Raw genomic sequence first — 57671 nt, forward strand, 5'->3', positions numbered from 1 at the left:
GGAAAAAACAATTCCTAAGGTGTAAATAACAATGAAAGCTATAACTCGTATCATGATTGTTAGTTTTTTTCTGTATAAGTATGCAATACTCTTTTAGCTTCTTCTTCTTTAAGAGTGCCAATAAGTAATTTTTTACCATTAGTTAATTCTAATTGAATTCCTATATTTCCTGAAACATTAACAGCAGTACCGTTTTTTTTCCAAAAAATATTTTTTATTCCCCAGCCTCCATATTCAGAAATAGCATCGTATTTTCTAACATAGGCCTTGCTAATTTCATTCCATTTAACGAGTTTGAATTTTAAGTGAAAAGGGAAAAATTGATAATGTATCCCTTGTTCATCAATTCTTGTTTTAAGTTTAAAGAAGAAGATAAATCCAGAAGCAAAAACAACTAAAGCTAATGTGCCTAAGAAGTTGTATAAACTTACTTTATTATTAAGATACTCTCGTGTAATAATAACCAAAGGTACAGTTGTACTTATGGCTAAAAGTACAATTAGCCATAACTGAATAAATCGTTGTTCTTCTTTAAATATTTTCATTTTTATCTGTTTTTATCTTTCTCTAAAAGTGCTTCAACATAACCATCGCTAATGGAATAAATATTTACAACACGCCATCCTTGTTTTGCATGGTTGTTTATTTCGTCTTGAAATTTTTCTCTTCCATTTCTCCAGCTAAATTTTCGGTGTATAATTTTGTATTCCTTCATTTTTACTTCTACCTGTTTTTATCTCTTTCGAAAATAATCATAGGTGAATTTTGTCCTATGTGCTTCACAATCCATCCTTCTCTAGCATGTTGATTTAGCAAGTCTTCGTATTTCTTAACTCTATTTTTGAAACCTAATTTAGGTATGGTTACTTTGTATTCTTTCATATTTTAATGACTTAATGTTCCTGTGTTTAATACTGGTGAAGCTTCTTTATCTCCACATAAAATAACTAATAAGTTGCTTACCATAGCAGCTTTACGCTCTTCGTCTAACTCTACAATTTCTTTTTTATTTAATTCTTCTAAAGCCATATCAACCATATCTACAGCACCTTGAACAATTTTATGACGAGCAGCAATAATAGCAGTAGCTTGTTGTCTTTTTAACATGGCGCTAGCAATTTCTTGAGCATAAGCTAAATAACCAATACGAGCTTCTAAAACTTCAATTCCGGCAATAGATAAACGTTCTTCTAATTCTTTTTCTAAGGCTTCACTTACTTCATTTACACTAGAACGTAATGTAATGTCTTCTTCATGACCTTCATCGGCAAAATTATCATATGGGTACATACTAGCTAGTTTACGTACAGCGGCATCAGTTTGCACACGAACAAAATTCTCATAGTTATCTACATCGAAAGCAGCTTTATAGGTTTCAGTTACTCTCCAAACTAAAATGGTAGATATCATTACAGGGTTACCTAGTTTGTCATTAACCTTTAAACGCTCACTGTCAAAATTGCTAGCTCTTAAAGAAATAGTTTTCTTCTTATATAATGGATTTGCCCAAAACAATCCATTCTGTTTTACAGTACCAACATATTTACCAAAGAATAACAGCACTTTTGATGAGTTCGGATTTACTAATATGAACCCTAAGGCTAAGATGAATCCTATGATTGTCATTAAAATATATACAGGATGTTCATTTTTAATGGTTAAAACAATACCGCCTATAAAAAGAATTAGGACGATAAAAAACATTAAATATCCATTGGCGGGTTTTATAATTTTCTCTTCTCTCATTTTGTTTTGATTTAAAAGTGATATTAAATTGATATCATAAATATATGAATAATTTTTTGTTAAATCCAAATTTTAGAGTAAATATTTTTATATTTTAGCGAAAAATCAATAGAAATTTATTTATGAAAGTCAAGGTATTACTGCTATTTAGCGTTTTTTTTATAAGTGTTTCAGCTATAGCTAATAATGAAGATATTTGGGGCCCAACAGGTCATAGAGCGACAGGAAAGATTGCAGAAAATCATTTAACAAAAAAGGCTAAAAGAAAAATAGATAAACTATTACAAGGAGAAAGTTTAGCTTTTGTATCAACCTATGCAGATGAAATAAAATCTGATAGAAAAAAATACGGTAAGTTTTATACTTGGCATTATGTAAACATGCCATTAGATGCTAATTATGAGGATGTAGAGAAAAACCCAAAAGGAGATTTAATTACAGGTATTAAAGAGTGTATCAAAATTTTAAGAGATGAAAATAGTTCTGTTGAAGACAAGCGTTTTTACTTAAAAATGTTGGTGCATTTAATGGGTGATTTACACCAACCAATGCATATTGGGCAAAAAGAAGACAAAGGTGGAAATACTATACAAGTACAATGGCATGGTAGAGGTTCTAATTTACACAGAGTATGGGATGAGAACTTAATTAACAAATGGGATATGAGTTATGTTGAGTTGGCTGATAATGCAAAACGTTTGTCAAACGAGCAAATTAAAGTAATTCAAAAAGGTGGTGTTTTAGATTGGATGAAAGATACACATAAGCTTACTAAAAAAGTTTATGGTTCGGCAAAGTCTGGTGATAAATTACGTTACCGTTATTCTTATGATTACTTTCCAATAGTTAGAGAACAATTACAAAAAGGAGGGTTACGCTTAGCTAAAGTATTGAATGATATTTTTGGATAATAGTAACTTAAAATACATGTAAACTCGAAAGATTTTCTTTCGGGTTTTTTGTTGTTAATGTTTCGTTAATTCACAATTTTGAATAGTTTAATCATTTAATTTTGAGATAAATAAAATAGAGTATGCGTAAAATAGGATTTTTATTGCTCCTTGTTTTTGTGTTTTTCTCTTGTAAAAAAACGCAAAAAACAGCTGGAAATCAGCAAGAAAATATTAAAATTGCTACATTAAATTATGAGCAGCTAAAGCCATTGTTACATAAAAACGATGGAAAAACTTATGTGATTAATTTTTGGGCAACTTGGTGTATTCCTTGCGTGAAGGAATTACCAGCATTTGAAAAATTAAATCAAGAGTTTAAAGATAAAAATGTTGAAGTGGTTTTAGTAAGTCTTGATTTTTCAAGGCAATTAGAAACTAATCTAATACCATTTATAAAAGAGAAAAAATTACAATCTAAAGTTATTCATTTTGAAGATAGTAATGAACAATTTTGGATTAAAGATATTGCTGAAAATTGGACAGGTTCTATACCTGCAACATTAATTTATAATGCTAAGAAAAGAAAGTTTTATGAACAACCGTTTCATTATGAAACTCTAAAAAATGAATTACAAACCTTTTTAAACTAATTAATTATGAAAACTTTTAAAATAGTATTACTATTCGTTGTAATGGCTGCAATCTCAGCATTTACAGTAAACGAATCTAAAGGATATAAAGTAGGAGATGTTGCTTCTGACTTTAAACTTAAAAATATAGATGGAAAAATGGTTTCTCTATCTGATTTTAAAGATGCTAAAGGATTTATAGTAGTATTTACATGTAATATGTGTCCATATTCTGTGGCAAATGAAGATCGTATAATTGCTTTAGATAAGAAATACAAAGCTAAAGGATATCCAGTAATTGCTATCAATCCAAACGATCCAAAAATTTCTAAGGGAGATAGTTTTGAAGGAATGAAAGTTAGAGCTAAAGAAAAAGGTTTTACATTCCCATATTTATTTGATGTGGCTCAAAGAGTATATCCAGCATTTGGAGCTACCAAAACACCTCATGTATATATTTTAAATAAAAACAATGGTAAGTTAATAGTTGAATATATTGGTGCTATTGACGATAGTTCTCGAGATGAAACTAAGGTTTCTGAGCGTTTTGTAGAAAATGCAGTTGATGCTTTATTAAAAGGAGAGAAGCCATCAAAAACGAACACTCGTGCTATAGGGTGCTCTATTAAAGATAGAAAAAACTGGCAGTAAGAAATTTATTACTGTAAACAAAAAAATCCCAAGTTAAACAACTTGGGATTTTTTATGCCTTTTAAAGAAGGTTAATAGTTTATTTATTAGAACGTCTTTAAATCAGGTTCCATATATTTTTCTTTAGCTAATATAGAATTATATATGTCTATACTATAATGTGAGTTTATAAGTAGTTTGAAGTTTGTATTTAATTGTGGATGTTCTAAAATAAATTCTTTAAAATTATTTTTATCAGATTTTTTTATAAAATGAGCTACTATTTTTATAGCAGCTATTGTTAAGGTAGTATTGTATTTATCGGTAGCTCCTACATGTTTCACAAAAGCTTTTAAATATTTTTGTACTCTTTCTTCTGCTTTTTGGCAGCCATATTTTTTAATATAAATCCAAGCTAACCTAATATGTGCCTCATGTGAAAACAAAGAAGGATTTAACGAACAGTTTTCAAATTGTAAGATAAACTTTTTGTCGGTTAATTCGTTGTGAGAAATCATAATGATATAATTTATAGTTAAATAAACCTATTGAAATTTTCAATAGGTTTATATTGTTTGAATGTTATTTTTTATTGAAAATACCTTCAGGTAAAGGTTTGATTTTATCATTATTGATGTAGTAGTCTAAAGCATCAAGTAGAATACCAATAGGTTCATCATCAGGATTCATATTTTCAAGAGCTTGGTTTCCTTGAGGTGTCAAAGCCGTGGCATTAACAATCCAAGTTCCAGTAGTTGTTCCATTAAGGTTGTCGCATAATCTAGCGTCTACTTTTACAGATAAATGTTCAGAAACTCGAACAAATTCAATAATTCTATTGGCTTCAAAATGAGAAATCACCCAAGTTTCATTAGGAATAAAATAATCAGTTTTAAAAATAGCATTGTATTCATGATAGTGTGATTGGGAATAAATTAACTCGCAATGCCATCCGTCCATCCAATCGAATTCTGTAGTTGGACATAATAAAGGGAATAATTTATCAGGTGTAGTTTGAAATTTTTGCGTATGTCTTAATACCTTACGAGTGTATGGCGTTCCTTTTTTCTGAAGTTCTTTAACCGCTTTGTCTGATAATACAGTGTTCATAATTTTTATTTTAATTAATACACTGCAAAGTTGAAGACAAAGATTTTTTTTCTCGTTTACATTTGTTGAGAAAACTGTTTTCTAGCTCTGCTTAATTGAGTAGGGGTAATACCTAGGTAATTAGCAATATAATAGTGTGGGATTCTATTAAGTAAGCCTGGATAGTCAATTAAAAAACGTTTGTATTTTTCAATAGAAGTCAAATTAAGTAAAGTAACTACTCTATTTTGTATTTGTTGGTTTAACTTTTGAAATTCTTGCGTTATTATACTCGTAATTTCTTCATCCTTATTTACCCATGACATTACTTCTTCGTAGTTAGCTATGGATAGCTTAGAATCTTCCATAGCTTGAATATTCATAGTTAAAGTTGTGTTTGGTAAAAAACTTCCAATTACAATATCTCCTTCTTGATAAAAGTGAGTTGTTATTTCTTCACCTTCATTATCGTAAATAAAGCCACGTAAAATACCTTTTTCAATCTTACCTATTTTGGTGCAAGATTTACCTTGTTTAAGAAAGTATTCTTCTTTGTTTAATAATTCGATGCTATGTAAAGAATCCTTAAGCATAATTATGATATTTAAAGATGAAATCGCTCAATGTAATAATTGAGTACCTCAATATAATTATTTATATCAAAAAGATGTTCTTTATCTATCCAAAAAGTCTTGATAAGCTTCTTGACTAATTGCTCTTCCTAACGAATCTAATGCTTGATAGTTTCCTTCTTGAATAACAGGTTTGTTACTTACGTAATCGTAAATAAAAGTTCCGTTTTTAGAAACGGTTCCGAATCCTTTGTTAAATACATAATGCACGTATTGGTTATCAGAAGAATTAAAAATGTGCTTACCGAACTGAAATTGTTTTTGGTTTCCACCTAATAAATCAGTTAAGGTATAAGCAAAATCACTTTGCCCACTAAAATTATCAACTGTAATTCCTGTTTTAGCCAAAGCGCCTCCAATCCAAACCATTGGAATTTTAAAACGTATAGAAGAATTAAAATACCCTTTGTGTACAGGTAAAGGGTGTCCGTGGTCAGACATAATAACAACTAGTGTATTATCCCACCAAGGTTGTTTTTTAGCAGCATCAATAAAGTTACCAATAGCTTTATCGGTATATGCTTGAGCACTTCTGTATAAATTAGCTTCTGAATCTTTTCCAAACTTATAAGTATCAGGAAATTCATATGGCTCGTGACTTGTTAATGTTAAAGCAACTTGGAAAAATGGTTGCTTTAATTTAGGGTCTGATAAATCTTTAAGAAAGCGTTCTAAAAATATATGATCATGAGCTCCCCATTTAGAATTCCAGTTCTCTTTATCAAACTCAGTACCATCAACAATTTTATCAATATCTCCGTTTCTCAAATAGGTAATCATATTACCAAAATTACTATCACCTCCATAATAAAAACCAGTATTGTAACCTAAGTTCTTCATTTCTTTAGTTAGCATTGGTAACGATTGAGTTTTACGAGGCATTTTCATAATACTCGTAGTTGGTTGTGGATAATAACCACTTAAAATAGCAGGTATACCTTTGTCTGTTCTATCTCCATTTCCATAAAAATTAGTAAATAAAACTCCTTCTTTAGCAAATCGATTTAGATTAGAGGTAACATCTGGTTCACCACCAAGAGCTCCTACAGCTTTGGCTGATAAACTTTCCCAAATAATTAAAATTACATTCGGTTTTTTTGTTTTTAAGATAGAATCTGAACCTGTTAATAATTTATTTTGAGTTTTTTGAATGATGTTTTTAGCAACATCAGTTTTATAATGAACATAAGGGTTTTTATCATCTATTTTATGAGTAAGGGTGTTAGCAAAATTCCACATAAAGTTTACAGCAGCATGATTTGCAAACATTTTAGTAGAAAAATAAACATTACTTTGATTAATTGGAATATTAGCAAAACCACCTCTAATAGGAATAATTAAAGTTCCTATTAATAAGAGAAACGCAGGAACTTCCAAAAAAGAACCTTTAGTTAAACGGTTCATTACTTTGTTTAATACTTTATTAAAAACATAAACAATAGCTAAGGAAATAAGAACCCAAATAAGTATACCTCCAACCAGTTGAAAAGTGGAAACAGAGGCCATCATTATTTTAGGCGTATTAATGTAATTTAATAAAGTAGAATCTATACGAACTCCCCATGATTTATAAAGAATAATATCAATTAACATAAATAAGTTAATGATAAAAACTAGGGGAAATGTAAATCCTTTAATAAAATTTTTAATATACTTAATAGGTACCCAAATTGAAAAAATGATAATCAAAAAAGGAATAGCAGCTATGTAAGCTGCAAAAGAAAAGTCTAATTGAATTCCATACACAAAAGTTTTAAATGCTGTGGAAAAGCCAAGATCAGATGTCTTATCAAAGTAATAGGATAAAAACAAAAAACGAGCAAATAAAAAATAAGTTACCCATAAAAGGTAATAAGAGATATTAAATAGGAATCTATTTTTAAGGCTTTTCATTAAGGGAGATTTTGGGATTCTAGTAAGGTTTTTTAGAGTGTTAAGAGTGTTATTCTGTAACTTTTAAACGAGCTTGAGCGGTAACAGAAATGTCTGAATAATTACCGTTTAAATATTTTAAATATCCAGCAATAGCAATCATTGCAGCATTATCGGTAGTGTATTCAAACTTAGGAATGTAAGTGGTCCATTTCCAATGTTTTTCAGCTAATGTTAATCGTTTACGAATTTCTGAATTAGCAGATACACCTCCAGCAATAGCAATATGTTTAATATCAGTTTGCTTTACAGTATTTTTTAATTTATCCATTAAAATTTCAATAATGGTGTGCTGAATAGAGGCACAAATATCATATAAGTTTTCTTTAATGAAATTTGGGTTTTCTTTTTCTTGCTTTCTAATAAAATAAAGAATACCAGTTTTTAAACCGCTAAAACTAAATTCTAAATCACCTACTTTAGGTTTGGTAAATTTAAATGCTTTTGGATTTCCTAGCTGTGCGTATTTATCAACTAAAGGACCTCCAGGATAAGGTAAACCTAATATTTTAGCAGATTTATCAAAAGCTTCACCAACAGCATCATCAATAGTTTCACCCAGAATTTCCATTTCAAAATGATTGGTAATTTTTACAAGTTGTGTATGACCACCACTAATGGTTAAACAAACAAAAGGGAATGGAGGTGTTTTACTGTCTTTTTCATCAATAAAATGAGCTAAAATATGGGCTTGCATATGGTTTACATCAATTAAAGGGATGTTTAAACCTAAAGCTAAAGATTTAGCGAAAGAAGTTCCAACTAATAATGATCCCATTAACCCTGGGCCACGTGTAAAAGCAATTGCATTTAAATCATGTTTGGTAATATTGGCTTGTTCTAAAGCTTGTTGTACAACTGGAACAATATTTTGCTGATGCGCTCTTGAAGCTAATTCAGGAACAACGCCACCATATTTTGCGTGTACTTCTTGATTTGCAATAACATTGCTTAAAACTTTTCCGTTACAAATTACTGAAGCACTTGTATCGTCGCAAGAGCTCTCAATACCTAAAATGTAAATGTTTTTTGTATTCAATTTAGTTCAAATTAGATTGCAAAAATATCGATATTGCGTTAGATTTTCGTTAAAATTGATATTTCTTTAAAATAAGGCAACATTTTTGCAGTTAGCTGATTACATTTGTTAGTTAGTTTATAAAGGGTTTAATTATTAGAAAAGCGGGTAAAATATTAAGGAGAATACTAAAGTACGTGTTACTTTTTTTAATCTTGCTTATAATTTTGTTGTCACTTCCATTTGTACAAAGCAAATTGGCAAAGCATGCAACAGATTGGCTTAACAAGGAATACAATACAGATATTGTAGTAAAAAGAGTAGATTTATCTTGGTTGGGAAGTGTACAATTAAAGGGGATAGAAATTAGAGACCATCATAAAGATACTTTAATTTTTGTTCAGAATTTAAGCACTTCACTTTTAAATGCAAAACGTATTATAGAAAATAATGTAAATCTTGGAGAAGCTTCTTTAAGTGGTGCTTATTTTAATATGCGAACTTATAAAGGTGAAAAAAATGATAACCTATCTATTTTTATTGACAGTTTTGAAGACGGAAAACCTAGAGATAGTTTATCAAAACCTTTTGTTTTAAATAGTGATAAAATTGCATTAAGAAATTTAACCTTTAAATTATACGATGATAATAAAAAAGACCCTTTAGAGTTCGCTGCATACAATGCTGGGGGTGATTTATTAAACTTCTCAATTGTAGGACCTGATGTTTCTCTAAATATTAGAAGATTAAATTTTACTGAAAATAGAGGAGTTAATATATCTAATTTATCTACCGATTTTGTTTATACCAAAAAGTATATGCAGTTTGATAATACAGTGTTAGAAACTGATAACAAATCGAAAATAGAAGGAGATATAAAGTTAACATACAATCGTAAAGATTTTGCAAACTTTAATGATAAGGTTAATGTCAAAGCAAAGTTTTCAAAGAGTGCACTAGCAGTAAAAGATTTAAGTAAGTTATACAAAGAATTAAGTGGTAATGATATTGTTTATTTCACAGGAGATATTGATGGTACGTTAAATAATTTTAGTGCAAACAATGTAAGACTTCATTCTAAAAAAGGAATGAGGATTGTTGGTAATATGGGCTTTGTAAACGCTATAAAAACTAGTAGAGGTTTTGTTTTTGATGCCGATTTAGATAATGTTACTTCTAATTATTATCAATTAAAAAGTGTGCTTCCAAATTTATTAGGAAGAACTTTACCTACAGAATTTCAAAGACTAGGGAACTTTACATTGAAAGGGATTTTAAGTGTAACTCCAGAACAAATGGATGCTACGCTTACAGTTAATTCAGAAATTGGTACAACAATATCAGATCTTTTACTAACCAATATTGATAACATTGATGAAGCAACTTATGTAGGAGAAGTTGAATTTCAAGATTTTGATTTAGGAATATTTGCTAATGACCCTGTTTTGGGTAAAATATCGTTAAAAGCAGATGTAAATGGTAGTGGCTTTAATGTTGATAATATTAATACTACCTTAATAGGTAAGGTAAGTAGTCTAGTTTTCAATGAGTATGAATATAAAGACTTAATAGTAAATGGTCAGTTTCAGAATAAAAAGTTTGACGGTTTATTAAAAGCAGAAGATGATAATTTTAAATTGAAGTTTGAAGGACTTGCAGATTTCTCTTCAGCAATAAATAAATTTGATTTCGTAGCAAATATTGATAAAATAGATTTAAAAAAGACAAATCTATTTACAAGAGATAGTATTGCTACGTTAACAGGAAATGTAGGTTTAAATATTTCAGGAAATACTTTTGATGATATTATAGGTAAAGCAACATTTAGGAATTTGATATACACAAATCAAAAGCAGAGCTATTCTTTTAAACGTTTTGAAGTAAATTCTTCAGTAAAAGATAGTATCAAAACTATTGAAGTAGATTCTGAAGATATTGTAAAAGGAAAATTGAAAGGAAAGTTTTCATTCGGAGAATTAATACCAATTACCCAAAACGCACTTGGTAGTGTGTATACTAATTATCGTCCACATGAAGTAACTCCAAATCAATTCTTAGATTTTGATTTTACAATCTATAATAAAATTATTGATGTGTTTTTGCCTCAAATTTCAATAGGTACTAATACAAGGTTAAAAGGAAAAATCAATTCTGATAAAAATGCATTAAAACTTACATTTAGCTCTCCTGAAATTGAGGCATATAAAAATGTTATTGAAAATATAGTTTTAAGACTTGATAATAAAAATCCATTATATAATACACACTTAACAGCAGGTAAAATAAATACCCAGTATTATAATATAGAAAAACTGAATTTACTGAATAGAACACAGAATGACACCTTGTTCTTTAAGTCGGTTTTTAAAGGAGGAAAAGATTATAAGGAAAGCTTTAATCTAGATTTTTATTACACAATTGATGAGTTACAAAAATCTGTTGTTGGAATACAAAAATCAACTTTTAACTATAAAGGGTTCGATTGGGTTGTAAATCCAAAGAATAACCAAGAGAATAAAGTAGCGTTTGATTTAAAAGAAAATAATTTTAATATAAGTCCATTTGTTTTTAGTTCAGGAGGGCAAAAAATAGAGTTCAAAGGAATTGTTAGAGATAGTACTTACAAAGATCTACAAGTAAATTTTGAAAAGGTAAAATTAGCTAGTTTTTTGCCTCCAGTAGATAGTTTAAAATTGAATGGAGATTTAAATGGGATTATAAACTATAAACAAGAGAAAAATTTACTAGTCCCTAAAGGAAATTTATTAGTAGAGAATTTTCATATAAATGATTATTCACAAGGAGATTTAGCATTGAATGTTACTGGAGATAATTCGTATAAAAAATACGATGTGAATCTTTCTTTGATAAGTGAAAAGGCTAAAAATATTTCTGCAGTTGGAGGTGTGGATTTTTCAAAAGAGAAACCTATTATTGATTTAAGCGTGTTTTTAAAAGAGTATGAAATAGCTGCGTTTAGTCCTTTGGGGGAAAATGTTTTGAATAAACTTAGAGGAAAAGTTACAGGAGATTTTACTGCTAAAGGACCTCTGAGAAACCCAGATTTTCAAGGGGTTTTGAATTTTGAAGATGCTGGATTAAAATTTCCTTATTTAAATGTAGATTTCGATTTAAAAGGAAATACAAGTGTTGTTTTGGATAAAAATCAGTTTAAGCTAAGTAATATTATACTGGAAGATACGAAACACCAAACACAAGGAACTTTGTCTGGAAGTATAGCACACCAAAATTTTAAAGACTGGTTTTTAGACCTTAAAATTGATACTGATAATTTATTAGTGCTAGATACAGAAGAGGAAGAAGAGGTTCAATATTATGGAACAGGTTTTTTAGATGGAGATGCTAGTATAAGTGGATTAACGAGTAATCTTTTTATACAAGTAAATGGAAAAACAAATAAAGGAACCAAGTTTGTTATTCCGTTAAGTGATGTAAAAACAATAGATAATTACAAATTAATACGATTTAAAACAGGGAAACCTGAAGATGAAGAGGAGAACAAGAAAATTAAAGACATTAAAGGTTTAGAGTTAAAAATTGATTTAATAGTAACAAAAGATGCAGTAGCTCAGGTTGTAATAGATAAAGTGTCTGGAAGTGAATTAAGAGGAAGTGGAGAAGGGAACTTGGAAATAGAGATTAATACATTAGGGAAGTTTAATATGTTTGGAAATTTTACAGTTGATAATGGATTGTATAATTTCAAATATGCTGGAATTTCAAAACCTTTTACTGTTCAAAAAGGAGGAACTATTTCATGGGAAGGAGATCCGTATAACGCAGAATTAGATTTAACAGCCATTTATAGAACCAAAGCAAACCCAGCTCAATTACTTGATAATATTAATTCAAACCGAAAAATTCCTATAGATTTATATACAAAGATTACAGGAGGTTTATTTAACTCTAAACAAGAGTTTGATATTAAAATACCAAATGCAAATTCAACAGTGGCCTCTGAGTTAGAATTTGTTTTAAATGGAAATGATTTGAATACTAAAATGCAGCATTTTTCATTTTTATTAGCTTTTGGAACGTTTTATAATCAAGATGCTATAGGTACCAGTGCAGCTTCAGGTTTAACAGGAACTGCATCAGAAATTGCTACTAATATTTTAACAAATATGTTAAATAGTAAAGGAAGTAAATTTCAATTAGGTTTAGGGTATACGCAAGGAGATAGGGGGAATGTAGACAATTTAAGGTCAGATGATCAGGTAGATGTTTCTATTTCAACTCAATTAAGTGATAGAGTACTTGTTAATGGTAAGGTTGGAGTTCCAGTAGGAGCAAATACACAAACAAGTGTTGTGGGAGAAGTAAAAGTTGAGGTACTCTTGAATGAAGAAGGAAATTTGAGAGGTAATGTTTTTAATAGACAAAATGAAGTGCAATATTCAACAGAAGAAGAAGGATATACTCAGGGAGTTGGTATTTCATATCAGGTAAACTTTAATAATTTATCAGAACTTGGAGAAAAATTAGGACTTAAAAAGAAGAAAAAGAAAAAAGAAGTTAAAAAAGATACTATAATTGCACCAAAGAAGAATAAATTAATTAGATTTAAGTCTAAAAAGAAAAAAGAAGAATAACCAAACTAACAAATGAATAGATCAACTAAAGATTACATGGTAATTACTTTAAAAGGAATTGCTATGGGTGCAGCTGACGTAGTGCCTGGAGTTTCAGGGGGAACCATTGCTTTTATTTCTGGAATTTATGAAGAACTTCTAAGTTCAATTAGTAATGTTAATTTAAGTCTCTTTAAAACTTTAAAAAACAAAGGCTTTAAAGAAGCATGGAAACAATTAAATGGTAATTTTTTAGCATCACTTTTTGTAGGGATTTTTATAAGTATAGTTTCTTTAGCTAAAGTAATTTCTTGGTTATTAGTAAAACACCCTATTTTATTATGGTCGTTTTTCTTTGGATTGGTTTTAGCTAGTGTAATTTATATTGCAAAGCAAATTACTAAATGGAATGCAGTGTCTATTGTCTTACTTGTTTTAGGAGCAATTTTGGCATATTATATAACGACATTAAATCCAATGGTATCCGAAAATTCATCAACATTATTTATGTTTTTTGCAGGAGCAATTGCAATTTGTGCAATGATTTTACCAGGGATTTCAGGGTCGTTTATTTTAGTTCTTTTAGGAGCCTATAAGCCAGTTTTAGCAGCAATAAATAATAGAGATATAACAACAATAGCTGCTGTAGGTTTAGGAGCAATTATAGGATTATTATCTTTTTCTAGAGTGTTAAAGTATTTGTTTGCGAATTATAAAAATTTTACGTTGGCAGCCTTAACAGGTTTTATTATTGGTTCTCTAAACAAAATATGGCCATGGAAAAAAGTATTAACTTATCGTACAAATTCTCATGGAGAACAAGTTCCTTTTAATGAGTTGTCAATATCTCCATTTAATTTTGACGGAGACCCTCAAATATTATATGCAACTATTCTAGCAGTTGTAGGTTTTTCATTAATTTTATTGTTAGAAAAATTAGCTGTAGAAAAGCAATAATATTAAGGTATATTAGAACTTATATAAAATAAAGATGTATAACGAACGTACATTATTACAAAAGGTAAACCTTTTTCTAAAAGGGCTAGCTATGGGAGGAGCTAACAAAGTTCCAGGTGTTTCAGGAGGTATGGTAGCTTTTGTAATGGGATTTTATGAAGAACTTATTTTTACTTTTCAAAGAATAAATGCAAAAGCGTTTAAATTACTTTTAAATGGACGATTAAAAAGCTTTGCACAATATACTAACTTACAGTTTTTAACATTGGTCATGTTAGGGAGTATGTTTAGTTATTTTAGTGTTTCCCTAATACTAGATTATTTTTTAAAACACTATGAACTTTATGTTTGGGCTTGGTTTTTTGGGATGATTATTGGTTCTATATTTTATATATCAAAAGACTTTAATGACTGGAGATTAAAGAATGTAATAAGTTTAATTCTTGGAGCTTCAATAGGAATAGCAATTAGTTTTATGACTCCAGCAAAAGAAAATGATAATCTTTGGTTTGTTTTTGTTTGTGGTATTATAGGAGTTTCAGGAATGACATTGCCTGGTTTATCAGGTTCATTTATTCTAATTTTATTAGGAAATTATGTCCTTCTTTTAGTAGATAGTGTAAATGCTTTAGGAAGTGTAATAACAAGCATTTTGTCTGGCGATTTTGAAGTATTGGAGGATGAAGTAAAAATTAGGTATTTAAAAGTTATTTCAGTATTTACAGCTGGTTCAGCTTTTGGGTTGGTATCTATTTCACATGTTTTAGGCTATGTTTTAAAAAGATGGCACCAAATAGTAACTGCTGTTATTATAGGATTCATTACTGGGTCGTTAGGTATAGTATGGCCTTGGAAAAAAACAATTTATAAAGTAGACAATGATGGATCGTTTTTACTGGATAGAAATAGTAATAAAATCATAGAAAACTACGAAAGATTTTTACCTGATTTCACAATGCAAGAAACTTGGATTTCAATAGCTTATATTGTATTTGGAATTGCCTTAATTTTAATTATAGAATTTTATGGAAGGAAAAGAAAATAAAAAACTTTTCGCTTTAGTAGGAAGAAATATATCATATTCATTTTCAAAAGGATATTTTACAAAAAAGTTTAAAGACTTAAAGTTAGAAGAAAATGAATATGTAAACTTTGATATTCAGTCAATAAAAGAATTACCTCAAAAAATAAAAGAAAACAAAAACAATTTAAAAGGAATGAATGTTACTATTCCTTATAAATTGGAAGTGTTTAATTATTTAGATAAAATAGATAAGAAAGCTTTAAAGGTAGGGGCAGTTAATACAATACGTATTTCAAAAAAGGGAAAACTGAAAGGGTTTAATACCGATGTTTATGGTTTTAAAAAATCATTAAAACCATTGTTAAAAAAGCATCATGAAAAAGCCCTTATTCTAGGTACAGGAGGAGCATCTAAAGCAGTAGCTTATGTATTGGAAGAATTAGGAGTCAAATATAAATTTGTATCGAGAAGTCCTGAAGGAAAAAAAGAAATGTCTTATAATGAGTTGTCAAGGGAAATAATAGAAGCTTGTCAAATTATTGTTAACTGTACACCTTTGGGAACTTATCCAAATATAGACGATTGTCCAAATATTCCTTATGAAAGTATTACTTCAAAACATTTATTATACGATTTAATATACAATCCATCAGAAACAACCTTTTTGAAAAAAGGAAAAGAAAAAGGAGCTGTTGTAAAAAACGGATTAGAGATGTTAGAGCAACAAGCTGAAAAAGCTTGGAGAATATGGAATAAGTAAAACTTTGAATTAGTTGAAAATAAAGTTTGCTATTTTATAAGAAAGCGTATCTTTATAATCTAAATAAAAGGAACTTAAACATTGTAGATATGTTAGAAAATAACGAAGAGAAAATAGAGCAGCCAATTGTTGAAGATAGTGCTAAGGTAAATAAAGAGACTGAAAGTGCGGTAAGTGAGGTAGAAAATGAAGTTGCGAATGAGGCTGAAAAAGCTGATGAAAAACACGAAATACCAATGCCAGACTATGCTTCTATGGAGCTAGAGAAATTGGTAGAAGAGTTAACTAAATTATTAAAAACTTACCAAGTTCAACAATTAAAGTCAAATGTAGACGCATTAAAGAACGCCTTTAATACAAAGTTTGGAGCATTATTAGCACAGAAGAAAGAGGCTTTTTTAGCTGAAGGAGGTAACTCGATAGATTTTCAATTTTCTAGTCCAGTAAAAACAGAATACAATAAATTGTTAGGAGAATATAAGTCAAAAAGAGACGCTTATTATTCTCAACTTGAAAAACAATTAAAAGAAAATTTAGAAAAAAGAAATGTTTTAATTGAAGAATTAAAAGCATTAATTGTAAATGCTGATCCTAAAACCATGTATAATGATTTTCAAGGAATTCAAAATAGATGGAAAGCAATAGGGGCAGTATCGAAAACGAAATACAACGATACATGGAAAACATATCATCATCATGTAGAGCGTTTTTACGATTTATTACACTTAAATAAAGACTTTAGAGAACTTGATTTTAAGCACAATTTAGAAGAAAAGTTAAAGTTAATTACAAGAGCAGAAGCTTTAAACGAAGTAGCTGATGTAAATGTAGCATTCAAAGAGTTACAAGAGTTACACCGTTTATGGAAAGAAGAAATAGGTCCAGTAGGAAAGGAGCATAGAGAAGAAGTTTGGACTAAATTTAGCGAAGCAACTAAAAAGATACATGACAAGCGTCACCAGTATTTTAAAGAATTAAAATCGAAGTATCAAGAAATGATTGATGCGAAATTAGAAGTTATTGCTGAAATTAATGCATATGATACATCTAATAACAAATCTCATAATGATTGGCAAAAAAGTATTGTTGAGATAGAAGCTTTACGAAAAAAATACTTTGATATAGGTAAATTACCTTATAATAAAAGTGAGGCTGTATGGCAAGAGTTTAAAGCTGCTACCAAGAAATTTAATAGTGCAAAGAATATATTCTACAAAGGAGAAAAGAGTGCTCAAAATGAGAACTTAAAAAGGAAAATGGAACTTGTAGAGTTAGCTGAGAGTATTAAAGATAGTGAAGATTGGAATGAAACGACTAATACAATGAAGCGTATTCAGGCTGATTGGAAAAAGATTGGTCATGTTCCAAGAAAATTCTCTGACGATATATGGAAGCGTTTTAAAAATGCTTGTAATTATTACTTTGATAGATTACATGCTCAGAAAAATGAACAGAATAAAGAACAATTAGCTATTGTTGAAGCTAAAAAGGAGTATATAGAGCAAATTAAAGCTTCTGAAAGCTTAACATTAGAAGGAGTTCAAGAAAGTATTGCAAAATGGAGAGAATTAGGTTCTTTGCCAAGAAATGCACGCCATTTAGATGAAAAATTCAATAAAGCTATTGATGCTCATTTAGGAAATCTAAATATGAGTAGAAGCGATATTGAAATGATGAAATTTAAAAATACTGTTGATACTTATTTAGCTCAAGAAGACTATAGAAAGTTAGATGGTGAGCAATATTTTATTCGTAAGAAAATTGATGAAACAGTTCGAGATATGCAGCAGTTAGAAAATAACTTAAGCTTTATTTCGAATGCAACAGAAGATAATCCTTTAGTACAAAATGTAAGAAAAGGAATTCAGAAGTTTAAAGATCAATTAGATGCTTGGCAAGCAAAATTAGATTACTTAAAAAAATTAGATTACTAATTTTAATTTTTAAAGAATAAATTAAAATAAAACTCGAATCATACGATTCGAGTTTTTTGTGTTTATACTTATGAATGTTTTTATAAAAAATAAAAAGCTCTCGATATCGAGAGCTTTTAAAATATGTTTTAAAAGATAAAAATTAAGCAAATAAGCTGTCAATTTTTTCTTTTTCTTCTTGAGCTAAGGCAGCATCAACTAAAATACGTCCACTGTGCTCATCAATTGTAATTTTCTTACGATTAGCAATCTCTAACTGTACTTGTGGTGGAATTGTAAAGAAAGAACCTCCAGCAGCACCACGCTCAATAGCAACAACAGCTAATCCGTTTCTTACTTTGTTTCTAATTCTTTTATAAGCAGTTAATAAGTGAGCATCGATAGACTGAGAATACTCTTCAGACTTTTCTTTTAATAATTGCTCTTCTTTTTCTGTTTCTTTTAAGATGGCATCAAGCTCCCCCTTCTTATGAGATAAGTGGTTGTCTTGTAGCTTTAATTTATCTTTAGTACCAGAAATAACTTCGTTCTTTTGAGCTATTTTTGCTTTGTATTCTTTAATTCTTTTTTCAGATAATTGAATTTCTAATTCTTGATATTCAATTTCTTTTGATAAAGAATCGAACTCACGATTGTTACGAACATTTTTTTGTTGCTCTTCGTATTTAGAAATTAATGATTTAGATTCATCAATAGCTAATTTTTTGTTGCTAATTTCAGTTTCTAAATTTTTAACATCTTCAGCTAAATTAGTAAGTCTAGTATTCAATCCGGCAACTTCATCTTCTAAATCTTCAACTTCTAAAGGTAATTCACCACGAACGTTTCTGATTTCGTCAATTCTAGAATCGATTAACTGTAAATCGTATAAGGCTCTTAACTTTTCTTCTACCGTTACTTCTTTTTTTGCCATCTGTTATATATAGTGTATTGGATTTGTACTTTTTTCACTTAAAATAATTGCAAAAGTACTAAATTTTTTGCTAAGATAATCAATCAAAAGGTTTTTTGTAAACTGCTCACTTTCATAATGTCCAACATCGGCAAGTAATATTTTATTTTCCGCTTTAAAAAACTCATGATATTTAAAATCAGCACTAATATAAGCATCTGCTTTTGCTTTAATCGCATTTTTTATAGCAAAGCTACCAGAACCTCCTAAAACAGCTACTTTTTTAATAGACTTATTCAACATAGATGAATGTCTAACACATCCTGTTTTAAACGTGTCTTTAACAAAAAGTAAAAAATCTTTTTCATTCATTTCGGTTGGTAAATCACCAACCATTCCCATACCAATATTTTGATTTACATTATTTAAAGTGATTACTTCGTGTGCAACTTCTTCATAAGGATGAGATTTAAAAAGAGCTTGTATAATTTGAGATTCTAAAAAGCTATTAAAAGTTACAGAGATACAAGTTTCTTCTTCAAAAATTTCTTCTCCTCTTTGCCCTACAGTTGGATTTGAGTTTTCATTACCTCTATAACTTCCTTTTCCTTGAAAGTTAAATGAATATTTATCATAATTACCAATATTTCCTGCTCCTGCTTTGAATAATTCTTCTCTTACTTGATCAGCATTACTAAGAGGAACATAGGTAGTCAACTTTTTAATTAATCCTTTTTTAGGAATTAAAGTTTTACAATTTTCTAAACCTAAAACTTCACACATTTTAGCAGAAACTCCGTTGTTTACATTATCTAAAGCAGTGTGAGTAGCATATATAGCAATATTATTTTGAATGGCTTTTAAAACTACTCTTTCTACATAATTATTGCCGTTAATTTTTTTCAATCCGCTAAAAACAATTGGATGAAAACTTACAATTAAATTGCAATTTTTAGCAATTGCTTCATCTACAGTTTCTTCTAAAGTATCTAAAGTAACTAATAGACCTGTAACTTCAGTGGAATAGTCACCTATTAATAAACCTACATTATCAAAATCCTCGGCATAAGCCAAAGGAGCTAATTCTTCAATGTAGTTTGTAATGTCTTTTATTTGCATAATATAAAATATCTTGAATCAAAGTTAAGATTTTTATTACTTTTGATACAATGAAGTTACTTCGATTTTTATTATTTCCGTTTGCAATTTTATACGATATAATTACCTCAATACGTAATTGGTTTTTTGATATTGGAATTTTAAAATCTACCTCATTTAACATACCTGTTATAGCAGTAGGGAACTTAAGTGTTGGAGGAACTGGGAAATCTCCTCAGATTGAATATTTAATAAGGTTGTTAAAAAACGATTTTAAGATAGCTACTTTAAGTAGAGGTTATAAAAGAAAAACTAAAGGCTTTCAAATTTTAAAAACTAATCATACAGCAGTTGATGTTGGTGATGAACCATTACAGTTTTTTAAAAAGTTTGGAAAAGAAATTATTGTAGCTGTAGACGCAGATAGAACCAACGGAATTCAACAATTACTAAAAAAAGATACTCCGCCAGAAATAGTTTTACTGGATGATGCTTACCAACATAGAAAAGTAAAGGCAAGTACTTATGTGTTATTAACCAAGTATAGTGATTTATTTGTTGATGACTTTATATTGCCAACAGGAAATTTGAGAGAAAGTAGGAGAGGTAGTAAAAGAGCACAAGCAATTGTAGTAACAAAATGTCCTGAAAATTTGTCAAAAGAAGAACAAAATAAAATTAAACAAAGAATTAAGTTAAGAGAGAATCAACAACTGTTTTTTACAAGTATTTCTTATGATGAAGAATTAAAAGGGAAAGGAATAGAACTTACAATTTCTGATTTAAAAAGTAAAGAAGTTTTGTTAGTAACTGGGATAGCAAATCCTGCTTCTTTATTAAGTTATCTTTCAGCAGAAGGAATAAAATATAAACATTTGAAATATCCAGATCATTATGAATTTACAGAGAATGATATTTTAAAAATAGAAAAAGAGTTTAAAGGAGCAAACTCTAATGATAAAATTCTTTTAACTACAGAAAAGGATTATATGCGATTAGAAAATAAGCTAGAAGACGTATCTTATATTTCAATAAAAAGTGAATTTATACCAAGAAATGAAGAGTTTAATGAGTTTATTCTTAATGAAATAAAAACGAAGCTTTAATAGCTTCGTTTTTATTTTGCTTAAAGTTTGCTTTTAACTTCTGCGCTAATTTGTTTAATATCTTGTTCGTCTTTTCGGGGGCAAATTAAAATAACATCATCTTTTTCTACTATGATAAAATCGTTTAGTCCTTGAATAACCACTTTTTTACCATTTTGAGTTCTAACCATATTTCCATTAGCATCTCTAAAAATAGTTTTTGAGCCTACAATAGCATTTTGTTGTGAGTCTTTTCCTAGTTTGTTATAAAGAGATCCCCAAGTACCTAAATCATTCCATCCAAAATCAACAGGTAATACATGAACGTTTTTAGCTCTTTCCATTACACCAAAATCAATTGAAATGTTTTCACATTTCTCATAATTACTTTTAATGAAATCATCTTCAAAATCTGTGTTATATACATTGTTACCGTCATCTAAAGTAGTAACCATGTTAGGAAGGTGTTCTTTAAAAGCATTTAAAATACTTTTTGCAGACCAAACAAAAATTCCAGCGTTCCATAGATAATCACCACTAGCTAAAAATTCCTTAGCTTTTTCTAAATTTGGTTTCTCAGTAAAGTTTTTTACTTTTTTTATAGTGTTAGAACTCTCTTCAAAATTAATGTATCCATAACCAGTATTTGGAGAATCTGGTTGAATACCTAAAGTCATTAAAATGTCACTTTTTGCAGAAGCTTCAAATGATGTTTCAATATTATTTAAAAACTCAGTTTCGTTTTCAATCCAGTGATCAGAAGGAGCAACCAACATAAGAGCATCTGGATTTTGATTGTAAATTTTTAAAGCAGCATATAAAATACAAGGAGCTGTATTTCGCATTGCAGGTTCTAACAATAATTGTTTTTTAGAAGTTTTAGGAAGTTGTTCAAGTACTAAAGCTTCGTAACGTTCATTGGTTGCAATTAATATATTTTCTGAAGGGATTAATTGATTTATTCTATTGTAAGTACGTTGAATTAAAGATTCACCAGTACCTAACATATCATGAAATTGTTTAGGATACTCTTGTGTGCTTACTGGCCAAAATCGTGAGCCAATACCGCCAGCCATGACTACTGCGTAATAATTGTTATTCATGTTTAAAGCTATTTTTTTATAATTAGTACTTCTGCATTCTGATTAAATAAATATACTCGTTTGTTTGTTAAATTTAAGCATTCATATCGAGTTCTCCGCTTATTTCCTCTTTTATATAATGTATTTTTAAATTGAAAGATACTATCGAAAGGTATTTCAAAAATAAAACTCTTACCAGTTTCGGCTCTTCCTCCTCGTAAAGCTAATGATAATTGAGGGTCAGTATCAGTACTTGCTTTTGGATTTTTAAAGTAATTAGCTAAAAAAGGAAGCATTTCTTTAGGGTAAATCTCAGGTTGTAAAAAAGGAAGCATTAAATGTTGAAAAATCATCTTCCATTCTTTACCATGAGCTTGAACTCTGCCAAATTTTTTATGAACAACATGATGCGCAATTTCATGAACTAAGGTTAACAAAAACTGATATTTGTTTAGGTTGTTGTTTACAGTTATTTGAGTTTGTCCATTAGGGAAAGTCCTAAAATCACCATGCTTAGTTTGTCGTTGATTAACAATCTTGAGATTAATTTTATGTTCGTTAATTAGATAGATAACTAACGGAACTGCTTTTTCTGGAATATATTTTATAAGGGTGTTATGCAAAGATAAATGTCTTTTTTATGGAGTAGAACTAGAAACTTGTAATACTTTACCGTTATAAAATTTATTACCGGTTAAAGAAAAATCAAAGATATAATTAGCCATTTCTTTTGCAGATAATGGAGCTATATATCCAGGAAAAGCCTCTTCTAACATTTCTGTTTGAACTGCTCCTAAGGCTAAGACATTAAAAGCAATTTGTTCTTCTTTATATTCTTCAGCTAATAATTCAGATAAAGTTATTACAGCACCTTTTGCGGAACTGTATGCGGCAAGTCCAGGGAACTTCATACTTCCTTGAATTCCTCCCATAGAACTTACGGTAACCACATGGCTTCCTTTCTCCATAAACGGAAGAACATTTTTTGTTAATTCAGCAACAGCAAAAACATTTACTTTGTATACTTCTTCAAAATCGGAAGTAGTTAACTCGCTAAAAGGTTTATTGATTAATTTACCTGCATTATTGATTAAGATATCTACTTTTTTCCAGTTAGACTTTACAAAATCTATAGCCTTTTTTATGTCGTCAGACTTTGATAAATCAACAGAAAGGGTAGTTATGTTTTGGTGGTTTATAGTATCTAATGGGGTAGTGTTTCTTGATAGGGCTAATACTTTATGTCCTTTGTTAGCAAATTGTTGAGCTAGTTCAAAGCCAATTCCTCTACTAGTTCCAGTAATTATAATATGTTTCATTCAGTAAATAGAAAAATTAAAAGGCAAGCTACATAAAAAAACGTTACATTTATTGTCGAATCTTAATATTTTATCATGAAAAAAATCAGTTTATTCATTTTACTAATTTGTATTGTAGCATCTGTGAAAGCACAAAATACATACATTTTATGTGGAAAAATTATTGATACAGAAAAAGGAATTATAAAAGAAAAGCAAACTTTGGTTGTAAACGGAAATAAAATAATAGATGTTTTTGACGGATATATTTTACCACGTGATAAAACTTCAAAGACAATTGATTTAAAAGATAAAGTTGTACTTCCGGGATTAATAGATATGCATGTACATATAGAAAGTGAGCACAGCCCAAAAACAAGATTGAATAGATATATTAAAAATGAAGCAGATATTGCCTTTAATTCAGTTGGTTTTGCTAAAACAACATTATTAAAAGGTTTTACTACTGTTCGCGATTTGGGAGGAACTGGAGTAAATATAGCTATAAGAAAAGCAATTAATGCCGGTAAAATACCAGGGCCAAGAGTATTTACAGCAGGGAAAGCGTTAGCAACTACAGGAGGGCATGCAGATCCTACCAATGGAAGTAGTAGGAGATTAATTGGAAATCCAGGGCCAAAAGAAGGAGTGGTAAATAGTGTTGAGGATGCAAAAAAAGCAGTGCGTCAACGTTATAAAAATGGTGCCGATTGTATTAAGATTACAGCTACAGGAGGGGTTCTTAGTGTAGCTAAAAGTGGTGATAATCCACAATTTACAGTAGAAGAAATAAAAGCTATCTGTGATATGGCAAAAGATTACGGAATGCATGTAGCTGCCCATGCACATGGAGATGAAGGAATGCAAAGAGCAATTATAGGAGGAGTTAAAACTATTGAGCACGGTACTTATATGAGTGATAAAACTATGGAGTTAATGAAAAAACATAATGCTTATTTAGTTCCTACTATCACAGCAGGTAAAGAAGTAGAGGAAAAAGCTAAGGTAAAAGATTTCTACCCAGCAATAGTTGTGCCTAAAGCATTAGCAGTAGGACCACAAATACAAGGAACTTTTGCAAAAGCTTATAAGAAAGGAGTAGGTATTGCTTTTGGTACCGATGCAGGTGTTTTTAAGCATGGAAATAATGCAAAAGAGTTTGGTTACATGGTAGAGGCAGGAATGCCAGCAATGGAAGCTATTCAGTCAGCAACAATTACTAATGCCAAAATTTTAAAAATGGAGAATGAAATAGGGCAATTAAAAAAAGGTTTTTTGGCTGATATCGTTGCTGTAAATGAAGACCCTACAAAGAATATTAATACAATGGAGAATGTTGTTTTTGTTATGAAAAATGGAAAAGTATACAAGAAAAAATAATTAAAATAAAGAGTAACAAAAGACATGAATAAGCTACTAATAAGTAAAAATTAACTTAAAAGAGCTAGGCATGTTTACTAAACTTAATATTCAGAATAATTTAATAATTTTTGGAATACCTTTATTGATGATTTTATCACTAATAGCTGTGATAAAATCATCTTTTTTTATGCCAAGAATTTCACCTTTTGTTATTGTTGACTTTTTAATTACAATACCTCTAGTTTATTTCTTTTTAATAAGGAAGAAAGAAATATCAAATAAAACAACTATTACTGTTGCTTTTTTAGGGTTGGCTATAGTAAGTATAATTTTACCCAAAGAAAATCAAGAGATAATTGGGAAAATAAGAATGATTTTATTGCCCTTAGTAGAGGTTTTTTTAATAGTGTTTGTCATTGTGAAAGCAAGGAAGGTTATAAAAAAAGTAAAAAACACTAATAATAACTCTCTTGATTTTTTCGATTCAATGCAGTTGGCATGTAATGAGATTTTACCTTATGGTTTAGGAAATATTTTTGCCGCTGAAATTTCAGTAGTGTACTATAGTTTGTTTAATTGGAGAAAAAAACAACTTCAAGAAAATGAATATAGTTATCATAAAAATAGTACAGCTGTAAGTGTCATATTAGGTTTTTTATTGGTAGTGGTGGTTGAAATGTTTGTAACTCACGCTATGATGGAACAAGGAAATGTAAAAGGTTCTTTTGTATTAGGAGTTTTAAGTGTATATACAGCATTACAAGTAATAGCAGTTTTACGTTCTTTAGCTAAAAGACCTATTTATATTGATACAGAAAAAGAACAGTTAGTACTAAGATTTGGTATTATTGCCAATGCAGTTATTCCTTTTAATCAGATAAAAGAAATAGAGATGAGTACTAAAGATATTCCAGAAAGAAGTTCAATCAAATACTTTTCACCTTTAGGAAATTCTGGAGGGCATAATGTAGTAATACATTTTAAAGAAAAAATTAAGTTTAATAGTTTTTATGGTATTCCTAAAAGAGCAGTTTCTTTAGCTTTGTTTGTAGATGAGCAAAATGATTTTAAACAAAAAATAGGACAACATATTACTTTTTAAAAAGTAATATGTTGGTAAGCTCCTATATCAGGATTTGTAGCTCTGTTAACTCCTAAAATATCTTCAGAAATAGAAGAGGCTTTTGCTTTGTTAATAGCATCACTTTTTTCGCCAATAATAAAATCATTCATGGAAGTATTTCTAAAGAAAGGATTTCCATTTAAAATATTATTTTGATAATGACTAGTGTCGTTAAAATTTAACTCATTATTGTTGGTGAAAGAATTATTGAAATCATTAAAATCAATCATTGAATTTTCAAAATTATAATTGAAAGTAGTTCCATTTATTCTGTCTAGTATTAGTTCAATATTATTATTACCACTAATAATACAATTCGTAAAATTAGCAGCTGCTAAGTCTCTAGTTAATGTAACTTCGTTGTTGCTACTATCGTTAATTGTAATGTGATTGTTAATTAATACAGTAGGTAACTGGCGTAAGCTATTTTTCCAATAATTAGCAAAAGTAGAATGTGTAAAGTTATAAGTTCCACCAAATGTACAAGCTAAAGATGATTGTCCAGAAGAACCAATTACAAGGTTTTCACCAAGTATGTTGGTCTCTCTACCTAAAATACCATAATTAGAATTGTTATAAATCTCAGAGTTTTTAATAGATAAAGTAGGAGAGGTGTTTGAACCAATACTGTCTACAAGTATACCAACAACACCATTTTTGATTAAAGCATGATTGATTTCATTTTCTTTACTACCTGCTCGCATCCATATGGTTCCCCACTGTCCTGGAATATTACTAAAAGCATGTTCTAGTCTATCTCCTTCAAAAGAAACTTTTTTGTTTAGAGTACCATTAACTTTTAAACTTCCTTTTTTATCAATAATTAACCCAGAGTTTTTATGGAAGTGAATTTTAGCTCCAGCGTCAATTGTAAGTGTTTTATCAGCAGGAACTGCAGCATAACCATAAATAACATAAGGTTTTTCATCAGTAAAAGTCAATTCTGAATCTTTTAGAAAACGACCTTGTATTTTTGAATCTTTCCCATCAATAGTTAGGGTTTCTATTCCCATGCTATTTTTAGAAGGGAATATAAAGTTTGCATCCTGAACTAGAGTAACTAAATCAACATCTTGTTGATTACTTCCATTATCAAATAATATTTTATCAGTATATAAAGGGTCAGAAACTGTACTAAAATTTATAGTAGTTTCTACGAATATATAGATACTGTCATTTGCTAAAATATCAATATCACTAAAGTTTTTTCCTGCAGTTCCATCAACATTTAAACGATAATTAGAAGAAACGCCATTTTCTAGTTTAATTTCAGGAATGCTAATAGCTTTGTTACTTCTGTTATAAACTTTTAAATTATAGGTTGCAGAACCTATGTTGGTGAAAATTGTGTCAAGATAAACGGTGTCTTTAGAAAATTGAAGTTTACCAAAGTTAGGAACAGTTTCAAAATCTTTTCTACATGAACTAACTACAATTAAAATAATGATAGATAAAATTTGAAGGGTATATCTCATATGTAAAATGTGATCAGGATTTTTTCAAAAAACTAAAGGTAAAGATTTTATTTTTTAATTAACTCAATTTCAAATAATTTACCCCAATGTTTTCCTGTAACAAACAAACGATTATTTTCTTTGTCGTAAGCAATACCATTTAAAACATCATCATTATCTAATTTCTGTTCAGTTAGTATCTGTTCTCTTAAACCATTTAAGTTTATGACACCTTCTACAACACCAGTTTCTGGATTTATGATTGTAATTATAGATTTTATAGGTTTTTCAGTAATCCATCTATTAGCATAAATTTTTCCATTAACCCATTCTAATTCATTTAATTTATCAACTTTACCTTTGTTAGTATATGCTTGGATAAAACGTTTTTCTTCTTGATTTACAGGGTCTAAAAACCAAATTTTATTAGTTCCATCAGATTTAATTAGCTCTTTACTATTATTTGTTAACCCCCAACCTTGTGTGCTATTTTGGTATTTAAATTCCGCCTCTTGTTTAAAACTGTCAAAATTGTAGATAAATCCTTTAGCAGCTTGCCATGTTAACCAATAAATTTTATTATTGAAAATTGTCATTCCTTCTCCAAAATACTTTTTATTTAAATCTGTTTTTTGTAAAACTTTACCTGTTTTTATATCCGTTTTTCTTAAGGTTGACTTACCTCTACGTCCTGTAGTTTCATATAAAAAACCATCTTTGTATTCTAACCCTTGTGTATATGCAGTTTTATCGTGTGGATATGTGTTTATTAGTTTATAGCCATATCTAGTGTAAGTTTTATTAGCAAAAACCTCAATAGAACTACTTACTTTTTTAGATTTCCCAGGGTAAAAAGCCAATGCAGTTACAGCGTGCTTTCCAACACCAAAATCGTTAGTGTTAATGGCTACACTAGTTTCATTTTTATTAACACGTTTTTTATTAACGAATAAATGAACAGAATCGATTTTTGCTCCTTTGATTTGTTCAAATTTTATTGCTGCCTTTTTACCTAAAGTAGTTTTTTTAGAGGTATTTAGCTTAAATTTGTATCCAGTATCGCTACAAGAAGTCATTGTTATTACTGATAAAGCTAAAGCAAAGTATGTATAAATACGCATATTTTATAGTTTGATTTCTAATTTATTCGTTTTCACTACAAATTAAAACAATTTATTTGTTTGAAAATTAAAAAATATGGTTAAATTTGCAGCCTCAAACAGCTAAAAATATTTTTTAGTGTAAAACCTTACCAATTTTACAGTGTTTGATAAATAATTAAAACAATATTTAAAAGTCATTTAAGATGCAAAAAGGAATACATCCAGAAAATTATAGAATGGTAGCTTTTAAAGATATGTCGAATGGAGATGTATTTTTAACTCGTTCAACAGCTAACACTAAAGAAACTTTAGAAGTTGACGGAGTTGAGTATCCATTAATCAAATTAGAAATTTCAAGAACTTCTCACCCTTTCTATACAGGTAAGTCTAAGTTAGTTGATACTGCAGGACGTATTGACAAGTTCAAAAACAAATACGCGAAATTCAAAAAATAATTTCAAGTATATAAGATATACAAGAGCTCTAACAACTGTTAGAGCTTTTTTTATGTCAAAATTCTTGTATTTTAGCTACAAAACTAACAAAAATGAGAGATACTATTTTAACTGTGGTTATAGTAGTAAATGTATTATGTGGGGTATTGGTATACTTTATGCCCGATATGGGAAATTACATATTACTTACTATAGCTTCGGCAATTACCCTGCTAGCTATATATGATGCTTTTATTCAAAAAAAACACTCTTTAATGAGAGCATTTCCTGTAGTAGCACGTTTGCGTTGGGTGTTTGAAGAAGAACGTGAAAAAATTCAACAATATTTCATAGAAGATGATTTGAATGGAACACCTATTAATCGTGAAAAGAGAAGTATTGTATATCAACGAGCAAAAAAAGAAATCGAAACAGTACCGTTTGGAACACAACACAATGTATATGAGAAAGGGTATGAGTTTGTAAAGCACTCATTATTTCCAAAAAACCATCATCATGTTAAAGGAGATAGAGTAGTTATTGGTTCTAATAAGTGTACTCAAAAATATAGTGCTTCGATTATAAATATTTCAGCAATGTCCTTTGGTTCTCTGAGTAAAAATGCAATTATGGCATTAAATCAAGGGGCTAAAATGGGAAACTTTGCTCATAACACTGGTGAAGGAGGAATTTCTCCGTATCATTTACAGGGTGGAGATTTAATTTTTCAAGTTGGAACAGGGTACTTTGGAGCAGGAAAGAGTGTAGATGGAAAACGTGTTTTTGATGATGAGGTTTTTAAAAAGAATGCTGTTAGACCAGAGGTAAAAATGATTGAGATTAAATTTTCTCAAGGTGCAAAACCAGGTCATGGAGGAATTTTGCCAGCCAAAAAGAATACTGAAGAAATAGCAAAGATTCGTTCCGTTGAACCATTTACTCGTGTAGATTCTCCACCAAATCATGATGCATTTTCTAATTTTGAAGAAATGATTACGTTTATTCAAAGAGTAAGAGACTTAGCTGAAGGAAAACCAGTTGGTATTAAGTTTTGTGTAGGAGATAATCAGGAAATTGAAGAAATGATTAAAGCATTTGCTGAAGCTAACAATTATCCTGATTTTATTGCAGTTGATGGAGGAGAAGGAGGAACAGGATCAGCGCCTTTAGAGTTTTCTAATTATGTTGGTACCCCCTTATTGGAAGGATTAGCGTATGTGAATCAAATGCTGAAAAAATATAAGTTAAAAGAAGAGATAAAAATTATTGCTAGTGGTAAAGCAATTGATGCTTTTGATATTGTAAAGTACAAGAGTTTAGGAGCTGATGTTATTGGTATGGCTCGTAGTTTTATGCTAAGTTTAGGGTGTATACAAGCTAGAGAATGTAATTTAGATACTTGCCCTGTAGGTGTGGCAACACAAGATGAAGATTTAGTAGGGGCGTTGGTTGTAGGGGATAAAAATATTAGAGTTAAAAATTATCATTCAAAAACAATAGATGCAGTAAAAGAAGTAGTAGCCGCTATGGGGAAAGAAACAATTGTGGAAGTAGAAGCAAAACATATTTTTAGAAGAAATAAAGCAGGAGATATTACTTCGTTAGATAAAATATATTTTTCTTAAAAAGGATAATTAAAAAAGAAATTTATTGGAGTCAATAGTAGAGATTAATTCAGTAAAGTATGAATTAATACGTTACCCAAAAACATTTGATAAATCGTTAAGAGCTTGGAGTAATGCTGAGCTTTTAGTGTTAGATTATATTACTGAAAAAGAATATGAAAGTGTTCATTTATTTAATGATCGATTTGGGATTTGGAATTGTGTGTTGAGTGATAAAAATCTAACGACGGTTTGGACTTATGCTAGTCAACAAAAAGCAATCGAACAGAATTTAAAGCTTAATAAATTATCTAAAAAGGGAACTTATAAAATACCTTTAGATTCTTTAGAAAAAGTTGATTTAGCAATTGTAAAAGTCCCAAAATCTATAGAGTTGTTTGAGTTGTTCTTACAACAAATTCACAAAGCTTCAAAAGAAAATGTTGAGGTGGTATGTGGATTTATGACCAAGTATTTTTCTGCTTCTATTTTAAAAATAGCAGAGAAATATTTTGATTCTATTGAGCAAACTAAAGCATGGAAAAAAGCTCGATTGTTGATTTTAAAGAATCCTAAAAGAAACATTGAGTACAAAGAATTGATTAATGAAATTGATTGGCGAGAAGATGTGTTAAAACAATATTATGGAGTGTTTTCTTCAAAAAGTATTGATATTGGAACACAGTTTTTTTTAGAGAATTTAAATTTAAAAGTTAATGAATCAAAGGTGTTAGATGTTGCTTCAGGTAATGGAATTATAGCTTATGAAGTGGCTAAACAAAATCCTGATGTTGAAGTAACATTAATGGACGATTTTAACTTGGCAATAGAATCATCAAAGCTAAATTTAAAAGGTAAAAAAGCACATTTTATTTGTTCTGATACATTAAATGCTTTAGAAACGGAATCGTTTGATTTAGTGGCGTCTAACCCTCCTTTTCATTTTGAGTATGAAAATAATATAGAAGTAGCTTTAAATCTTTTTAGAGGAGTACATAGTTGTTTAAAAAACAATGGAAGGTTTGTGTTAGTAGCAAATTCACATTTAAATTATAGTACCCATTTAAGTAAGCTTTTTGAAAAGGTAACTATCTTGAAACAAAATAAGAAGTTTGATATTATAGAATGTATAAAAAAACGCTAAGAATTTTCCTTAGCGTTTTTGGTTTTATAATTATGCTATTTAGCTTAAAGAAAAGTCGTAAGAAAACTCATCTTCAATTATAGGTTCTTTACAGTTTTTAATGTCGTAAATAAATTCATCTATTTGCGCTTTCGTCACATTAGGCATACATATAACATGAGAAATATCTCCTTCAGTAGCTAGTTGCCATTTATCTTTCACTCTTTTTGATGTTTTAGGAAGTACAACTGTTATGGCGTTTGGATTTCTCCAGGCATTGATACCAATCTTTTTCAGTTCATTTTCGCAGTATTTTGCAACTTCCAAACTATGTTGATAACGTTCTTGCAATCCTTTTACACCAAGCTTTTTTAAAGCGTACCATAGAAATAAGGGAGAGTGTCCGTTTCGTGATCCAGTAATAGTTGTATCTGATGAACCAATATAAGAAATACCTTTAGCTATTCGGTCCCTATTAGACCTTTTTGCTAATAATACTCCAGTTGGAATTGGAGAACCAATAAATTTATGACCACTTATAGAAATACTATCAGCACCATCAATAAAATCAAAAGGTAATCGAGGTTGCATAAACGGTCCGAAAGATCCAGCTAATGCTGCATCACAATGTATGTAGTTGTCTTGAATAGCTAAATTGCCTAATATATTTTTAATTCTAGAAACATCATCTTTAGCTTCTTTCATTGTAGTTCCAAAAGTAGCTAAAACAATAACTGGTTTATGACGATTCATACGAACAGTATTTTCAAAATCTTCATAATCAATTTCTCCATTTTCTTGTGATTTAATCACGATACTTGGTATGTTTAATAAATGAATGTTTTTACGAACACTATAGTGAGTAGATTCAGAATAATAAACAATGGCTTTAGGAAATAACTCACGAGCAAGATATAAGCCATATAAATTACTTTCAGAACCACCATTGGTAACATATCCCCAAAAATCTTTTGGATTTGCTCTAAATAATTTGGCAAAGAAAGCAATTACTTCACGTTCCATTTCATGTGTTTGTACACGATAAGTTCCCTGTTCAAAAGGATCACCAAGATTATTAATAGGGTATTTGAAAAACTTATTTAATTCAGAATAATCAAAATCTTTAGATACAGGGTATCCTAAAAAGGTGTCGCGAGCAGTAGTTAATTCGTTATGTAAATTATCTAGTTTTTGTTGACTTTCTATAGGTAGTTTGTTGTTGTTTGTCATAATCTGAAAAATTTAGCGGGCAAAAGTAATATGTATAATAATATGAGTCAGTTTTAATTTTAATAAATAGATTATTTTTCTGTTTATTTAATTTTGTTAGATTTTTTATCTGTTTTGAATATCTAGGTTAAAGCTGTATAATTCTTTTTTCACTTAAAAAAATAATGAAGGGGATGATTTGCGAAGAATTCTAACATGAATTTTTTAAAAAACCTTAAATTAACTAGCTCTTTTGTGTCTATCTTTGACAGAAATTAAGTAAAAAAGTTAGGGGTTGAGTATCCATAAAATTTCATAAGAATGAAGCAAACAACTAATACTATTTTAATGGTTCGTCCAGCAAGTTTTAGAATGAACGAGCAAACAGCTGTTAACAATTATTATCAACAAGAGTTAGCGGGAATGCTACCAGCATCTATTAATGCAAAAGCAGAAGCAGAGTTTGATGCTTTTGTAGATAAATTAAGAGAAAAAGGAATAAAAGTAATTGTAGTTCAGGATACTAAAGAACCCGATACGCCAGATGCTTTGTTTCCTAATAATTGGATTTCTTTTCATGAAAATGGGGATGTTGCTATTTATCCTATGTTTGCTAAGAACCGTCGTTTAGAAAAACGAGAAGATGTTTTAGATATACTGGAAGAAAACGGATTTGAAATTAAAAACGTAATAGATTATTCGGAAGCGGAGGAAGAAGGAATATTTCTTGAAGGCACAGGTAGTATGATTTTAGATAGGCAAAATAGAAAAGCCTATTGTGCTTTATCTCCAAGAGCAGATGAAGAGTTGTTTATTGAATTTTGTGAAGATTTTGAATATACTCCAGTAGTTTTTATAGCCAATCAAACAGTTAAAGAAAGAAGAGAAGCTATTTATCATACCAATGTTATGATGTGTGTTGGGGAAACTTTTGCTATAATTTGCTTAGATGCAATTGATGATAAAAAAGAAAAGAAAAATGTGTTGAAGCATTTAAAGTTAGATGGTAAAGAGGTAATAGCTATATCAGAAGAACAAGTAACTCAATTTGCAGGAAATATGCTACAAGTTAGAGGTGAAAATGATAAGCGCTTTTTAATAATGAGTAGTTCAGCATATAAATCTTTAACAAAAGAGCAGTTACAGAAAATTGAAAAGCATAATGAGGTAATTCATTCATCGTTAGAAACTATAGAAACTTGTGGGGGAGGTAGCGCTCGTTGCATGATGGCAGAGGTTTTTTAATATTTAGTATTGGGTTTTATACTAAAGAAGTAAAAAGTAAGTTTATTAGGTAAATAACCTAATACAAATCAAAAATGAAAAATTTTTCCCTTTTTTTAATGGTTGCTGTAATGGCAACATCTTGTGTTTCTAAGAAGAAATATGTAGAGTTAGAAAATAAGTATAAAGACACCAGAGGAGCTCTTCAAAAAACAGCTTTTGAAAAAGAGCAACTAGAAGCAAAGTTCTCAAAAATAGAAAAGAGAATTGATAATTATAACAAGAAATTAAACTCGTTAAATAATTTAAATTCTGATTTACAAAAAGAGAATGATATAAAATTAGATATGGTTCAAGGGACTGTAATCTCTAATTCGATGAAAGAAAAGATGCGTAAAACATTAAAGAATGTTGATCCAACTGAATTAGCAAATGCTAAAACACTAAAGGATTCTATGAATGTTGCGGTGTCTTATAAATTGAAAAAATCAATAAGCAAAAATTCTTTAGAAAATTCTGAAGACGTAAATGTAAATATTGATAAAACCGTAGTAATGATCTCTATTTCAGATAAAATGTTATTCAGATCAGGAAGCTATAGAATAAGTAGTAAGGCTTATAAAGTACTTAAAAAATTATCTGAAATTATAAAATCTGAACCAAGCATGGATGTTATGATTGAAGGACATACAGATTCACAACAAATTCATAATGAAGTATTACAAGATAACTGGGATTTAAGTGTGAAAAGAGCAACATCTATTGTTCGTGTTTTAGAGAAAAAATATGGAATAGAATCGAGTAGGTTAATCGCTTCAGGTAGAGGATCATCATTACCATTAGTAGATAATAATACAAGAAAAAATAGAGCAAAAAACAGAAGAACAAAAATTATTATTTTACCTAATTTAGATAAGTTTTTTGGTTTGTTAGCTCAAGAAGAAACAATAAAGCCTTAAGGTAATAATTAGTATAAATATAAAAACTCGAAGTTAAATTTAGCTTCGAGTTTTTTATTAGGTGTTGTTTAATTATAAAAATAAATTAGGCAATAGTTACATCAACTTTATAATTCTTATAGTATTGCATTAGAATAAACGAACAAATTACAGAAGAAGCTATTCCTTCAATTGCTAAAGCAAAAACTACTAAACCTAAACTTAAATTTTGTCCCCAGAAAGAAGTTTTTTCTAGTATAATTAGTAAACTAGGGTCAATAAAATCTACATAAATAATTAAACCTATAATGGTAAGTGCTACTGCAACTGCAGATGTTGCTATACCTATAGAAAAATTATTAAAATATAAAGATTCTTTGTTTCTAAGAATGTTTGTTTTGATGGCTCTGTTTATTCCCCAGAGAACAAATCCAAAGTTTAAAACTCGTAGTTCAGAGACATTTTCTAAGCCTAAAATTTTCATTAAAAAGAAGAACACTACAATGCCTGCAAAAATTAACAAAGCATTGTTAATTATTATTTTAGTACTTGTCATAATAGTATATTTAAAATTTATAGAACGTTTAAATATACGTAATAAAGTACTGATAATCAATTTAAAAAGTTGTTTTGATGTTTTCTGAAGTTTAAAGGTGAGGTATTTGTCGAGGAATTAACGTCTAATAATAATTGTGTTTTTTAAGTTGGTGTAACTAAGAAAAAGTTGAGATAATAAAATAATCAAGTTATATTTTTATTACTTTAGTTCTATATTTTAGATCAAAAATTTTTTCCCTTTTTACTCTAAATTAAAAATACCTATTTATAGGTAGTTTTTATAGATTGATTGTTTTATAACTTTATAGAAAGTAAAAAGATATGCTTAGTTTTTTTGATAAAATTGTAAATAAAATTCCACTTAAAACTCACGGTTTAGTATTGTTTGGTTTAACAGCTATTATGGTTTTGTTGAATCATTATTTTCATAATGCAATGCTTCAAGAAGAAATGCATGTTCTGTATAGTAATGTGCAATTTGATACAGAAATCCCTTTGTTTGAAGAATATAAAAGTAGTATTCAAAATTGGAGTTATTATCTGTTTTTTTGTGTAGATTTTATTTGGGCTGCATTGTTGCTTTTAATGCTGTATAGGATTTTATGTAAAATTGTTACACCATATATTTTACAGCTAATTATAGCTCTTTTCATCTTGGCATATACAACTGATGTTATAGAGAATGTTTTGTATTTGTTATATGAAATTGAAAGTGTAATATATGTACAGAGAGTAAAAGTATTATTATATGCATTAAGCTTTGTTACTTTTTTGTTTAGTGTTATTATCGACTATAAAAAAATAATATGGAGATTTATTAAACACGCAAGAATTAGTTTAGTCTTTATTTTTATTGTTAGTATACTTATTGGTTTTGTAGATCAAGGAGGTGATATTATGATTAGACTTTTTGAAAGTCGATTTAATTTAGTTATCACGTTGTTGTTAGTGTATTTTGTTTCCATTCCTACAGCACATTATCCAATTTATTTTAAAGGTTCAAAGTATTCAGATACGAATCTTTATGAATATATAATGAGTAGTAAGTTTACCATTAAATCTTATATAGGGATTATTTATTTTGTTAAAAGAAAAGGCGTTTCTGTAGTTAAGAATGTAAATGATTCGGATGACAAAGAAGAATTTAAGATGCAGATCTTTAGAAGGTGCTTAGGAGTGTTGTTTTATGTAGCTTTTATTTATATGATATTAACTGCAGTAGATGAAGCTTATTCTTTACGACTTGCAATTTCGGTTACTTTTTTAATTGCAGCATTTTTATTCTGGTTTGTTTGGTATTTATCAAAACTAAAATTAAACACTGATAAATATTTTGATAAAGAAAGCGAAGAACAATCGGGAGTTGAAAGTGTAAAAAAGTTTACTAGAATCATAGGTCTTTTTCCTTATTTACTAATGTTAGATATTTTAATGTTGGTTATTGTTGCTTTTACCGCTTCAGCATGGAATAAGCAATTGGTTTTTCTTACAGTAGTTGTTACAGTTTTAGCAGCTTTAACTTATGTTTTGTTAACAGTGGGAAGGTCATATCTAAAATATATTTTTACCAATAAATGGACTGCTTTTTTGTTGGAAAGACCTCAAGAATATTTTGAAGAAAAAAGAGCGAAATATTATGGGGGCTATAAAGGCAACTTTATTAATTTTTTATCTATTTTTAGTAATAATTCATGGTATCTTTTTTTTATAGCTGTTTTTGGAATTATTTGTGTTTCAGGAATTTTGGTGTTAAATTTTAATTGGAAACTTATCCATAATTTTAATCCAATTCCACTTTTTTTAATGCTATATCTGTTTTTTTATGGAGCAATCATTATCTATATAAAACATTTCAAATACTATACACAAATGTATAGAAGAACTCTAGGAAATGGAGTTGGAGAGGAAAGGAGTGTAAGAAATGAAAATTTTGATAAAGAAGGAGGTAGGTTAAGATGGAGATTATGGATATATCATATTCCATTTGCGTTGTTAGTTTTAACTTTAATAGGTGGGTATACATCATATAAAGGAAATGATTTACATGAGTTGCAAACTATTAAGCAAGATTCTATTAAAGGCATTGGAATTAGCGCTTTTGTAAGTGATATAAAGGAAAAAAAAGAACATTATTTTGTGTCTTCTTATGGTGGAGGTTTGAAGTCTAATTTATGGACTATGCTTTTATTGAATAAATTAGATAGTACTAATAAAGAGTTCCTAAGTAATACAAGATGTTTATCAGGAGTGTCAGGAGGTTCAGTAGGGATAGCAAATTATACATATATAATAGCTTTTAATAAAAATAAAGAGAAAGCAATTAATCGATTAGCCAATTTTAATGGACTTTCACTTGATGTTTTATATTTAGCAACTGGTGATTTAATAAGAGAGTTTATACCTAAAAAGTTTAAAGGAAAAGATCGTTCTCATTTTGGAATGCGTCAACATGTTTTAGCTTTAGACGAATTTGAAGGGGATGCTGATGATTCTTTTACTTTTTATGATTTGTATGAAAAAGCTTATGGTAAAGGTTATTATCCACCTCTAATAATTAATACTATTAGTACAAGTAATAAGTATGGAAATGCACTTTCGTTAAAGGTTAATGAAGACCTCAAATTAGATAATAAAAATTATGAAGTGATATTTCCTGGAGCTATAAATATTCTTAATTCTGAAGAAGGAAGGGAGTTACCTTTTTATACAACTGTATCAACCAGTAATAGGTTTCCTTTTGTAAGTCCAGCAGCAAAAATTAAACAAAAAGGGTATTTTTTAGATGGAGGAGCATTTGAAAATTCAGGACTTTTAAGCGCTTATAGTTTCAAAGAATATTTAAAGAAAATTGAAGCGATAAAGGATTCAGCTACTGTAAAATTTGTGAATTTTATAAACGCCAAGTCAAATTATGTAAGACATTTTGCAAAGAAAAATAATATTAAAGTTGAACAGTTAAATTCTTCACCAGAGCTTGTTGCCGTTTTAAAAGTTGGAGTAGCTATAGAGCACACTCCTAATTATATTAGAGAGGTAATAAATAATAAGGAAGATATTACTAATATATATTTACCTCATTATTTTACTTTCAAAGATTTAGAAAATGTACTTGGAGGTAAGCTTAAAAGGAATAAAGAGGAATTGATAAACATAGTTGAGCAGATTAACAAGAGTAATGAGAGGATTAAAGAAGCGCTAAGAAAGCAAGGTTATAATATAGGTGAAAGAGGAATTGTACAACCAGCTACTGGTAGATTATTAAGCACTTCTTCTATCTTGTATCAAAAAGCGATGGTGAATCACCATATCGAAGTAAAAGAAAATATAGAAGAGATTAAGAAATTTAAAATGAAAGAAAATATAAAACGTGATTCCTTAAATTAAAAACAGCTTTTTGAACTGTTAATTTCTTTTATAAATTGTTTTTCTGAAAAATATACTAGCTAACAAGCCAATAGCAGGAATAATTGCGAAGTAACTGAATAAATTTTGGTATTCAATTATAGATGGATTTTTACCGAGCATGTAACCAATAAATAACGACATGAAAATATCTGGAGTAAAACCAACTACGGAAATAATTCCTACAAGAGTTCCAGTAAATTGAATAGGAGTTTTGGTTTCTTCTATTATAGCAAAGTATAAACCTCTAAGCGCATAGGTACTTAAAGCCATAAAAACAAAAAACGAAAAAGAAATAAATAAGGATTGTTCTTTAAATGTGCCTAAACCTAAAAAGGTTGAAATAATAATTAAAATAGTAAAACAAGGAAGTATTAGTTTAGAAGGTACAAACTTATCAGCTATCCATCCAATAGCTATAGCAGCTATAGGTCTTAAGTATTGAATAAAAACGGCAAAATAAGTTGCTTTTTCTAAAGAATATCCCCAAACATCTCTTGCATACGTACCATAAACACCGGTTAGTTTATAAGCACAATAAGCGCAAAAAATAATAAGAGAATGGTAGACAACTTTAGATTTGGTCATTAAAGACAAAGCCTCTTTAATGTTAAATTGAAATTCTTTAGAACTAGTTGCTTTTTGTTGATTTTTAGGTAAAGTTTTCCAAACAAAAAACGCTACTAAAAAAACAATAAGTGTAATGGTTCCAATTATATACTGAAGAGTAATTACTTTATTCTCAAAAGTTATTATTCCATTTTCGGGAAAGAAGAAACTTAAGATTCCAGCGCCAGATAAGGCTATCGTCGCAGCAAAAAAACCTCTACCACCATCTAGTAAACCAAAAGATAAACCTTGGTTGTTTTTGGTGCCCCATTGTCTTGTTGCTTTTATTAAAGCAGCCCAAAAAAGAAAAATAGTTGATATTCCCCAAAATGCATATAGTATTTTTAGAGTGAAAACTGATGGAGTCATAATCATTATAAAACCACCAAAAGCAGTTAAGATTAATGACAGAGATAATAATTTACGAGCTTCCCATTTATCAGCAACAAAACCACCAAAGAAATAAGAGATAACAGCAGTTATCCCATATAGAGCTTGAGCTTCTCCAATTTCTGCATCTGAAATAAGAAAGGCTTCTCTAATGATGGGTTTAAAAACACGCATTAAAATAAAGGGTAATAAAAAAATAGCTTCCCCTGCAATAATCAGGGAAAGCATAGAAGTAATTTTACTTTTGTTTTGCATTTGCCTAAGATAAGGCTTCTTTTAATATGGTAATAGGATGTTTTGCAATTCGTTTTGTTCCGTCGTAAATTTGATGACGACAACTAGTACCTGCAGCTACAATTTCTGTTTCAGAAGAACAATTTCTTACTTTAGGAAATAAAGTATCTTCTCCTACTTGCATACTAACTTTATAATGTTCTTTCTCATAACCAAAAGAACCAGCCATACCACAACAACCTGTATTCATAATGGTTACTTTATAGTTTTTTGGTATGTTTAAAATAGAAAAAGAGGCATGTGTACTTGATAATGCTTTTTGATGGCAATGACCATGAATTTTGAGCTCTTTTTCATCATTAGTAAAAATTGAAGTATCAATATTTCCTTTTTTCAATTCAGAAGCTAAAAATTCTTCAAAAGTAAATGTGTTTTTAGAAATACTTTTAGCAGCATCTTTATCATCGGCTAATCGAATATATTCATCTCTAAAAGTTAAAATAGCAGAAGGTTCAATACCAATTAAAGGAGTTTCTTCAGTAATTAATTCTTTGAAAGCAGTAATGTTTTTATTTGCAATACTTTTAGCTTCCTTTAAAAAACCTTTAGAGATATAGCTTCTACCGCTTTCCTCATGTTGAATGTATTTAATTTCGTAACCTAGTTTTTCTAAAACTAAAACTGCGTCTTTTCCTATTTCAGCATCATAATAGTTGGTAAATTCATCATTAAATAAGTATACTACTTTGTTTGATGTTTTTATTTGATGCTTATTTAACCAAGCTTCTAAAGGTTGTTTAGCCAATTTAGGCACTGAACGTTCTGTTGCAACTCCCATTACTTTTTTAGCTATAGTTGTATTTGTAAAAAAGTTTGTAATGGTTGGAAACTTACTACCTAGCTTATTATACTTAGCATTATTAGCAAATAGTTTACTACGGAAAGAATATCCATTAGTTTCTTGGTATTGATATAAAAACTCTGCTTTCATAGAAGCTATGTCAACATTACTAGGACATTCTGTTGCACAAGCCTTACAGCTTAAACAAAGATCTAAAACTTGTTTTAATTCTTTAGAATCGAATTTGTTTTTAGCGGTGTTGTTAGTTAAAACTTCACGTAGCGTATTGGCTCTAGCTCGTGTAGTTTCTTTTTCATTTCTAGTAGCTCTATAACTAGGGCATAAGGTTCCTCCAGCTTCAGGAGATTTTCTACAATCCCCAGAACCATTACATTTTTCAGCTAGCTTTAAAATTCCTTCACTGTCAGAAAAATCTTGAATAGTTTTAATTTCTGGCTCTTTTCTATCTACTTCATATCGTAAACTTTTATCCATAGGAAAGGCATCGGTAATCTTTCCTTTGTTGAATACATTATTTGGGTCAAAAGCTTTCTTAACTCTACGTAATAATTGATAGTTTTTATCACCAATCATTAGCGGTATAAATTCAGCACGAACAATTCCATCTCCATGTTCACCACTAAACGATCCTTTATACTTTTTTACTAGTTCGGCAGTTTCAGTAGTTATTTTTCTAAATAAAACTACATCTTCCTGTTTCTTTAAATTTAAAATAGGGCGTAAGTGTAATTCACCAGCACCAGCATGAGCGTAATAAACAGCATCCTGCTCATATTTATCCATAATTTGAGTAAACTCCTCAATGTATTCTGGTAAATCTTCTAAGGCAACTGCTGTATCTTCAATACAGGCAACTGCTTTCATATCTCCTACAATATTTCCTAGTAATCCTAAACCGGCCTTACGTAGATAATGAACTTTCGCTATATCGTCTCCATATACTTTAGGATAGTGATAACCAAAATTACCAGCTTTTAAATCTTCAATAAGTTTATCGGCTAGTATTTCTGCTTCTTCAATAGTATTAGCTGAAATTTCTAACATTAAAACAGCTTCAGGATCACCTAGTAAGAAAAAACGATTTTTTGCTTGCTCTCTATTGTTTTTGGTACAGTCTAAAATTACTTTATCCATCAATTCACAAGCGTACAATTTGTGATTCATGGCAGTAACTGTTGCTTTTAAACTCTCATTTACACTTGTAAAATGTGGACATACCATAATACTTTTAGTAGGTGGGAGGTCGTCCAATTGAATTGTTATAGCTGTAGAGAAAACTAATGTCCCTTCACTTCCTGATAAGAATTTAGCAGGGTTTAAAGTAGGTTCATTTCCTCCAAATAAATCAGAAGTTAAAAATTCGTCAACAGCATATCCTGTATTTCTTCGGTGAATACTTTCCTTTGGAAATTCTTTTTTTATTTCTTGTTGATTCTCCTTAGAAATTAATTCGTTGTATATAGCCTTATAAATGCTTCCTTCTAATGATTTTTCAAAACGTTTTTGTTTGAATTCATCGGAAGTTATTTCAGAAAAAGTAACTTCACTACCGTCGCTTAATAAACCTTCAATTGCTATTACTTTATCGCGAGTAACACCATATCTAATTGAAGTACTTCCAGAAGAATTGTTTCCAACCATACCACCAATCATACATCGGTTTGAAGTTGAGGTGTTTGGTCCAAAAAATAATCCAAAAGGTTTTAGAAAACGATTTAAATCGTCTCTAATTATACCAGGTTCAACAGTAATGGTTTTATTCTGTTCATCAAAAGCCAATACATTGGTAAAGTATTTTGAAACATCAACTACAATTCCATCACCAACACATTGTCCAGCTAGAGATGTACCTGCTGTACGTGGTATTAATGTGATATTGCTTTTAGTAGCAAAATCAATTAATTGTTGTATATCTTTTTTGCTTTTAGGGTATGCAACCCCTAATGGAATTTTACGATACACTGATGCATCTGTAGCATATATGTTTTTATGTAAATCGTCGAAAAATAACTCTCCTTCTAGTTTTTTTTCTAAATTTTGTAGCTGTGTATTCTGTATCATGGTTAAACACCTTATGATGTTGTTATTTATTTGTGTAAATAACTATAATGTTCATTTTCAGTAACCGTATATGAACCTATATTTATTTGACTTTTGAAAAAAGGAGCATTGATTACCATTGTATGGTATTCTCCGTTTTCACCACAAATATCAATATTTAATTTCTTTAATTCTTCAATAATTGTTGAATCTATTACTTTTCCTATCCATTTTTGATTAAAAAAAGGTTTTTTGACCAAAGAAAAAATAACTTCGAATTTATGATCTAATAAGGTAGAAAGTAATTCAGTTCTATTTTTTTTCCATAGTGGGTTGTAAACTTTCATTTCTGATTTTTGACTGCACTTTTCAATCCAATTATCATGGTTTTCAATTTCATCAATGTCGCCAGTAATTAAAGTCTCTATATGATATTTAGTTTTTAATAAACTTATAGCGTCTTCATAGCTATCTTGCATTGGAGGTTTTACAGTAAGTATTATATGCGGAATTCCAACCGATGTTACTTGTTGTTTAATCAGAGATAAATTATGAGCTTTAAAATCAGGATTCTCTGGAGCAAAAGTTACTAAATGAGTAATAGAATATTCTTCTTGTTGAGCTTTAAAAAAGGCTAAAGCGCAATCTTTTCCACCGGTCCATAAAACAGCTGCGTTTTTTTTCATAAACTATTCAATTGGAATATTTCTTTTAAAACAAGTGTCAAAACAAATAAAAGTATCGGTACCTGCAACTCCGTTTATTAAATGAACTTTGTCATATAATATTTTTTGCAGGTGTTCATTGTCTTTAGCATATATTAAAATAAAAATCGCATAATTACCAGAGACGAAATTACATTCTACAATTTCATCAATTTTTTCTAACTCTTTCATTACATCTTTAGCAAAACGCGCTTCACGTAAACGAATTCCAGTATAGGATTTAGTTTTATATCCTAGTTTCTTTTCGTCTAGAATAAATTCAGCATTTTGAATAACGCCTTCAGAAGTTAACTTCTTTATACGTTGATGAATTAAAGAGTTAGAAACATTGAGTTCTTCAGCTATTTGAGAATATGCTTTACGCGCATCTTTTCGTAGCTTTAGAAGTATTTGTTGGTCTATATAATCAAATTGATTTTTCAAAAGAATAACTTTATTGTGTTTTGATAAAACAAACTTAGTTTAAGTTGTAAAATAGACAATCTCTTTTATGAAAAAAAATATAGTTGAAAATATAGAAATGATATTAAATCTTATTTAAGCGTTTATTTGTGCTAAACATTTCTGAATAGTTTCATCTTGCATGTCTTCATACCACTTCATTAACTTGTATACCGGTTCACCTAAATCGTTTTCAAATAATGATTGATTTGATGTTCCTTCGTATTCACGTTTTGCATCATCAGTACCTAAGTTTGAAGCAAAAATTCCAGCAGCACTTACAGGTAAAAAGTCTTCGTAAACCATAGGTTCAATGGTTAAATAACCATCTTTTAGTAATTGATTCACGTCTGCTTTTGTATATGTTTTGCCTTCAGATATATCTTTTACTTTATCAGTGGTGAAATAATGGAAGTAGGCTAATTCTTTAGCTTGTAATTCTTTATAAGTGTCAGGAAAAACTTTAAAGTTTTCTAATAATAGTTGGTTGTATTCATTAGCATTTTCTGCAGTTGGAGAACCACCAATAGCTTTACGTGTTTTACCTAATAACTCATTATATAAATCTAATCCTTTTTGAGTAACAGCTACACCACGTTGTTCAATTTCACCAAAACGAGCTTTGTGCTCTCCCATTTTTTCATTTCCAACATTCCCTTTAAAAGTTACTTTTTCAGTTAATGCTTTGAAACTTGTTTGACGTAATAAAATTGGACATTTTCTAGCAGGTGGTCCTTCAATATTGTCTTTTGGAGGGATATTACGAGCTTCCATGCTTGTTTGTACTTTGTCGATATCTAATGATCTAGGTGTTAAGTGGTTGATGTGAGGTCCTTTAAACGCAACTACATCAGCAATTAACCTGTGTTGATTTAATAATGCTTCGTACATTTCATAATCTACCGTAGCAGTATCATGCCATCTAAAAGTTTCTAATGCTTCTTGAACAAAAGTTTCAGCATCTTCTTCATTTAATCCACCTTCTTTTTCAGATTTGTCAATTAATTCTAATGCCTTTTCTGTAAAAATTTGACGTTTTTCTAAAATAGTCTCCACATTCTTACGAAGTTGCTCGTCATCAATTAAATCTAAACGTAATAAAGATGTAAAAACTCTAAAAGGTGCTTGATTAAGAGCTGTATTTTCAATAGCTCTAAAGGCTGTTGAGTGAACAGGAACACCAGCTGGAGCTAAATCATAGTACCCAACAGGAAACATTCCCATAACTTTAAATAAACGTCTCATGGTAAATAACTCATATGGTTTTCCTAAACGGATGGCACCATGACGTTCCATGTTTAAGCGAGTTATTTCTCCTGTATTTGCCAATTGTTCTTCAATATCTTTAGATTCAGAAAGAACATTGTCATTAATATCATGAACCAAATCAAGTAATTCACCGTAAAGAGGTACTTCGTTTTTATACATATCAGACATGATCGTAGAGAAGCGATTACGAATGTATTCTGGCGAGACAAATGTCTTAGTAGTAGTATTAGAATTTTCTAATATGTTTTTTGATGACATAATTTATTAAATTTTGTTACAAATTAAATAAATTTAATCTTTTTATGGTTTGTTAAAAATAAAATTCACTCTAAAATAGGGTGTTTTGTGTTTGTTTGGTTTTTGAAATGGCTTTTTTTATAAAAAAAAACTATTTTAATTGAAAAAGAACTTCTTAAAAAATCAATTTGACATTATTGATAAACGAAAATTATTTTGATTATCTTTTTGTTTTGATTTTTAGAGGTTTATGAGTGTGGTTGGTCAATTTTTAAATTCATTTCAAATTGATTAATGATGTTTTCAAGTCCAATATTTTTGAGGGCAATAACTTTAGAAGATAGCCTTGTGTCAACGTTGTTTATTTTAATAGTCTCTGATAACTTTTTAATACCAGAGAAAAGTCTTTCCCAACCTATATTTGAATTGTTTAATAAATCAAATTGAGCCAGATAATTTTGTTCTGCATTGATAATAAAGAAGGATTCAGGTATATCATTATACATTATTTGAAAAAATTGGTAGTTTCCTCTTACTATAGACTCTTTTTGATTATCCCAAGAATAGTATGATTGATTTGGAAGTTGATTCCAGTTTAGATTCTTTAAGTCTATTTCTTTTAATTCATATCCAGGTGAATTATCTATTTTTATTTGCCCTCTAAAGCATTTGTAAGTTTTAGAAGTTTTGAACCCAATATTTTTATATAAATGAATGGCTTTTTTATTTTCTGTAATAACTTCTAAAGAACTTTGTTGAATGTTGTTGGTTTTAAATTCTTTGAAAGCGTGTTTGTATATGGATTGAATTATTTTTTTTCCTCGATATTCAGGAATTACACCAGTACCAGTATTAAAAGCTATTAATGTTCCATTTCTTTCATCAATAGCATGAATTATAAATCCAACTAACTTTTCTCCATCAAACATGCCATAAGAAAATTCAAAATCAACCTTAGCTGCTTTCCATCTTTCCTGATAATATATTTGGCCTTTAGGCATGGGAACAAAATAGTTTTCAAAAGCTAATAAGAAGCATTCAATAATTTTTTCAAATGGGGTAGTAGATAAATTTTTTACAGTCATTATAGGGGCTTTTACAAAACAATATCATTATTCCATTTATAAGGTTCTGGAATATCAGTATCGTCTATTAATTGTCGAATATCTATTTCTATACCTCTACTCATGTTTGTAATAGGGACATCATTCGGACCTCCCTCAAAAGGATTTTCAGAATTTTCACCAATAGCTTCCATAGAATAAAATACCCATGCGATTAGTGTACTAAAAGGAACAGAAAACCATTCGAAATGACGAGAAATAAATACTTGAACTTTATGCATAATTGCTGTTCTGGATTGATGGTTAGCTAAGGTTTCGGTAATTCTGTCACCTAAAGCTTCAAATTCTTGCATCATACCATAAGGTAAAAGAATAATAAATACCCAAACAAACATAAAGTTTAAAGTAGCAAATTGACGAGGGTATGGAAAGTTTTTAATACGTTCTGATTTTCCTTGTAAAGTATATAATTCAACGATTACTTTTTCAAGCTCCATATGTCGGAAATTATCTATGAATCCTTCATCGTGAAGTTCTTTGATTCGTCTAGATTGAATTCCTAATAATTGAGAAGCTTGATTTCCTTTAGTAAAAACTTCGTTATATTCAGCTTCAGAAATATAAGGTGAGATAGCCTCCTTGATTGGAATATTATCTTCAGGTACGTAAACATTTTCTTCTCTAAATTCTCTATTAGATTTACTAAGTTTAATATGGTTTTCCCAAGGTTTGTCTTTGCGCATTTGGTAGCGTAATGCGGTTAACCATGCAACATGTCTGTGAACTAATTCTCTATGTATGGTTTTTAATTCACTAGGAGTTATTTGATCGTTTTTAATAAAGTCTTTTACCATAACGGTAAAAGATCTTGAAGTGTTTACAATGCCTCCCCAAATTTTACGAGCTTCCCATAATCTGTCATAAGAAGCATTGTTTTTAAAACTTACAATAAAAGAAACAGCGGTACCCAAAACACCTAAAGGAAGCCATGGTACATATAACCATTTCCATCCCATAACGTCAAATAAAAATACGGGGATAAGACTAAGTAGGATAAAAACATAAATATACCTTCTAGTCCATCTTAGCATCCCTTTAATTGGATAAGTTTTTTTAGTATACATAGAAACCAGTTAGTTAGTAATCAAAAATAACGTTTTTGATTTAATATATTTGTGAATCTATCAAACAACAAATTCATGAAAAAAGTTTTTTTATACTTAGTATTATCTCTATCAGTTTCAGTTCTAGCTCAACAAAAAGTAGATTTGTCATATTATTTACCTAGTGATGTGAGTTATGATAAAAACATACCAACTCCAGAATCTATTATAGGTCATGAGGTAGGGGAATGGCATATTACTCACGATAAATTAGTGTCTTATATGAAAGCTTTAGCAAAGGCTTCAAATAGAGTAACTATTGAAAATAGAGGAGAAACTTATGAAGGTAGACCTTTATTGTTACTGACAATTACAGCGCCTAAGAATCATCAAAACTTAGAGGAGATAAGGAAAAAGCATATTGAAATAACAGACAATGCTTCGATAAATTTGTCTAACCAACCAATTATTGTATATCAAGGATTTTCAATTCATGGAAATGAGCCAAGTGGTTCTAATGCAGCATTAGCAGCAGCGTATTATTTAGCAGCGGCTCAAGGTCCAAAAATAAATGAGTTATTGAATAATACAGTAATTTTATTTGACCCTTCATTAAATCCAGATGGTTTACAACGTTTTGCTTATTGGGCAAATACCAATAAAGCAAGCAATATAAATCCAGATCCTAATGATAGAGAGTATCATGAAGTTTGGCCGGGAGGAAGAACAAATCACTATTGGTTTGATATGAATAGAGATTGGTTACCTGTACAGTTGCCAGAGAGTACAGCTAGAATTAAAACATTTCATAAATGGTTGCCTAATATTTTAACAGATCATCATGAGATGGGTACTAATTCTACTTTCTTTTTTCAGCCAGGAATTCCAAGTAGAACAAATCCGTTAACTCCTCAAATGAACCAAGATTTAACAAAAGAGATTGCAACTTATCATGCAAAAGCTTTTGATAAAATTGGGTCTACATATTATTCTGAAGAAAGCTTTGACGATTTTTATTATGGAAAGGGTTCAACATTTCCAGATATCAATGGAAGTATAGGGATTTTGTTTGAACAAGGAAGTTCACGTGGACATGCACAGGAAAGTGATAATGGAGTATTAACCTTTCCATTTACAATTAGAAATCAGTTTACAGCAACATTATCAACATTGGAAGCTGCTAAAAATATGCGAGAAAAAATCTTGAAATATCAACAAGGTTTTTATGAGGAATCAAGGAGGTCAACAGAAAATAAGGCATTTGTATTTGGAGATGAAAAGGATGCAATCAAAAGTTATCATTTAGCTGAGGTATTAAAAAAGCATAAAGTAAAACTTCATGAGTTAAAATCAGATTTAAAAGTTAATGGAAAACATTTTAAAAAAGGATATAGTTATGCAATACCAATGAATCAGAAAAATAATCGATTGGTAAAGGCAATGTTTGATGTGAGAACTACCTTTAAAGATAGTCTGTTTTATGATGTTTCTGCTTGGACATTTAATCATGCATTTGGAGTAGATTTTGCTAAAAATGTTTCATTATCTAAAGTGGGTAATGAGATACTCGATTTAAAAAAGAAATCAGGAAGTATTCAAAATAAAAGCACAGTAGGATATTTATTTGCTTGGAATGAATATGAAGCACCAAAGGCTTTAAATGAAATTTTAGAAAAGGGACTGAGAACTAAAGTTGCAATGAAGCAGTTTAAAAATAATAACAAACCATACGATTATGGAACTATTTTCATTCCTGCACAAAATCAAAAGTTAAATAATACCGAATTGTTTGCTTATTTAGAAAAAGTTGCAATGAAAAATCATATTGAAATAACAGGTGTTTCAACAGGCTTGAATGATGGTATAGATTTAGGTAGTAGAAATTTTAGAGCTGTAAAAGAACCAAAAGTAGCCATGTTGGTAGGAAGAGGAATAACAAGTTATGATGCAGGTGAAATCTGGCATTTGTTAGATCAACGTTTTGATATGAAGCTTACTAAATTAGATATGTCTTATGTATCAAGAGTAAATTTAAGTAAATACACTACCATAATAGTACCTAATAGCTATTCAATAGATAAGAACTTGGAAGGAAAATTAAGGGATTGGGTTCGTAAAGGAGGTATATTAATAGGGTATAGAAATGCGGTTAACTGGATGTCTAAGAAAGGATTTATTTCATTGAAATTTAATAAACCTAAAATGGATACGGTGAAAAATGTATCATTTGAAAATCGTTCTTTACAGTCGGGAGCACAAGTTATAGGTGGTGCAATTTTTGAAGCTTCAATAGATCGTTCACATCCAATAAACTTTGGTTATAAAAATAATAAGATAGCATTATTTAGAAATACAAGACAATTCATTCAACCTGATAAAAAAAGTTATAATAATCCAATTCAGTATACAAATAACCCATTATTGAGTGGATATATTTCAAAAGAAAATTTAAAGGAATTAAAGAATACAGTTCCCTTTAAATCTCAGCGTTTGGGAGCTGGAAAAGTAATTGTATTTACCGATAATACAAATTTTAGAGGATTTTGGTTTGGAACAAATAAATTATTGATGAACGCTATATTTTTCGGGAGCTTGATGTAGATATGGTGTTTTTAAATATCTGTTTTTTAGCTTGTTACTTTTTTGTGTGAAGTTTTTTTATATCTTTAACGAAATAAATTTTAAGTCCCCCAGATTATGAAAAACAAGCTATTTTTAGCCATGTCCTTGGCTACGTCTGTTTTATTTTCTCAAAACAGCGAATTATGGAAAAAACAAGCAAATGGAAAAGTAAGAGCTAGTGTTTCTGCACTAGAAAAAAGATTGCCCGATAAAGAGATTTATCAACTAGATTTAGAAGCGTTTAAACAAGCTTTAATAAATGCACCTCAGAGAAAATCAGGTAAACAATCTAGTGTAATTATATCTTTTCCAAATGCTGATGGAAAGTTAGAAAAGTACCGAGTTTCAGAAGCTTCGGTGTTACATCCGACCTTATCTCAAAAGTACCCAGATATTAAGTCTTACATGGGTGTAGGTGTTGATAATCCTTCAGATAGGATTCGTTTTAGTCTTTCAAATGCTAAAGGTTTGCAAAGTATGCGTCTAGGAATTGATAAACCTACAGTGTTTATTGAACCTTATTCAGCAGATTTAAAAAGATATACTATCTATAAAAAATCTGATAAGCCTAGAGATGTAAATGGATTCAAATGTGATGTAGATCCAAACAACAGAAATAAAAGTACAGGGAGTTCTTCTCAGCATAAAAATGCAGATGATGGAACTTTAAGAACGTATCGTATTGCTATTTCTGCAACAGGTGAGTATACAGCGCATCATGGTGGTACCAAAGCACAAGCATTGGCAGCAATGAATACAACAATGACAAGGGTTAATGGAATCTATGAAACAGATTTTAATGTAACTATGATTATTATTGCGAATAATGAAGATGTAATTTATACGAATGCATCAACAGACCCTTATTCAAATGGAAGTTTTAATTCACAAGTACAATCAACTTTAACTAGTGTTATTGGTGAAGCGAATTATGATATAGGACATTTATTTGCAAAAGCATCAAATAATGGAAACGCAGGTTGTATTGGATGTGTTTGTGTAGATGGAAGTAAAGGTAGTGCATTTACTTCGCGTACTACTCCAGAAGGAGATCCTTTTGATGTAGATTTTGTAGCTCATGAAATTGGACATCAATTTGGAGGTAATCATACTTTTACAATAAGAAATGAAGGAACCAATGTGCATATGGAACCAGGAAGTGGTACTACCATAATGGGATATGCAGGTATAACAGGGGCAACAGATGTGCAACCAAATAGTGATCCATATTTTCATGCAATAAATATTCAGCAAATTACTAATTATATTAAAACAACTTCATGTCAAACAAATACTTCAACAGGAAATAATGTGCCAACAGTAAATGCTGGTAGTGATTATACAATTCCAAAAGGAACTGCATTTGTATTAACAGGATCTGCTACCGATACAGACGCGTCTGATGTGCTTTCATATTGTTGGGAACAAATGGATGAAAACAATGCAGCTACAAAGTATCCTAGTGTAACAGCTACAGCAGGAGTTGCTTTTAGGTCTTATTCTCCAACAACAAATGCATCAAGGTATTTCCCTAGATTAGAAACAGTAAAAGCAGGAAATACTTCTTGGCAATGGGAAGCAGTTCCAGATGTTGCTAGAAGTTTAAACTTTAGGTTAACGGTAAGAGATAACAGAGCAGGAGGAGGAACAAATAATAGTGATGATATGGTGGTTACTGTAAATGGAACAGCAGGGCCTTTTGTAGTAAATTCACCAAATACAGCAGTTACTTTAACAGCAGGAGCAACTGAAACTGTTACTTGGAATGTAGCAGGTACTACAGCTAATGGAGTAAATGCTGCAAATGTTGATATTTTAATGTCTACTGATGGTGGAGATACTTATCCAGTAGTATTAGCGAGTGGAGTTCCTAATGACGGATCTCATGATATTACGGTGCCAAACTCAGTAGGAAATCAAAATAGAATAATGGTTAGAGGAACTAACCATATCTTCTTCGATATTTCAAATACAAACTTTACTATTTCAAATCCGTTACCATGTACAGCATCAGTTCCAACTGGAGTTAGTGTAAGTGGAGTTACAGATTCAGCAGCTACAGTTTCTTGGAATACAGTATCAGGAGCAACTTATACTGTTGAGTATAAAAAAGCATCAGATGCTTCTTGGACTTCAAATAATGCATCAGGAACCACTACTACGTTATCTGGTTTAGATGCAAATACAGCTTATGAAGTTAGAGTTAAGAGTGTTTGTACAGATGGTACTTCATCTAGTTTTAGTGCAACAGCTAATTTTACAACAACAGATGTTCAATTAACATACTGTACAGCTAAAAGTACAAATGTAAATGATGAGTATATTTCTAATGTGAAATTAAATACAATAAATAATACTTCAACAGGTCAATTCTATTCAGACTTTACAAATATTTCAACTACTATAACTAAAGGAGCTTCAGAAACAATTACCATTACTCCAACTTGGACTGGAACAACTTATAGTGAAGGTTATGGAGTTTGGATTGATTATAATAAAAATGGAGTGTTTACAGATGCTGGAGAGCTGGTTTGGAGTAAATCTCCTTCAACAGATACGCCAGTGTCAGGAAGTTTCACAGTACCTGCATCAGCAGTTACAGGAGATACTAGAATGAGAGTAATTTTACGTTATAATGCAGTACCTAGTCCATGTGGTGAATTTACTTATGGAGAGGTAGAAGATTATACAGTTACAATAGCAGGTGCTGGAGCAGATACAGTAGCGCCAGTAATAACCTTGTTAGGAAATAGTGTTGAAAACATAAATGTTGGAGATTCGTATACAGATGCTGGAGCAACAGCAAGTGATAATGTCGATGGAAATATTACTGCTAATATTGTAGTAACAGGTTCTGTAGATGCAAATACACAAGGAACTTATACATTAACTTATAATGTGTCTGATGCAGCAGGTAATGCAGCAACAGCAGTAACTAGAACTGTTAACGTAAATGCAGTTACAGCTGGTTGTACAGGAGGAATAGATAGTTATCCTTATGCACAATCTTTTGATTCATCTTTTGGTTCATGGACACAATCTAGTGCTGATGATATTAATTGGACAAGAAGAACAGGAAGTACACCATCTAGCGGAACAGGTCCTTCATCTGCAAATAATGGTTCACATTATATTTATGTAGAGGCTTCTGGTAGAAATACAGGATATCCAAATAAAAGAGCAATTATAAATTCACCATGTTATGACTTATCAGGATTAAGTTCTGCTTCAATTTCGTTCAAATATCACATGTATGGAGCTACCAATATGGGAACTATCGACTTAGAAGTTAGTGAGGACGATGGAGCTAATTGGACTTCAATCTGGAATCAATCAGGAAATAAAGGAAACTCTTGGTTAACAGCTACTGTAAGCTTAAATGATTATGTAGGAAAAGGTATTAAATTACGTTTTAACCGTGTAACAGGAAATACATGGCAAGCAGATATTGCTATTGATAACTTCCAGGTTACTGGTTCAAATTCAGCAATTACTACAAGAGGAGGTGTTCTTGAGTTTGCAATTTATCCGAATCCAGTTGGAAACCAAATAAATTTAGTGAAGCCAATAGGTTATGAAAAAGTAAATTATACTATTTATAATACATTAGGTCAAAGAATTAAGAAAGGTATTGCTACTAATAATATTGATGTTAGTGGTTTAAAATCGGCTATTTATACAATTGTAATTGAAAAGGATACAGATGTAAAGAGTATCCGATTTATAAAGAAATAGCTTATAAAATAAACTGTTTAGAAGTAACTTTCTAAACAGTTTTCATTTTTGCATTGCATTAATTGAATTGTTTTTAAAATCGAAAAGCATTGATTATCGTTTATAATCAATGCTTTTTTCTTTTCAAAATTGCCTTTTATTGCTGTAAACTGTAACAAAATAAAGGAATATTCGTCTTTATAGTATATTAATCAAAAAAATACTATGAGTTTATTAAGAGTTTTACTAGCAATTTTTTTTCCACCATTATCTGTTTTAGGTAAAGGATGTGGATCTGTAGTAATTGTTTTTTTATTAACCCTTTGTGGTTGGGTACCAGGAGTTATTGGTGCTTTGGTTATATTAAATAATCCAAAATAAAAAATGTGACTTTTTTAAAATTGATGTGTCTAAATAGTTAGAAACCAAAAATATAAAAATATGATTTACATTTTTTTTACACTACTTACAGCTTTTATAATGAAGAGTTATATTTCAAATACATATAAATATAAAACGTGTAAAGTATATTGTAAAAGAAAATAGAATATTCTGTACATTATTTGAAAAGAAAAAAGCGCTCATTGAGCGCTTTTTTTATTCTAATACTTCTTCTATAATCTTTCCAGTGGTTCCGTTAGGGAATTCAATTTGTAATAAATTAGAGATTGTAGGTGCAATATCAATTATTTCATATTTTTTCTTTGATGAACCTTGATTAATACCATTTCCGTAGAAAATCATAGGGATATGAGTATCATAAGAATATCCAGAACCATGAGAGGTACCCCCATTTTTATAATAAGCACTAAGTGTAGATGGATTTGGAATTAATAGAATATCTCCAGAAAACTTTTGATTGTAACCGTTCTGTAATGAATTTAAAATACCATTGGTAAAAGTGGTAGTTTGTAATGTTTTTGCAGTTACAGATTTATAGATGTTTTTATAATTGATTGCTTCGTCAGCTATTTTTTGAGCAACAGTATGTACATCTAATTTTAACTCTTCAATTTTCTTTTTATTTAAGAAGATTTGAAAATTAGAAATACTCTCAACTAATGCATCTGAATTAAAATACTTTTTAGTAATATCATTTACATAAGATTTAAATTCTGTATAACTAAAATAATCAGCAGGGATTTTAACAGATTTAAGATAAGCTGGAACTTGAACAGCAGCGTGATCAGCTGTTAAAAATAAAGTGTAATTGTCCTCACCAATTTCAGTATCTAAAAACTGAAATAAATCAGATAAATCTTTATCTAATCTCAAATAAGTGTCTTCAACTTCTTTAGAAGCAACTCCAAATTGATGTCCGACATAATCAGTAGAAGAATAGCTGATAGCTAAAAAATCAATAAATTCAGATTTACCTAAGTTTTCTCCAATAATAGCAGCTTTAGCAAAATCGGTAGTCAAGGTATTACCAGCTGGTGTTGCTTTTATGATACTATAGTTTTTGTTTTCACTTTTTAAATTAGGTATGTCATGAGGGAAAATAGGTTTTTCTTCTCCTTTAAAAGGTTTTTCAAAATTATTATCATCAGCAATACTTTCAGTATAAGTGTTGATGTCATATAAGGTTTCCCATGGTTGTTTCAGGTATTCATCTACTATCTTAGAATTGTTAAACTCTTGTACCCAATTAGGAAGATTGTTCATATAATAAGATGAGGTAATCCATTTCCCTATATCACGACCATAAAACCAATAAGCACCGTCAGCAGCATGACCAGCTGGTAAAATTGCTGAACGGTCTTTGATAGCAACTCCAATAGTCTTACCATTCATATTTTGTGCTAATTTTAATTGATCAGTTATTGTAGTCGTTAGCATTCTATTAGGAGATTTCTTTCCTCCATCACCATCATAACCTACAGTATTATAATTACTATCATCTACACAATACACCATTTCTTTAGTGTATTTGTCGTACCAAGTGTTACTAATTATAGCATGGTTCGTAGGAGTTGTTCCTGTATAAATTGAAGCATGACCAACAGCAGTATAGGTTGGTATATAATTATAATGAGCATTCTCCAGAGAAAACCCATCTTCTAATAAACGTTTAAATCCATCTTCACCATATTTAGAAGCAAAACGAATTAAATAATCATAGCGCATTTGGTCAATTACTACACCAATAACTAGTTTAGGTTTATGAGTGCTTTTTTTAGGGGCTATGACACAACTAATTAAACAAGTTGTGGCTAAAGCAGCTAAACATATTATTTTTTTCATGATTAATTTTAAAAATTTAGAACCAAAGGTAAGTAAAAAGAGTGCTAAAACTCATAAATAACATGAAGAGTTAATGGTTTTTTAATACTTTAGCAGTAAAGAAAAATAGAATAGTTTAATGAATTATATTGAGCATATTGGAAAGTACTTTCTAATGCTAAAACAAGTTTTTACAAAACCGCAAAGAGCTAGGGTTTTTCGAGAAGCTTTATTTAGGGAAATTGAAGAGTTAGGACTTAAGTCGTTGGGGATTATAGCTTTCATATCTTTTTTTATTGGAGGAGTTATTGCTTTACAAACAGCATTGAATTTAGAAAACCCGTTTATACCAAAATCACTAATTGGTTTTGCGGCTAAACGTTCAGTAATCTTAGAATTTGCACCAACATTTTGTTCAATTATTTTAGCAGGAAAAGTAGGGTCTTATATCACTTCAAGTATAGGAACAATGCGTGTAACAGAGCAAATAGATGCTTTAGAAGTAATGGGGATAAATTCGTTAAACTATTTAGTATTGCCTAAAATTATAGCGACTTTATTCTTCTACCCGTTCTTAATTGTATTAGCTATGTTCTTAGGGATTTTTGGTGGATGGGTAGCTGGAGTACTTTCAGGACTGTTTTCTGGAATAGATTATATTACTGGGGTTCAAATGGAGTTTAATCCTTTTTTACTTACTTATGCAATTATTAAAACTTTAGTTTTTGCGTTTTTAATAGCTACGGTTCCTTCTTATCATGGGTATTATGTAAAAGGAGGTTCTTTAGAAGTTGGTAAAGCAAGTACGCAATCGGTAGTTTGGACTACTGTAATAATTGTTATCGCTAATTATTTCTTAACTCAAATGTTGTTAACCTAATGATAGAAGTAAATAAATTACATAAAGGATTTAATGGAGTTGAGATTTTAAAAGGAATTACAACTTCGTTTAAACCAGGAGAAACAAGTTTAATTATAGGGCAAAGTGGTTCAGGAAAAACCGTTTTTTTAAAATCATTAATAGGTTTACATACACCAGAAAAAGGAACTATAATCTATGATGGTCGTGTAAATACAGAAATGACTATAGAAGATAAACGAAGCTTTAGGAAAGAGCTAGGAATGGTTTTTCAAGGAAGTGCTTTATTCGATTCTCAAACAGTTGAAGAGAATGTGATGTTTCCTCTAAAAATGTTTACAAAACAGCCTGAGAGTGAAATGTTGGATAGAGTAAACTTTGTTTTAAAAAGAGTAAACTTAGAGAACTCAAATAAAAAATTTCCAGCAGAATTATCAGGAGGAATGCAAAAGCG

49 protein-coding genes (2 of these 49 cut by a window edge) are annotated in these 57671 nt (G+C 29.8%); 22 read left to right on the top strand and 27 right to left on the bottom strand.

Features of this window, described 5'->3' with window-relative positions:
- The 5 genes in view from Q0958_RS12875 to Q0958_RS12895 are tightly spaced (at most 8 nt apart) and all read right to left on the bottom strand, a layout consistent with a single transcriptional unit that may run on beyond the window.
- On the bottom strand, positions 1 to 54 hold the beginning of the coding sequence (locus Q0958_RS12875) for an alpha/beta hydrolase (protein WP_299123701.1). 876 nt of this gene lie to the left of the window's left edge; the window shows 54 of its 930 coding nt (coding positions 1-54); it begins with the start codon at positions 52 to 54; the stop codon falls past the left edge of the window.
- Positions 55 to 59: 5 nt separating this feature from the next.
- Entirely contained in the window at positions 60 to 545 is a 486-nt protein-coding gene (locus Q0958_RS12880) for a hypothetical protein (RefSeq protein WP_299123704.1), read from the bottom strand.
- Between the two features lie 2 nt (positions 546 to 547).
- Positions 548 to 715 carry a DUF4177 domain-containing protein gene (locus Q0958_RS12885; protein ID WP_235275810.1) on the bottom strand — a complete coding sequence of 56 codons (168 nt, stop codon included), beginning with the start codon at positions 713 to 715 and terminating at the stop codon, positions 548 to 550.
- Between the two features lie 8 nt (positions 716 to 723).
- Positions 724 to 882 (bottom strand): DUF4177 domain-containing protein, encoded by a 159-nt coding sequence (locus Q0958_RS12890; RefSeq protein ID WP_150900623.1) that lies wholly within the window; start codon positions 880 to 882, stop codon positions 724 to 726.
- 3 nt (positions 883 to 885) lie between these two features.
- Positions 886 to 1746: an SPFH domain-containing protein gene (locus tag Q0958_RS12895; RefSeq protein ID WP_299123710.1), complete on the bottom strand. Its 861-nt coding sequence runs from the start codon at positions 1744 to 1746 to the stop codon at positions 886 to 888.
- Positions 1747 to 1868: 122 nt separating this feature from the next.
- Between Q0958_RS12895 and Q0958_RS12900 the strand changes: the two genes are divergently transcribed.
- The 3 genes from Q0958_RS12900 to Q0958_RS12910 all read left to right on the top strand — a co-directional run bounded on the left by Q0958_RS12900 (position 1869) and on the right by Q0958_RS12910 (position 3919).
- Complete coding sequence (locus tag Q0958_RS12900; RefSeq protein WP_299123712.1) at positions 1869 to 2657, top strand: S1/P1 nuclease; 789 nt, start codon at positions 1869 to 1871, stop codon at positions 2655 to 2657.
- Between the two features lie 122 nt (positions 2658 to 2779).
- Positions 2780 to 3289, top strand: coding sequence for a TlpA disulfide reductase family protein (locus Q0958_RS12905; protein ID WP_299123714.1), 510 nt, complete (start codon positions 2780 to 2782; stop codon positions 3287 to 3289).
- A gap of 6 nt (positions 3290 to 3295) precedes the next feature.
- Entirely contained in the window at positions 3296 to 3919 is a 624-nt protein-coding gene (locus tag Q0958_RS12910; RefSeq protein ID WP_299123716.1) for a thioredoxin family protein, read from the top strand.
- A gap of 86 nt (positions 3920 to 4005) precedes the next feature.
- Here Q0958_RS12910 and Q0958_RS12915 read toward each other — a convergent pair whose 3' ends face one another.
- The 5 genes from Q0958_RS12915 to tsaD all read right to left on the bottom strand — a co-directional run bounded on the left by Q0958_RS12915 (position 4006) and on the right by tsaD (position 8590).
- Positions 4006 to 4416: a hypothetical protein gene (locus tag Q0958_RS12915; RefSeq protein WP_299123717.1), complete on the bottom strand. Its 411-nt coding sequence runs from the start codon at positions 4414 to 4416 to the stop codon at positions 4006 to 4008.
- A 64-nt stretch (positions 4417 to 4480) separates the two neighbouring features.
- On the bottom strand, positions 4481 to 5008 hold the full coding sequence (locus tag Q0958_RS12920) for a hypothetical protein (protein WP_299123719.1): 528 nt from the start codon (positions 5006 to 5008) through the stop codon (positions 4481 to 4483).
- 56 nt (positions 5009 to 5064) lie between these two features.
- Positions 5065 to 5580, bottom strand: coding sequence for a Crp/Fnr family transcriptional regulator (locus Q0958_RS12925; RefSeq protein WP_299123721.1), 516 nt, complete (start codon positions 5578 to 5580; stop codon positions 5065 to 5067).
- 81 nt (positions 5581 to 5661) lie between these two features.
- Complete coding sequence (locus Q0958_RS12930; RefSeq protein WP_299123723.1) at positions 5662 to 7512, bottom strand: alkaline phosphatase family protein; 1851 nt, start codon at positions 7510 to 7512, stop codon at positions 5662 to 5664.
- A 49-nt stretch (positions 7513 to 7561) separates the two neighbouring features.
- Positions 7562 to 8590 carry a tRNA (adenosine(37)-N6)-threonylcarbamoyltransferase complex transferase subunit TsaD gene (gene tsaD, locus Q0958_RS12935; protein ID WP_299123725.1) on the bottom strand — a complete coding sequence of 343 codons (1029 nt, stop codon included), beginning with the start codon at positions 8588 to 8590 and terminating at the stop codon, positions 7562 to 7564.
- 236 nt (positions 8591 to 8826) lie between these two features.
- Here tsaD and Q0958_RS12940 point away from each other — a divergent pair, with 236 nt between their 5' ends.
- From Q0958_RS12940 to Q0958_RS12960, 5 genes are all read left to right on the top strand, one after another.
- Positions 8827 to 13182, top strand: coding sequence for a translocation/assembly module TamB (locus Q0958_RS12940; protein WP_299123727.1), 4356 nt, complete (start codon positions 8827 to 8829; stop codon positions 13180 to 13182).
- A gap of 12 nt (positions 13183 to 13194) precedes the next feature.
- A complete protein-coding gene (locus tag Q0958_RS12945; protein ID WP_299123728.1) occupies positions 13195 to 14118 on the top strand; it encodes a DUF368 domain-containing protein in 924 nt (307 codons plus the stop codon).
- A gap of 34 nt (positions 14119 to 14152) precedes the next feature.
- Positions 14153 to 15163 (top strand): DUF368 domain-containing protein, encoded by a 1011-nt coding sequence (locus Q0958_RS12950; RefSeq protein ID WP_299123730.1) that lies wholly within the window; start codon positions 14153 to 14155, stop codon positions 15161 to 15163.
- Positions 15144 to 15902 (top strand): shikimate dehydrogenase, encoded by a 759-nt coding sequence (locus Q0958_RS12955; RefSeq protein ID WP_299123732.1) that lies wholly within the window; start codon positions 15144 to 15146, stop codon positions 15900 to 15902. The genes Q0958_RS12950 and Q0958_RS12955 overlap by 20 nt, the downstream gene beginning before the upstream one ends.
- A gap of 89 nt (positions 15903 to 15991) precedes the next feature.
- A complete protein-coding gene (locus Q0958_RS12960) occupies positions 15992 to 17836 on the top strand; it encodes a DUF349 domain-containing protein (protein ID WP_299123735.1) in 1845 nt (614 codons plus the stop codon).
- Between the two features lie 142 nt (positions 17837 to 17978).
- Here the strand turns inward: Q0958_RS12960 and Q0958_RS12965 are convergent, their stop codons facing one another.
- Positions 17979 to 18749 (bottom strand): hypothetical protein, encoded by a 771-nt coding sequence (locus Q0958_RS12965; RefSeq protein WP_299123737.1) that lies wholly within the window; start codon positions 18747 to 18749, stop codon positions 17979 to 17981.
- Positions 18750 to 18752: 3 nt separating this feature from the next.
- Positions 18753 to 19847, bottom strand: coding sequence for a Nif3-like dinuclear metal center hexameric protein (locus Q0958_RS12970; protein ID WP_299123739.1), 1095 nt, complete (start codon positions 19845 to 19847; stop codon positions 18753 to 18755).
- Positions 19848 to 19897: 50 nt separating this feature from the next.
- Here Q0958_RS12970 and lpxK point away from each other — a divergent pair, with 50 nt between their 5' ends.
- The gene (lpxK, locus tag Q0958_RS12975; RefSeq protein ID WP_299123741.1) at positions 19898 to 20932 is read left to right on the top strand and encodes a tetraacyldisaccharide 4'-kinase; all 1035 of its coding nucleotides are present in this window, start codon (positions 19898 to 19900) and stop codon (positions 20930 to 20932) included.
- A 20-nt stretch (positions 20933 to 20952) separates the two neighbouring features.
- On the opposite strand, the gene Q0958_RS12980 is transcribed toward lpxK, so the two are convergent.
- Genes Q0958_RS12980 through Q0958_RS12990 form a run of 3 tightly spaced genes read right to left on the bottom strand, consistent with a single transcriptional unit; the run spans position 20953 to position 23312 of the window.
- Entirely contained in the window at positions 20953 to 22014 is a 1062-nt protein-coding gene (locus Q0958_RS12980) for a mannose-1-phosphate guanylyltransferase (RefSeq protein WP_299123743.1), read from the bottom strand.
- 8 nt (positions 22015 to 22022) lie between these two features.
- Positions 22023 to 22616, bottom strand: a complete 594-nt coding sequence (locus Q0958_RS12985; RefSeq protein ID WP_299123745.1) for a SprT-like domain-containing protein — start codon at positions 22614 to 22616, stop codon at positions 22023 to 22025.
- A gap of 15 nt (positions 22617 to 22631) precedes the next feature.
- Positions 22632 to 23312, bottom strand: coding sequence for an SDR family oxidoreductase (locus tag Q0958_RS12990; protein ID WP_299123747.1), 681 nt, complete (start codon positions 23310 to 23312; stop codon positions 22632 to 22634).
- A 75-nt stretch (positions 23313 to 23387) separates the two neighbouring features.
- Here Q0958_RS12990 and Q0958_RS12995 point away from each other — a divergent pair, with 75 nt between their 5' ends.
- A complete protein-coding gene (locus Q0958_RS12995) occupies positions 23388 to 24671 on the top strand; it encodes an amidohydrolase family protein (protein ID WP_299123749.1) in 1284 nt (427 codons plus the stop codon).
- A gap of 70 nt (positions 24672 to 24741) precedes the next feature.
- Positions 24742 to 25755 carry a hypothetical protein gene (locus Q0958_RS13000; RefSeq protein ID WP_299123751.1) on the top strand — a complete coding sequence of 338 codons (1014 nt, stop codon included), beginning with the start codon at positions 24742 to 24744 and terminating at the stop codon, positions 25753 to 25755.
- Here Q0958_RS13000 and Q0958_RS13005 read toward each other — a convergent pair.
- Together Q0958_RS13005 and Q0958_RS13010 are read right to left on the bottom strand one after the other, a co-directional pair.
- Positions 25752 to 27251: a hypothetical protein gene (locus tag Q0958_RS13005; protein WP_299123753.1), complete on the bottom strand. Its 1500-nt coding sequence runs from the start codon at positions 27249 to 27251 to the stop codon at positions 25752 to 25754. The two genes, Q0958_RS13000 and Q0958_RS13005, sit on opposite strands and share 4 nt — an antisense overlap.
- Positions 27252 to 27298: 47 nt before the next feature.
- The gene (locus Q0958_RS13010; RefSeq protein WP_299123755.1) at positions 27299 to 28351 is read right to left on the bottom strand and encodes a glutaminyl-peptide cyclotransferase; all 1053 of its coding nucleotides are present in this window, start codon (positions 28349 to 28351) and stop codon (positions 27299 to 27301) included.
- Positions 28352 to 28536: 185 nt separating this feature from the next.
- Here Q0958_RS13010 and Q0958_RS13015 point away from each other — a divergent pair, with 185 nt between their 5' ends.
- The 3 genes from Q0958_RS13015 to Q0958_RS13025 all read left to right on the top strand — a co-directional run bounded on the left by Q0958_RS13015 (position 28537) and on the right by Q0958_RS13025 (position 31515).
- On the top strand, positions 28537 to 28788 hold the full coding sequence (locus Q0958_RS13015; protein WP_150900646.1) for a type B 50S ribosomal protein L31: 252 nt from the start codon (positions 28537 to 28539) through the stop codon (positions 28786 to 28788).
- A 92-nt stretch (positions 28789 to 28880) separates the two neighbouring features.
- Entirely contained in the window at positions 28881 to 30392 is a 1512-nt protein-coding gene (locus tag Q0958_RS13020; RefSeq protein WP_299123757.1) for an FMN-binding glutamate synthase family protein, read from the top strand.
- A gap of 25 nt (positions 30393 to 30417) precedes the next feature.
- The gene (locus tag Q0958_RS13025) at positions 30418 to 31515 is read left to right on the top strand and encodes a methyltransferase (RefSeq protein WP_299123759.1); all 1098 of its coding nucleotides are present in this window, start codon (positions 30418 to 30420) and stop codon (positions 31513 to 31515) included.
- 39 nt (positions 31516 to 31554) lie between these two features.
- On the opposite strand, the gene Q0958_RS13030 is transcribed toward Q0958_RS13025, so the two are convergent.
- Positions 31555 to 32724, bottom strand: coding sequence for a histidine decarboxylase (locus Q0958_RS13030; RefSeq protein WP_299123762.1), 1170 nt, complete (start codon positions 32722 to 32724; stop codon positions 31555 to 31557).
- 300 nt (positions 32725 to 33024) lie between these two features.
- On the opposite strand from Q0958_RS13030, the gene ctlX reads away from it, so the two are divergent.
- On the top strand, positions 33025 to 33948 hold the full coding sequence (gene ctlX / locus Q0958_RS13035) for a citrulline utilization hydrolase CtlX (protein ID WP_299123765.1): 924 nt from the start codon (positions 33025 to 33027) through the stop codon (positions 33946 to 33948).
- A gap of 74 nt (positions 33949 to 34022) precedes the next feature.
- Entirely contained in the window at positions 34023 to 34886 is an 864-nt protein-coding gene (locus Q0958_RS13040) for an OmpA family protein (RefSeq protein WP_299123767.1), read from the top strand.
- Between the two features lie 85 nt (positions 34887 to 34971).
- Here Q0958_RS13040 and Q0958_RS13045 read toward each other — a convergent pair whose 3' ends face one another.
- Positions 34972 to 35421, bottom strand: coding sequence for a hypothetical protein (locus Q0958_RS13045; protein WP_299123769.1), 450 nt, complete (start codon positions 35419 to 35421; stop codon positions 34972 to 34974).
- Between the two features lie 323 nt (positions 35422 to 35744).
- Between Q0958_RS13045 and Q0958_RS13050 the strand changes: the two genes are divergently transcribed.
- Complete coding sequence (locus Q0958_RS13050) at positions 35745 to 38807, top strand: hypothetical protein (RefSeq protein ID WP_299123771.1); 3063 nt, start codon at positions 35745 to 35747, stop codon at positions 38805 to 38807.
- An 18-nt stretch (positions 38808 to 38825) separates the two neighbouring features.
- On the opposite strand, the gene Q0958_RS13055 is transcribed toward Q0958_RS13050, so the two are convergent.
- The 7 genes from Q0958_RS13055 to Q0958_RS13085 form a co-directional block, all read right to left on the bottom strand.
- On the bottom strand, positions 38826 to 40079 hold the full coding sequence (locus tag Q0958_RS13055; protein WP_299123773.1) for an MFS transporter: 1254 nt from the start codon (positions 40077 to 40079) through the stop codon (positions 38826 to 38828).
- 4 nt (positions 40080 to 40083) lie between these two features.
- Positions 40084 to 42981 (bottom strand): FAD-binding and (Fe-S)-binding domain-containing protein, encoded by a 2898-nt coding sequence (locus Q0958_RS13060; protein WP_299123775.1) that lies wholly within the window; start codon positions 42979 to 42981, stop codon positions 40084 to 40086.
- Positions 42982 to 43007: 26 nt separating this feature from the next.
- Complete coding sequence (locus Q0958_RS13065; protein ID WP_299123777.1) at positions 43008 to 43646, bottom strand: diphthine--ammonia ligase; 639 nt, start codon at positions 43644 to 43646, stop codon at positions 43008 to 43010.
- 3 nt (positions 43647 to 43649) lie between these two features.
- On the bottom strand, positions 43650 to 44108 hold the full coding sequence (locus Q0958_RS13070) for an Lrp/AsnC ligand binding domain-containing protein (protein ID WP_235275777.1): 459 nt from the start codon (positions 44106 to 44108) through the stop codon (positions 43650 to 43652).
- 114 nt (positions 44109 to 44222) lie between these two features.
- Positions 44223 to 45653 carry a VOC family protein gene (locus tag Q0958_RS13075; RefSeq protein WP_299123781.1) on the bottom strand — a complete coding sequence of 477 codons (1431 nt, stop codon included), beginning with the start codon at positions 45651 to 45653 and terminating at the stop codon, positions 44223 to 44225.
- Positions 45654 to 45880: 227 nt separating this feature from the next.
- The gene (locus Q0958_RS13080; RefSeq protein WP_299123783.1) at positions 45881 to 46717 is read right to left on the bottom strand and encodes a GNAT family N-acetyltransferase; all 837 of its coding nucleotides are present in this window, start codon (positions 46715 to 46717) and stop codon (positions 45881 to 45883) included.
- An 11-nt stretch (positions 46718 to 46728) separates the two neighbouring features.
- On the bottom strand, positions 46729 to 47820 hold the full coding sequence (locus Q0958_RS13085) for a bestrophin family ion channel (RefSeq protein WP_299123786.1): 1092 nt from the start codon (positions 47818 to 47820) through the stop codon (positions 46729 to 46731).
- A gap of 75 nt (positions 47821 to 47895) precedes the next feature.
- Here Q0958_RS13085 and Q0958_RS13090 point away from each other — a divergent pair, with 75 nt between their 5' ends.
- From Q0958_RS13090 to Q0958_RS13100, 3 genes are all read left to right on the top strand, one after another.
- Entirely contained in the window at positions 47896 to 50400 is a 2505-nt protein-coding gene (locus tag Q0958_RS13090) for a M14 family metallopeptidase (RefSeq protein WP_299123789.1), read from the top strand.
- Between the two features lie 96 nt (positions 50401 to 50496).
- Positions 50497 to 54156 carry a reprolysin-like metallopeptidase gene (locus Q0958_RS13095; protein WP_299123791.1) on the top strand — a complete coding sequence of 1220 codons (3660 nt, stop codon included), beginning with the start codon at positions 50497 to 50499 and terminating at the stop codon, positions 54154 to 54156.
- 204 nt (positions 54157 to 54360) lie between these two features.
- On the top strand, positions 54361 to 54516 hold the full coding sequence (locus Q0958_RS13100; protein ID WP_150900668.1) for a YqaE/Pmp3 family membrane protein: 156 nt from the start codon (positions 54361 to 54363) through the stop codon (positions 54514 to 54516).
- 216 nt (positions 54517 to 54732) lie between these two features.
- Here Q0958_RS13100 and pafA read toward each other — a convergent pair whose 3' ends face one another.
- Positions 54733 to 56379, bottom strand: a complete 1647-nt coding sequence (gene pafA / locus Q0958_RS13105) for an alkaline phosphatase PafA (protein WP_299123795.1) — start codon at positions 56377 to 56379, stop codon at positions 54733 to 54735.
- 118 nt (positions 56380 to 56497) lie between these two features.
- On the opposite strand from pafA, the gene Q0958_RS13110 reads away from it, so the two are divergent.
- Together Q0958_RS13110 and Q0958_RS13115 are read left to right on the top strand one after the other, a co-directional pair.
- Positions 56498 to 57238 carry an ABC transporter permease gene (locus Q0958_RS13110; protein ID WP_150900670.1) on the top strand — a complete coding sequence of 247 codons (741 nt, stop codon included), beginning with the start codon at positions 56498 to 56500 and terminating at the stop codon, positions 57236 to 57238.
- A protein-coding gene (locus Q0958_RS13115; protein WP_299123798.1) for an ATP-binding cassette domain-containing protein crosses the window boundary here: on the top strand, positions 57238 to 57671 show its 5' portion. The gene runs 331 nt beyond the window's last position; only the first 434 of its 765 coding nucleotides appear in the window; the start codon lies at positions 57238 to 57240; the stop codon falls past the right edge of the window. Before Q0958_RS13110 ends, Q0958_RS13115 begins: the two co-directional genes overlap by 1 nt.

Origin of the sequence: uncultured Tenacibaculum sp. (assembly GCF_947499065.1) — a bacterium.
Taxonomy (GTDB): Bacteria; Bacteroidota; Bacteroidia; order Flavobacteriales; family Flavobacteriaceae; genus Polaribacter.

Excerpts from the sequence above, each read along its gene's own strand:
- Q0958_RS12880 (WP_299123704.1), bottom strand. The coding sequence starts at position 545 with ATGAAAATATTTAAAGAAGAACAACGATTTATTCAGTTATGGCTAATT.
- Q0958_RS12885 (WP_235275810.1), bottom strand. The coding sequence starts at position 715 with ATGAAGGAATACAAAATTATACACCGAAAATTTAGCTGGAGAAATGGA.
- Q0958_RS12890 (WP_150900623.1), bottom strand. The coding sequence starts at position 882 with ATGAAAGAATACAAAGTAACCATACCTAAATTAGGTTTCAAAAATAGA.
- Q0958_RS12895 (WP_299123710.1), bottom strand. The coding sequence starts at position 1,746 with ATGAGAGAAGAGAAAATTATAAAACCCGCCAATGGATATTTAATGTTT.
- Q0958_RS12900 (WP_299123712.1), top strand. The coding sequence starts at position 1,869 with ATGAAAGTCAAGGTATTACTGCTATTTAGCGTTTTTTTTATAAGTGTT.
- Q0958_RS12905 (WP_299123714.1), top strand. The coding sequence starts at position 2,780 with ATGCGTAAAATAGGATTTTTATTGCTCCTTGTTTTTGTGTTTTTCTCT.
- Q0958_RS12910 (WP_299123716.1), top strand. The coding sequence starts at position 3,296 with ATGAAAACTTTTAAAATAGTATTACTATTCGTTGTAATGGCTGCAATC.
- Q0958_RS12915 (WP_299123717.1), bottom strand. The coding sequence starts at position 4,416 with ATGATTTCTCACAACGAATTAACCGACAAAAAGTTTATCTTACAATTT.
- Q0958_RS12920 (WP_299123719.1), bottom strand. The coding sequence starts at position 5,008 with ATGAACACTGTATTATCAGACAAAGCGGTTAAAGAACTTCAGAAAAAA.
- Q0958_RS12925 (WP_299123721.1), bottom strand. The coding sequence starts at position 5,580 with ATGCTTAAGGATTCTTTACATAGCATCGAATTATTAAACAAAGAAGAA.
- Q0958_RS12930 (WP_299123723.1), bottom strand. The coding sequence starts at position 7,512 with ATGAAAAGCCTTAAAAATAGATTCCTATTTAATATCTCTTATTACCTT.
- Q0958_RS12945 (WP_299123728.1), top strand. The coding sequence starts at position 13,195 with ATGAATAGATCAACTAAAGATTACATGGTAATTACTTTAAAAGGAATT.
- Q0958_RS12950 (WP_299123730.1), top strand. The coding sequence starts at position 14,153 with ATGTATAACGAACGTACATTATTACAAAAGGTAAACCTTTTTCTAAAA.
- Q0958_RS12955 (WP_299123732.1), top strand. The coding sequence starts at position 15,144 with ATGGAAGGAAAAGAAAATAAAAAACTTTTCGCTTTAGTAGGAAGAAAT.
- Q0958_RS12960 (WP_299123735.1), top strand. The coding sequence starts at position 15,992 with ATGTTAGAAAATAACGAAGAGAAAATAGAGCAGCCAATTGTTGAAGAT.
- Q0958_RS12965 (WP_299123737.1), bottom strand. The coding sequence starts at position 18,749 with ATGGCAAAAAAAGAAGTAACGGTAGAAGAAAAGTTAAGAGCCTTATAC.
- Q0958_RS12970 (WP_299123739.1), bottom strand. The coding sequence starts at position 19,847 with ATGCAAATAAAAGACATTACAAACTACATTGAAGAATTAGCTCCTTTG.
- lpxK (WP_299123741.1), top strand. The coding sequence starts at position 19,898 with ATGAAGTTACTTCGATTTTTATTATTTCCGTTTGCAATTTTATACGAT.
- Q0958_RS12980 (WP_299123743.1), bottom strand. The coding sequence starts at position 22,014 with ATGAATAACAATTATTACGCAGTAGTCATGGCTGGCGGTATTGGCTCA.
- Q0958_RS12990 (WP_299123747.1), bottom strand. The coding sequence starts at position 23,312 with ATGAAACATATTATAATTACTGGAACTAGTAGAGGAATTGGCTTTGAA.
- Q0958_RS12995 (WP_299123749.1), top strand. The coding sequence starts at position 23,388 with ATGAAAAAAATCAGTTTATTCATTTTACTAATTTGTATTGTAGCATCT.
- Q0958_RS13000 (WP_299123751.1), top strand. The coding sequence starts at position 24,742 with ATGTTTACTAAACTTAATATTCAGAATAATTTAATAATTTTTGGAATA.
- Q0958_RS13005 (WP_299123753.1), bottom strand. The coding sequence starts at position 27,251 with ATGAGATATACCCTTCAAATTTTATCTATCATTATTTTAATTGTAGTT.
- Q0958_RS13010 (WP_299123755.1), bottom strand. The coding sequence starts at position 28,351 with ATGCGTATTTATACATACTTTGCTTTAGCTTTATCAGTAATAACAATG.
- Q0958_RS13015 (WP_150900646.1), top strand. The coding sequence starts at position 28,537 with ATGCAAAAAGGAATACATCCAGAAAATTATAGAATGGTAGCTTTTAAA.
- Q0958_RS13020 (WP_299123757.1), top strand. The coding sequence starts at position 28,881 with ATGAGAGATACTATTTTAACTGTGGTTATAGTAGTAAATGTATTATGT.
- Q0958_RS13030 (WP_299123762.1), bottom strand. The coding sequence starts at position 32,724 with ATGACAAACAACAACAAACTACCTATAGAAAGTCAACAAAAACTAGAT.
- ctlX (WP_299123765.1), top strand. The coding sequence starts at position 33,025 with ATGAAGCAAACAACTAATACTATTTTAATGGTTCGTCCAGCAAGTTTT.
- Q0958_RS13040 (WP_299123767.1), top strand. The coding sequence starts at position 34,023 with ATGAAAAATTTTTCCCTTTTTTTAATGGTTGCTGTAATGGCAACATCT.
- Q0958_RS13045 (WP_299123769.1), bottom strand. The coding sequence starts at position 35,421 with ATGACAAGTACTAAAATAATAATTAACAATGCTTTGTTAATTTTTGCA.
- Q0958_RS13050 (WP_299123771.1), top strand. The coding sequence starts at position 35,745 with ATGCTTAGTTTTTTTGATAAAATTGTAAATAAAATTCCACTTAAAACT.
- Q0958_RS13055 (WP_299123773.1), bottom strand. The coding sequence starts at position 40,079 with ATGCAAAACAAAAGTAAAATTACTTCTATGCTTTCCCTGATTATTGCA.
- Q0958_RS13060 (WP_299123775.1), bottom strand. The coding sequence starts at position 42,981 with ATGATACAGAATACACAGCTACAAAATTTAGAAAAAAAACTAGAAGGA.
- Q0958_RS13065 (WP_299123777.1), bottom strand. The coding sequence starts at position 43,646 with ATGAAAAAAAACGCAGCTGTTTTATGGACCGGTGGAAAAGATTGCGCT.
- Q0958_RS13075 (WP_299123781.1), bottom strand. The coding sequence starts at position 45,653 with ATGTCATCAAAAAACATATTAGAAAATTCTAATACTACTACTAAGACA.
- Q0958_RS13080 (WP_299123783.1), bottom strand. The coding sequence starts at position 46,717 with ATGACTGTAAAAAATTTATCTACTACCCCATTTGAAAAAATTATTGAA.
- Q0958_RS13085 (WP_299123786.1), bottom strand. The coding sequence starts at position 47,820 with ATGTATACTAAAAAAACTTATCCAATTAAAGGGATGCTAAGATGGACT.
- Q0958_RS13090 (WP_299123789.1), top strand. The coding sequence starts at position 47,896 with ATGAAAAAAGTTTTTTTATACTTAGTATTATCTCTATCAGTTTCAGTT.
- Q0958_RS13095 (WP_299123791.1), top strand. The coding sequence starts at position 50,497 with ATGAAAAACAAGCTATTTTTAGCCATGTCCTTGGCTACGTCTGTTTTA.
- Q0958_RS13100 (WP_150900668.1), top strand. The coding sequence starts at position 54,361 with ATGAGTTTATTAAGAGTTTTACTAGCAATTTTTTTTCCACCATTATCT.
- pafA (WP_299123795.1), bottom strand. The coding sequence starts at position 56,379 with ATGAAAAAAATAATATGTTTAGCTGCTTTAGCCACAACTTGTTTAATT.
- Q0958_RS13110 (WP_150900670.1), top strand. The coding sequence starts at position 56,498 with ATGAATTATATTGAGCATATTGGAAAGTACTTTCTAATGCTAAAACAA.